This is a genomic window from Flavobacterium aciduliphilum, from assembly GCF_003268855.1.
Classification (GTDB): domain Bacteria; phylum Bacteroidota; class Bacteroidia; order Flavobacteriales; family Flavobacteriaceae; genus Flavobacterium; species Flavobacterium aciduliphilum.
Genome location: NZ_QLSZ01000001.1, coordinates 414512 through 472182, shown reverse-complemented (window position 1 = coordinate 472182; position 57671 = coordinate 414512). Strand labels below are relative to the sequence as shown.

The following is a 57671-nucleotide window of genomic DNA, read 5'->3' as shown; positions in this document are numbered from 1 at the left end:
CTGTTTTATACCCCAGGTATTGATAAATGATGACATAAGTGCCGCTCGTTTTGAGGTTTAATTCATATTTTCCTAACTCATTGGTGGTGGTTCCTATGTACGTATCTTTCAGATGTACATTAACAAATGGTAGAGGATTGCCAGTACTGTCTGTCACTGTTCCTTTTATCTGAGCAAAAGAAAAAAAGGTACTAAAAAGGAATAGGAGAAAAGTGATTTTTTTCATGAGAATAGGTTTAGTAAGGGTTTTAACAAAGCGCTTTAGCTGCAAATCAAATTTGGAAAGGTTTTAGTTTTATAAAAGTGCCTGCAAAGCCAAGTCATAACTTTTTAAACCAAAACCAATAACAATTCCTTTAGCATTTGGAGCAATAAACGATTGATGTCTGTATTCTTCTCTTGAAAAAGTATTTGAAATGTGTACTTCAATAACTGGAGTAGTTATGGCTTTTATAGCATCACCAATACCAACAGACGTGTGGGTATAGGCTGCAGCATTTAATAGGATACCGTCATAAGTGAATCCTACTTCTTGTATTTTATTTATAAGTTCTCCTTCAATATTACTTTGGAAATAGTCTAAATGTAGGGTATGGTGTTTTTCTTTTAATTGTTTAAAGTAATCTTCAAATGTTGAGGTGCCATATACTTCAGGCTCTCTCTTCCCCAATAGATTCAGGTTAGGACCGTTGATGATGATGATTTTCATGTAAAAGGTTTTTGTAAAAGTAGAAAAAAATATAAAAAAATAAAAACACTATGGTAAGATGGGTTTAATGTGTATTAATGGCTTTTGGTTATCTCAAAAACTTAATATAAACATGATAAATATCAGTTTTTAGACATCAATTTACAATATTTTATTTTTTTAGTTTTTATTGTAAAATTCATTTTTTTAGTTTAAAATGTTGTTTTTTAGTCTTTTAACGTTTTAAAATTGTTAATAACTATGTTGATAAGTGTGAATAACCTTGCAAATTAACCTTTAAGAATACTTCTAAATTTGCTTTATTAATTTTAAACAAAATAAAAATGAAAAAAATTATTTTAACAGTAGCAGCAGTATTCGCTTTGTCGTTTGCTAATGCACAAGATTTAAAATCTAAAAAAGGAGAAAATTATTTACCAGTAGCTGGTGAATGGGCTATCTCTTTTCAAGCAAAACCTTTTATTGACTTCGCAGGTGGAGTTTTAGGTGGTCATGCAACATCTCCAGCTTCAGATTCTCCTGTTGCAGGTACATTTGTTGGAAAAAAATTCACTTCTGACAAAACAGCATACAGAGTAATAGCTAATTTTGGGTTTGGAAGTAATAATTATGGTTCTGCTCAATCAAATGAGCCTTCTCAACTTTCAATGGTTTCTACTTACGATACTCACAAAGTATCAAGTTTTGATTTGAGTGTTGGGTTAGGTAAAGAATGGAGAAGAGGTACCACTAGATTGCAAGGATACTATGGTGCTGATGCTATGATTGGTGTTAGTTCTTCTAAATGGACAGTATCTGATACAAATTCACCAGGGCAAATGACATATACAGATGGGATGGGTATTAAATTAGGTCTTAATGGGTTTTTAGGTGCTGAATACTTCATTTTTCCTAAAATTGCAATTGGAGCGCAATATAACTATGGTTTAAATATTAAATCACAAGGAGCTTCAAAAACTACTATGACAGGTTCTCCAGATGAAACAGGAGTTTCTAGAACAAGTTTTAATTTAGGAAATGTTTCATCTGCTACGATGAATATCACATTACATTTCTAATATTTTAATAAATAATTCAATAGGCCTCATATGAGGCCTATTGCTTTTTAATTATATTTTATGAAAAAAATAGTATTAATATTAGTAGCAGTATTTGCATTATCAAGTTGTGATAGAGATGGTGTGGGTGTTACACCTGGTTTTGTTCCTAAAAATGCAGCATTTGATTTTGATTCTAAGTTGCCAAGTAACCTAGAATCTTCAAATCCTGAAGTATCTGCAAGAATTCAACAAATGAAGTCTTTAACAAATGTATGTGGGGCTCTTATGATTAATTCAATGCATTCAGGTAAAGTTTCAAAGATTAGTTATTCTCAAAAAAATTCAAATTTACCTAACCACTATACATGGAGTAGTGGGGGATATGTTGTAAATTACAATTATGGAATAGTTGGAAATAACTACGAATTTGATTACACAATTACCATAAATGGTTCCCAATTTTTTACTGCAAATGGATGGGAGGCGACAAATGGAAGTGCTGGTCATTGGGAATCGCATTTTTCGTCAATGTATGTTAATAATAATTATAATATTACATATGATTGGTCGACTAATTCTCTAGGTGATATACATTTTGATATGCATTTTGATTTAGGAAATACCCAATTACATTATTTATTTAACTTGAATCATGATAATTCGGGGGATATTACTTACATATATAATGGAACTACTCAATTCTATTGTATTTGGGATCCAAATGGTCATGGACATTACACTATGAATGGACAAACTATTAATTTTTAATTTTCATTTGGATTAAAAAAATGAAACCACTCATAAAAATGAGTGGTTTTTTTTGATGTTATATTTTTTTTATATATTCGCTAATAAATTTAAAAATTTTTAACATGAAAAAAATTATTTTAACTGCACTAGCAGTATGTGCTTTTGGGTTTACAAATGCACAATCGCATCAAAAAGGGGATATGCAAGTTAACATTATGGGAGGTCTTTTAATGGGTAGCGCTACTTCTCAAGGTGATGCAGCGGGCTCACCAAAAGAAAAATTCTCAGCTACAGGAGCTCAATTTGGTGCTAATTTTCAATATGGATTAGCAGAAAGTTTTAGTGCAGGGATTGGTTTAGAAGTTGGAACTGCTATACTTAGTCCTAAAGATAATACTTATAATTCAACGTCAACAGATATTTCTACATTTAAATTTAATGTCTCAGGAAGATATTATTTCTTAAATAAAGAAAAATTTAACATTTATGCTGGACCATCTATTGGATATACTAGCGGGAAAGATACTTCTTCTGCAGTTCTAGGTTCTATAAGTTCTACTACTAAATATTCTGGTTTGAACTTTGGAGTTAATGCAGGATGTAATTATTTTTTCAATGACCATGTAGGGATAATTGTTAATTTGGGTTATGAAGGAAATGGATTAAAATCTACAACTTCTGAAGCTGGTTATCCAGATGAAACAGGTAAATCAGCTGTTTCTGGTGTTAAAGTAATGGGCGGTTTAGCTTTGAAATTCTAATCTAATTGATAAAACTATAAAACCGCTTGAGCAATCAGGCGGTTTTTTTATTTCTTAATTTTCTTGTTACTTTGTGCGATGCATTGGAATTTTTATATAAAAAGTTATCAAAACTATCTCAAACTAGAACGAGGATTATCAAAGAACACGATTGCTAATTATTCTTTTGATGTGGAGCGCCTGTGTGCTTTTTTGGATCAACGAAACAGTGATGTTTCGCCAATTCATATATCAGAAACACAAATACAAGAATTTGTGTATCATATTTCTAAAGAAGTCAATGCCCGTTCTCAGGCACGCATCATCTCTGGATTAAAAAGTTTTTTCTTGTTTTTAATTGTAGAAGACTATCGAACAGATACACCGATGGACTTAATCGAAGCGCCTCGATTGGGTAGAAAATTGCCCGATACGTTGTCTGTATCAGAAATTGATGCTCTAATTGCAGCTATTGATTTGTCCAAAGAGGAAGGGCATCGAAATAAAGCCATGCTTGAAACCTTATACGGGTGCGGACTTCGGGTTTCAGAATTAGTGACGCTCAAAATCTCTGATTTGTTTTTTGAAGAGGGATTTCTCAAAGTAACTGGGAAAGGAGCTAAACAACGTTTTGTTCCTATTAGCCCTTTTACTCAAAAAAATATTCTTTTATACAAGGAGCATAGTAGGATGCGTCTACCCATCCAAAAAGGGTTTGAGGATACGCTTTTTTTAAATCGTAGAGGAAAACAATTGACACGTGCCATGGTATTTACGATTATCAAACAATTGGCTGTAACCATCGGCTTAAAGAAAACCATCAGTCCTCATACTTTTAGACATTCTTTTGCCTCTCATTTGTTGGAAAATGGGGCTGATTTGCGTGCTATTCAAATGATGCTTGGCCATGAATCAATCACTACAACAGAGGTCTATGTGCATTTAGATCGTTCGCATTTAGCTAAAGTTATTCAACAGCATCATCCTAGAAAAAAATAAGGCTTACTAAAAAAGTAAGCCTCATATTGTTAAAAAGAAACGGTTATTTGGCAATATTTACCGCACGCGTCTCTCTAATTACTGTAATTTTAACCTGACCTGGATAAGTCATTTCTGTTTGAATTTTCTGAGAAATCTCAAACGATAGGTTAGAAGCCATGTCATCACTTACTTTTTCACTTTCTACAATAACACGAAGTTCTCGACCTGCTTGGATGGCATAGGCATTTTTCACGCCATTAAATCCGAAAGCGATATTCTCTAAATCTTTCAAACGTTGGATGTATGAATCAAGTACTTGTCTTCTAGCTCCAGGACGCGCCCCAGAAATAGCATCACATACTTGAATGATAGGCGAAATGAGGTATTTCATTTCTATTTCGTCATGGTGAGCTCCAATAGCATTGCATACTTCTTCTTTTTCACCATACTTCTCAGCCCATTGCATCCCTAATAAAGCGTGTGGTAAATCACTTTCTGCGTCAGGCACTTTGCCGATATCGTGAAGTAATCCCGCTCTCTTCGCTAATTTGACATTCAAACCTAGTTCGGCAGCCATGATACCACATAATTTTGCCACTTCTCTAGAGTGTTGGAGTAAGTTTTGTCCATAAGAAGAACGGTATTTCATTCTTCCTACAATTTTAATTAATTCAGGATGTAATCCATGAATACCTAGATCAATAACAGTACGTTTTCCAACTTCAATAATTTCGTCGTCTATTTGTTTGGTTGTTTTAGCAACCACTTCCTCAATACGTGCTGGGTGAATACGTCCATCAGTTACTAATTTATGTAATGATAAACGTGCGATTTCTCTTCTTACAGGGTCAAAACAGGAAAGGATGATTGCTTCTGGAGTGTCGTCTACAATAATTTCTACTCCAGTTGCTGCTTCGAGTGCACGGATGTTTCTTCCTTCACGTCCAATAATTCTTCCTTTTACATCATCAGATTCAATATTGAAAACAGAAACGCAATTTTCTACAGCTTCTTCTGTTCCCACGCGTTGAATGGTGTTGATGATTACTTTTTTCGCTTCTTGTTGTGCTGTTAATTTTGCTTCTTCAATCGTTTCTTGTATGTGAGCCATTGCTTTAGTTTTGGCTTCAGCTTTCAAGTTTTCAACCAATTGTTCTTTAGCATCAGCCGCTGACAATCCAGAAATTACTTCAAGTTGTTCCACTTGATTTTTATGTAATTTTTCAAGCTCTTGATGTTTCTTGTCTAAAAGTTCGATTTTAGACTCATATTCTTTAGTTTTTGCTTCAAATTCGTCATTTACTTTTTTTGCTTTTGCCAATTCGCTTGATACTTGAGATTCTTTATCTCGAATTCTTTTCTCTACTTCAGCCATTTTTTTGTCTTTGGCTAAAATCTCTTTTTCATGCTCCGATTTCAATTCTAAGAATTTTTCTTTAGCTTGTAAAAGCTTGTCTTTTTTGATGTTTTCGGCATCAAGATTAGCGTCTTTAAGGATCGATGCGGCTTCTTTTTTGGCGTTTTTAATTAAATTGGAAACATTGCTTTTCTCTAAAATTTTTGCAATAGCAAATCCTCCTGCGATTCCAGCGATTAGGGCGATAATTATCAATAATGTACTACTCATGTTATTAAATTTATATATAAAAAAACCTACATTAATTGCTTGTATAAACTCGTAAGGACAAGTTTTGAGCTAACTCGCAGTTCAAGTTTCCCAACTGAATGGGCTTACTTTAGTGGCGATGATTCACTCATTTTATTGTGTTAGTGTTGAGTTTACCAAAAATGAACTAATGTAGGCAATGTTTTACGATGTTCAGAACGTTTTCTTATTCTTTCAAAAGATACGAGTCTAATAAATCATTCAATTTGGATAATCGTTCTATAGATTCTGTACCGTCAATTGCATTTTCAACCTTTTTTTGTTCGAGTTGAGAGGCAAATTGAAGGGCGCACATGGCTAACACATCTTGTTTGTCTCTAACAGCATAATTTTCTTCAAATTGCTTGATCATGATATCGATTTTTTTAGAAGCACTTCGCATGGCTTCTTCTTGCGACATATTTACCGTTAATGGATAAACTCGGTCTGCTATCGATATCTTGATTTTAAGCTTTTCATCCATAAGATTAGTCTGCTAATTGCGCTATACAATAATCAATTTCACGTATTAATGAATTTATTTTAAGCTTTGTATCTCTTTTATATTCGTCACTGCCTAATAATGAATTGGTGATTTTTATAGATTCAATATCTTTTTTCAGGGTTTCAATAACTGAATTTTGATGTTGTTGCGCATTTTTAGAAATTTTTAATTCGTGCTCTAAAGACATGTTTTGTTGCTCCAAACGATCGATTTTACTCAAAAGCTTGCCAACTTTAGTCTCAAGAGTATCAATTATTTCTGAAATTTCTCGCATCTATAATCCGATTCATTACTTAATTCACAAATTTATAATTCCTATTCTATTAAAGCAATATTTTTTGAATAAAAAAATAATTATTTTTAAAGTTTAATTTAAATGACTGTAAGATAAGGGGTTATAATCTCTTTTTTTTGTGTCGTCATTTTGTACTTTTTTATAAATTAGCCAAAATGTTATTGTCTATGAAAAGTGTATTTTCTTTTTTAGTATTTGCCTCAGCTTTGGTGTTTTCCCAAAAAAAATATCCGCAAGATTATTTTCGTCCACCTTTAGATATTCCGATGCAGCTTTCTGGAAATTTTGGAGAGTTGCGGCCCAATCACTTTCATACGGGTTTTGATTTTAAGACTAATCAAATAGAGGGATTGCCTGTCTATGCTGCCGCAGATGGGTATGTTTCTAGGATTAAAATTGCTACAAATGGGTATGGAAAAGCGATATACATAACGCATCCTAACGGATATACGACGGTTTACGGACATTTACAGAAAGCTGTTGGAATCCTGCAAGAAAAAATTTTTGAGTTGCAGTATACGGCCAAAAATTATGAGGTGGAATCTTATTTTAAACCTGATGAGCTTCCAGTAAAAAAAGGAGAACTCATCGCTCTTTCTGGAAACACAGGCGGTTCAGAAGGACCTCATTTGCATTTTGAAATTAGAGATTCTAAAACAGAAAAAATTATTAATCCTTTGTTTTTTGGGATACCGATACCAGATATTAAAAGTCCCACGGTATCTAATTTGTTTGTCTATCCTATTAGTCAAGATGCTGTAGTCAATGAATCAAAACGGCCTGTTATTTTGAGTTTATCTCTTCAAAAAGATGGTACGTATTTGGCAGAAAAAGTGTATGCAAAAGGCAACATAGGATTTGGAATTAATGCGGGAGATATGGATGATGTTTCGTATAATATAAATGGTGTATATAAAACGCAATTGTATTCGAATGGACAACCTGTTTTTGGCTACGAGTTTGATCAAATGGATTTCGATGAAGCGCGTTATGTTAATGCTTTTATTGATTATGCTCGTTATAAGAAAACCCATCAGCGAATTCAGAAGTTGTTTATGAAACAGCCTTATGCTTGGAGTAATGTAACGCAAAATGGAACCAATGGCATTTTGGATATTACACCCAACCTCCTCGAAACTGCACGTATTGAAGTGTCAGATTACAACGAAAATAAGGTAATCCTCAATATTCCGATTGTTTATTCTAATACGCCAGCTAAAATTGAGGAAGAGACTAAACCTACTCCGTATTTTGTCAAATCTAAAGTAGATGCGTTATTCGAAAAAGATAAGGTGTCTGTTTTTTTTCCAGCGGGGACTTTCTATGAAGATTTTTACCTGAATTTTAAGGTGGAAAAAGGAACCCTGCATTTGCATGAAGATATTGTACCAGCACACAGTAATTTTGCCATAACTTTTGAAAATGATTCTATTCCGAATGAGGAGCGAAAGAAATTTTTTATTGCGTCCATCAATGGAAAGAAAATAGGGTTCAATGCAACAAAATACACACCAACTGCGTTTACTTGTAAAAGTAAAACTCTCGGAATGTTTCGATTGGTAAAAGATACCTTGGCACCTAAAATTATACCACCCAAACATCTTGACCATAAATGGATTTCTGATAAAACAAGCCTTCAGTTTACTATTACAGATGAGTTATCTGGAATTAAAACCTACAATGGATACCTCAATGATAAATGGGTTTTGTTTGAATATGAATCGAAAACGGATAAAATCACACATGTTTTTGATGAAAAATTTTTGCTAGAAGGAGAAAATAAATTAAAAATTGAAGTCACCGATAATGTTGGAAATTCTACTATCTTTGAAACACAATTTTATAGGAGTCAAAAAAAATAATATACTTTGAAAACAATCAATAAAATCATTCCTTTTTTCTTGTTGCTTTTGACTGTAGGGATGTTTGCACAAACGGCTAAAGTAACAGGAATCGTTTCAGATGACAATCATAATCCAGTAGAAGGCGTTAACGTAAGTTGTTTAGGGCATTCAGCGATTACTGATACAAACGGTTTTTATACTATACTAATTCCAGCTAATAAAAAAGTAGTATTGGTCTATACTCACGTTGCCCTTAAAAGCGTCACACAAACCTTTCAGTTAAAACCCAATGATATTGTAGAGTTTAATCCTGTTATAGAAGCTAAAGCCGATCAAATCGGAGAGGTGGTGATTACAAGCAATAAGAAGAGGGTGACCGGAATTATTAATATCGAACCCGAAGTGATTCGGAATATTCCTAAATTATCTGGAGGTGTTGTTGATATTTTAAAAACGTTAGGGTCTGCTTCCAGTACTACAGAAGGGGGTGCCTATTCTGTGAGAGGTGGGAATTATGACGAAAATTTGGTTTATGTAAATGAAGTTGAAATCTATCGCCCATTTTTAGTGCGCTCAGGACAACAAGAAGGGTTGAGCTTTACCAATACCGATTTAATTCAGAATATCGATTTTTCGGCGGGTGGGTTTCAAGCAAAATATGGAGATAAAATGGCTTCAGTTTTAGATATTACGTATCGAAAACCTACAAAATTTGGAGCCTCACTCGAAGCTAGTTTATTAGGCGGAAGTATGTCGGTTGAAGGGGCTTCAAAAAATAAAAAATGGAGTGCTTTAACAGGAATTCGATACCGAAACAATTCCTTGATAGTAAATAGTCAAGAAACGCAATCGAACTATAAACCCTCTTTTGCAGATATCCAAACCAATGTTAATTACAATGTTTCAAAGAAAGTACAAATCAGTTTTCTAGGAAATGTATCACAAAACAAATACCAATACCAGCCTTTGACTAGACAGACAAATTTTGGGACACTTACCGATCCCATTGCTTTGCAAATTTTTTATGAAGGGATCGAAAAAGATCAATATCAAACGTATTTTGGTGCTGTTAAAACCACATTCACTCCCAATGACAAGAATGCGTACAAATTTATAACCTCGTTATATCACACCCAAGAAGCAGAACATTATGATATTGATGCGGCTTATAGTTTGGGAGAAGTAGATACGAATATTGGTTCGGATACGTATGGCAATGTAACTTACAGTAGGGCAATTGGGTCACAGTTGAATCATGCACGAAATGACTTGGATGCTCTAATTTATAATGCAGAAATTAAAGGAAGCCACAATTATAAAAAGAAATTTCAAATAGATTGGGGATTGAAATATGCTCATGAGAGTATTCGTGATCGCATTGTTGAGTATGAAGTTATTGATTCTGCTGGATTTTCTATAAATCCTCCAAGAATTGATTTGCCTCATAATGACCAACCCTATAACCCTTATGTAGGTCCATTAGTGCCTTATCAAAATGTGAGAGCTACAAATTTTGTTAACATCAATAGGTTGTCTGGCTTTTTACAAGGAAATACTAAATTGATGTTAGGAGAACACCAATTGTGGATAAACGCTGGGATTCGTTCTCAAAGCTGGCAAGTTATGGGCGATACGTCAAACAATTCAAGTGTTATTCTTTGGAACTTTAGCAATACTATTGCTAGGACACAAACTGTTGTCAGTCCGAGGGCACAAATTTCATTCAAACCCAATTGGCAAAAGGATATGCTTTTTAGGTTTTCTACAGGGTTTTACTACCAACCACCTTTCTACCGAGAGTTGCGCGACCAATACGGAGTTGTAAATCCAGATGTTAAAGCTCAAAAATCAATTCATTATGTGCTAAGTAATGATTATAATTTTAAGATGTGGAACCGACCATTCAAACTGGTGTCGGAAGTGTATTACAAAGCAATGACCGATGTGAATACCTATACATTAGACAATGTAAGGATACGTTATCGCGCCAATAACGATGCAGTCGCTTATGCGTATGGATTTGATTGTAGGTTGAATGGAGCCTTTGTTCCTGGTACAGAATCTTGGTTTAGTTTTGGATATATGAAAACGGAAGAAAATCAAGATGGGAGAGGTTATGTAGCACGCCCTACCGATCAAAGGTTGAAGTTTGGAATTCTTTTCCAAGATTATATGCCAAACATCCCGAATGTGAAGTTGTATTTGAATCTGACGTACAATACGGGTTTGCCAGGAGGTTCGCCTTCGTATGCAGATGTTTATCAATATCAAACCCGATTGCGTGATTATAGAAGAGCTGATGTAGGGTTTTCGTATCTGTTTACCGAAAAAAACAATGAGCGTCCTGAAGGACATTGGTTGAAAAAATTTAAAGAACTAGCATTAGGATTTGAAATTTATAATATGTTCAACAATCAAAATGCTATTACAAACACTTGGGTGAGAGATGCCTATACGAAAAGTCAATATGGTATTCCAAACTATATGACGACTCGAATTTTTAATGTTAAATTGACTATGAGATTGTAATTTAAATAAAAAAGACATGACAAATTATATTAAAATGAGTCTCTTTGGATTGATGGTTTTATTTGTAGGATGTAAGAACGAAGCTGATAAACCTAAAGTAACTTATAATACTAAAGAAAAAGCAATCAATGTCAAGAATGACACAGCGCAAATCAAAGTTGCCGATTTACCCATTCATTTTGAAGGTACCTCTGTATTGTTATTTCCTGTTGGGGATATAAATGTATACGGGAGAACTTCTGGAATGACTTATGATTCTTCGAGTAGTGAGACTCAACAAAGTTTTACAATCTCTAACAATACCGAAAACGAAATTACAGGATTTTTACAAAATGTAGGATTTCAAGAAATAGGGAATGATTCTATTTGTAAGTTAACAGAAAAACCAATATTAATAGAGACAATTACGTTTTTAAAAACAATAGCCGATAAAACGAAGAAACAGTTTTTGATTTATACTTTAACAGATTCTGATACCAATACGGATGGGAAAATTGACAGCAATGATGTAAAATCGTTGTATTTGAGTAACGTAAAAGGGGAAGGTTTTGTAAAATTATCTCCTGATATTCAGGAATTAATCGATTGGAACGTTGTTGAAAATTTAAATAGAATTTATTTCAGAACGATTGAAGACATCAATAAAAATGGAGCTTTTGATAAAGAAGATAAAGTGCGTTACTATTATCTTGACTTACTAGCAAAAGAAAGCAAAGTGATGGAATATACACCAATATAAACAAGTTGTATTAATAGAAAGTAGTGATCAAATAAGCAAAAACAGTTACTAATACCACGACAAATTTTACGATTAAATTTATCATACAGAAGCGTTTATAAATTATAAAAAAACCTTAGGTAAAGGTAAGGTTTTTTAGTTTAGCTTATGTTAATTTTAATTTAATTTTTTTCTTATTCAAAACTTTGCATGAATACGAGTTTGGAATAGGTGCCTTCAAGGGCGAGCAATTCCTCGTGAGTTCCTTGTTCTACAATCTTTCCTTTTTGCATCACTACAATTTTATCTGCTTTTTGAATGGTAGATAAACGGTGTGCAATCACGATAGAGGTTCGGTTTTGCATCATATTTTCTAAAGCCACTTGCACAAATTTCTCACTTTCTGTGTCTAATGCCGATGTAGCTTCATCTAGAATCATGATAGGAGGATTTTTTAATACGGCACGCGCAATATTTAACCTTTGTTTTTGACCTCCAGATAATTTATTTCCGGCATCACCAATGTTAGTATTAATGCCTTGTGGTAAATCTTTAACAAATTCGTAGGCATTGGCCACTTTTAAGGCTTCAATAATTTCATCGTCGGTGGCGCCTTCCTTACCAATTAAAATGTTATTCTTTATGGTGTCGTTAAAGAGAATCGAATCTTGAGTGACAAGTCCAATCAGCCCTCTTAAAGAATTCATGGTCATGTCTTTTATGTCAATCCCATCAATTTTGATGTTTCCTTCTTGAACATCATAAAAACGAGTCAATAAGCTGGCAATTGTACTTTTACCACTACCAGATTGTCCCACCAACGCAACGGTTTTTCCTTTTGGCACATCTAGTGAAAAGTTTGTCAACACATTTTCCTTCTCATATTTAAAAGTGATTTGCTCAAGAGAGATGTTTTTGTCAAAGGATTCTTTTATAATGGCATTTGGTTTGTCTGAAATAGTATTCTCAACTTCTAATACTTCAAATACACGTTGCGCTGCTGCCAATCCGCTTTTTACGGCATAGTTAGCTTTCGAAATAGATTTAGCAGGAGTAAGAATATTGTAGGCCAACCCCATGTAAGCAAGAAATTGTGCGGCTTCGAATACAGGTTTTCCATTGGGTAAATGTTCTACTAAAACCATGTTTCCTCCAAACCATAATAGTGTGGCAATTACTATAATTCCCATAAACTCACTAAATGGAGAGGCTAAATTGTTTTTTCTACCAATGCTGTTTGATAGTTTTAACAAGCGCATTACAGAATCATTGAATTTGGTTTTGAAATTCTTTTCGGCATTGTAGCTTTTAACTACTTTTAAACCTGATAAACTCTCTTCTACAATTGAAATTAAAAATCCTCCCTCGTACTGTATGCGTTCTGATTTTGATTTTAAGGATTTGCCAACGAGTGAGATGATATAGCCTGAAATAGGTATAAAAATAAAGACAAATAGTGTTAATTTAACACTAATAGCAAACATAGCTCCTATGGTAAATATAATTGTCATTGGTTCTTTGACTATTAATTCTAAGATAGAAAAAAAGGAATTTTGTACTTCTCCTACATCCCCAAGCATACGAGCCATGATGTCTCCTTTTCTCTTTTCGGAGTAGTATGAAATAGGAAGGTCGATAATTTTATTATACATGGTATTTCTTAAATCTTTCAAAACACCATTTTTTAAATGCATCAAATGATTGGATGCGAGATAGTTAAAAAGATTTTTAAATAAAAAGGTGATAATAATGAGAGCAACCACAAATAATAAGGCATATTGTGGTCCTTTGGTAATTTGGAGATGTGTGATATTGTAATAAAGATAATCTTTTCCAAATTTAGTTATCTCCCAAATAGAAGTATAAACGGGTTTTTCTGTAATTTTTTCAGATTTATCAAACAATACTTGCATCATCGGGATTAAAGCGATGAAAGAAAGCGTACTGAATAACGCGTACAAGATGTTATAAATCACATTCCAAAATACATGCGATTTATAGGGTTTAATAAAAGGAAAAATCTTTTTTAAATTATCATCCATTAGTTCAACTGCATTGCAGCAATAATATTTTTAATTTTTACATCCAACTCTTGTGATACTGTCTCAAAATCTTCTGCTCGATTTAACGGCGCATTGACACTAAAATAAAACTTTATCTTTGGTTCGGTACCGCTTGGTCTAGCGCAAATTTTTGAACCATCTTCCAAATAATAAATCAACACATTAGATTTTGGAATTGAAATAGGAGTTATTTCACCAGTAAACATGTTTTTTGCTGTGGAGTTTTTGTAATCTTCAATACAAACTACACGTTGTCCATCGATTTCAGAGACTGGATTTTCACGTAAATTAATCATCATTTGATCAATTTCTTTTAATCCGTCCATTCCTTTTTTAGTTAAGGAAATTAAATGTTCTTTATAAAATCCGTGATCAACATATAAGTTAATCAATTCTTGATATAACGTACTTCCTGAGGCTTTTGCCTGAGCTGCAATTTCGCATACTAAAAGACATGCACCAACGGCATCTTTATCACGAACTGCATCTCCTACCATAAACCCGAAACTTTCTTCACCACCACCAATGAATTTCAATTCAGGGAAATCTTTGATGAATTTTGCAATCCATTTGAACCCAGTTAAACCTACTTTACATTCAACATCATAAGCCGAAGCTAATTCCAACATCATTGGTGTCGAAACTATAGTAGAACCGATGAATTGTTTTCCATCAATTTTTCCCGCACGTTTCCATTGTTCTAGTAAGAATGCTGTCATGATAACCATGGTTTGGTTTCCGTTCAATAAAATCATTTTACCATGTGTATCGCGAACAGCAACTCCCAAACGATCAGAATCAGGGTCTGTTCCAATAACAATGTCGGCTTCTATGTTGTCTGCTAAGGCCAAAGCCATAGTAAGTGCTTCTGGTTCTTCAGGATTTGGAGATTTTACTGTTGGAAAATCACCATTGGGTGTTTCTTGTTCTTTTACAATGTTCACATCGGTGTATCCTGCTTGTGCTAAAACTCCTGGAATGGCTTTGATAGAAGTTCCGTGTAAAGATGTATATACTATTTTTAAGTTCTCTTTTGCTAGCGTTGGAGTGTTAAAACTACAATTTTCTATTGTAGATTTTGCAAAAGCCGCATCTATAGCCGCATCAATATATTCAATCAGATTTTCGTTCGCTTGAAATTGGATGTCCTCATATTTAAGCGATTCAATGCGTTCAATGATTTCTCCATCTTGAGGAGGTACTAACTGGCCGCCGTCTTGCCAATATACTTTATAACCATTGTATTCTGGGGGGTTGTGTGATGCGGTAAGTACAATCCCGGCGTGACAATTCAAATGTTTTAAGGCAAAAGATAATTCTGGCGTTGGACGCATCTCTGAAAATAGATAGACATGAATGCCATTGGCTGAAAACACATCGGCAACAACTTTTGCAAGCGTGTCACTGTTGTGACGGCAATCGTAGGCAATAACAACTTTTAAGGTTTCATTCGGGAATGATTTTTTTAAATAATCCGATAAGCCTTGTGTGTTTTTGCCTAAGGTGTATTTGTTGATTCTGTTGGTGCCTACACCCATAATCCCACGCATACCGCCCGTTCCAAATTCGAGGTTTTTATAAAAACTTTCCTCCAATTCTTTTGGTGCGTGGGCTAACATGTTTTTTATGCGGTCTTGTGTATCTTGGTCAAACGTAGGAGTCAACCATTCGTTTGCTTTGTCTAAAATGTTTTGTTCCATGATTCTAAAGTTGAGTATAGTGTGTGTACAATTTTGGTGCTTTTATAAATTCAGTTCATTTGCAATTTTATAACGCTCTTCATTGTTTTTGGTTCGAAGAATAATCTCCCCTAAAAAACCAGCCAAAAATAATTGAGAACCAATAATCATGGCTGTTAGCGCAATATAAAACAGCGGATTTTGAGCTACCAATATGGTTTGTTTATGTAATGCGAATAATTTGAAAAGTTTAATTCCGATGATAAAAAAGGTCGAAATAAATCCAATGAGAAACATGATTACGCCTAAAAAACCAAATAGGTGCATCGGTCTTTTTCCGTAACTCGATAAAAACCAAATCGTAATCAAATCAAGAAACCCATTGATAAATCGATTGATGCCAAATTTTGATTCACCATATTTTCGAGCTTGATGTTGGACTATTTTTTCACCAATCTTACTAAAACCAGCATTTTTTGCCAAAACAGGAATGTAGCGGTGCATCTCGCCCGAGACTTCAATGTTTTTGATTACAATATTTTTATATGCTTTCAAACCACAATTAAAATCGTTCAAGTATACTCCCGATGTTTTTCGTGCAGCCCAATTAAATAATTTTGAAGGAAGATTTTTAGTAACCACATGGTCATAGCGTTTCTTTTTCCAACCCGAAACCAAGTCGAAATCATGGTTCATAACCATGTTAAACAATTCTGGAATCTCGTCTGGACTGTCCTGTAAGTCGGCGTCCATTGTGATGATGACATCACCTTGAGCTTTGGAAAAACCCGCATGTAGCGCTTGTGATTTGCCGAAATTTCTTAGAAACTTAATCCCTTTTACATGAGCGTCTTTTTTGGAAAGATCTTCAATAACCTCCCATGACCTATCAGTACTTCCGTCATCGATAAAGATAATTTCATAGGTATAATTGTTGGAAATCATCACGTTTTGAATCCATGTATGCAGTTCGGGCAACGATTCTTGCTCGTTTAATAAAGGAATTATTATGGATAAATTCATTAATTAAAGTTCTTATTATTTGTTTTAAAAATAGCTGCTAAAATGAGTCCAAAAATTGAGCTTATAAGAATATAAGTAAAAAATCCCTTTATTAACTGAATTACAGAAAACTGGTCATTTTCTTGAATGTTTTTTATAGCTTCATTTAATTTGCTTGTAGGTGTTCCGAATTTTTCTAATATTTCAGTTGCATATTTTATAGCCATTTCTTTTAAAGTTTCCTTTAAAGAAGGGTCTATAATATTAAATAAAATTATTTCAAAAAATGTAGTAATTAAAGAAGCAATTACAATAAAAATAAAGTAAGTAGTAAATGCGTTTTTAAATGAAAACTCGTCTTTTAATTGCTTTTTTGTTGATGTCAAGAGGATGATAGCTAGTGTCAAAAAAACACAAAGTTTTAAAAAAGTTATCCAACCAGATAGGAATAGTTTTAAATCTATTGTATAAATCATAGTTGTTATCAAAGCAGAGATAACCCCAGAAATAATTCCATATGTAATACCATTCTTTTTTATTATTGAGTTCATGTAAATTTTGAATAAAAATTAATCCACAAATATAGTAAATATGATATTATAATATGAAGTTGTTAACGAATTAAAAAAAGCGTGCAGGATGTTTGGTTATTAAAAAATAAATGTATCTTTGCACACTCAAATTAAAACAATAATTTTAAACGTTGTAATCTGTTGATACCTTTTTATCGAAAGCTTCACAACAAATTACTTCAAAAACAAATAAAAAGATTTACATCATGAAACAAGGAATTCACCCAGAAAATTACAGATTAGTTGCTTTTAAAGACATGTCAAACGAGGATGTTTTTATTACTAAATCAACTGTTGAAACAAAAGAAACAATAATGCACGAAGGCGTGGAATATCCAGTGTACAAAATGGAGATTTCGAGAACATCTCACCCATTTTATACAGGTAAATCTAAATTAATTGATACGGCAGGTCGTATTGATAAATTCAACAGCAAATACGCAAAACGCGCTAAATAATATATTTAGTGTTCAAATTTTATTAAAACCTTTCGATTTCGGAAGGTTTTTTTATGGAATAAACTTTGTAACTTTGAACACAAACTTTTGAAAAGCCGTATTTTGTATCTTTAAAAATTATCAGATGAATTACATATTATTTGACGGAACCGTAAGACAAGCGCTATTGCCATTTACTTTTACAAGGCCAGTTGCGGATATTCGAGTGGGCATCTTAACCATTCGTGAAAAATGGGAAAAATATCTTGGGTATACCACAACTACACTAACAGAAGAGTATCTTTCTGAAAAGTATCCCATGGTTGAAATGGAAGAAAATGTTATGATTAATGCTTCTTTTTTGCCAAATGAAATCCTTTGCGAAATGGTTCGAAACCTAGAAAGCAATCAAGCCATTTTTAAAGGTGATGACGTTATCGCTTTTTATACTAATGATACTCAGGAAGAAGTTTATTTTGAATCGTATGAAATTATTGAATATCAACAAGATAGTTTGACTATAGAACATACTTGGGATATTTTTGGTAAAAATGAAATTGCACTTAGAGAAGATTTTGAATTGATTACCGAAGGAAGAACTTCGCAACCGATACCTAAAAGTGTCAATGTTATTGCGCCAGAAAATGTTTTTATTGAAGAAGGGGCAAAGCTTGAATTTGTTACCTTAAATGCAGCTGCTGGACCAATTTATATTGGTAAAAATGCCGAAATTATGGAAGGTTCGGTCATTCGTGGTCCCTTTGCTCTTTGTGAATCAGGTCGAGTTAAATTGTCCACCAAAGTCTATGGCGCGACCACCGTGGGTCCACATGCTGTGATTGGAGGGGAAGTGAGCAATTCGGTTTTATTTGGCTATTCCAATAAAGGGCATGATGGGTTTTTAGGAAATTCGGTTCTCGGAGAATGGTGTAATATAGGTGCTGATAGCAACAATTCAAACTTGAAAAACAATTATGAGGAGGTGAAATTATGGAACTATGAAACCAATAATTTTTCCAAAACGGGGTTACAATTTTGCGGATTGATGATGGGTGACCATAGCAAGTGTGGGATTAATACCATGTTTAATACCGGAACTGTAGTTGGGGTCAGTGCAAATATTTTTGGTGCAGGTTTTCCTAGAAACTTTGTGCCCAGTTTTTCGTGGGGAGGAGCCTCTGGGTTTACGACTTATTTGACAAACAAAGCGTTCCAAACCGCAAAAATTGTTATGGCAAGAAGACAAGTTGAATTTACTGAACAAGATGCTCGAATATTAGAACACGTTTTCGAAGAAACTAAAAAGTATAGAAAGGAGTAATTCTTACTCATTAAAGATAGCCGCAGATTCACAGATTTTTAAAATTATTTTAATCTGTGAATCTGTGGTTATTTTATTTTGAAAAATTAACTAGATTTGCACTCTCAATTTTTTGACAACGATTTCATGAATTGAGCATACTTATGGAACACAAAAAAAAAGTAGCGTTCTACACGCTTGGATGTAAATTAAACTTTTCTGAAACATCCACTATTGCTAGAGATTTTCAAAAAGAAGGATTTGACAGAGTTGATTTTGAAGAAATCGCCGATATTTATGTGATTAATACGTGTTCGGTAACCGAAAATGCCGATAAGCAATTCAAGCAAATTGTTAAAAAAGCCATGAAACGCAACGATAAAGCTTTTGTGGCAGCGGTTGGGTGTTATGCCCAATTAAAACCTGAAGAGTTAGCCGCAGTAGATGGGGTTGATTTAGTGTTGGGGGCTACAGAAAAATTCAAAATTACAGATTACATCAACGATTTGTCTAAAAACGACATGGGGCAAGTCCATTCTTGTGAAATAGAAGAAGCCGATTTTTACGTTGGGAGTTATTCTATTGGAGACAGAACTCGGGCTTTTTTAAAAGTACAAGACGGTTGCGATTATAAGTGTACCTATTGTACCATTCCTTTGGCACGAGGCATTTCGAGAAGTGATGCCTTAGAAAATGTGTTGAAAAATGCGACCGAAATTTCGCAACAAGGCATCAAAGAAATTGTACTCACGGGGGTAAATATAGGGGATTATGGCAAAGGGGAATTCGGAAATAAAAAACACGAACACACCTTTCTAGATTTAGTAAAAGCCTTGGACGCCGTTCATGGTATCGAACGGTTGCGAATCTCCTCGATTGAGCCTAATTTATTGAAAAATGAGACCATCGAATTTGTAGCACAAAGTCGAACTTTTGTACCGCATTTTCATATTCCATTGCAGTCAGGAAGTAATGATGTTTTAAAAAGAATGAAACGCAGGTATTTGCGTGAAGTTTACACGGACAGAGTTCAAAAAATTCGCGAAGTGATGCCTCATGCGTGTATTGGTGTGGATGTGATTGTGGGATTTCCTGGTGAGACAGATGAACATTTCTTGGAAACCTACCACTTCTTGAATGACTTAGATATTTCTTATCTGCACGTTTTTACCTATTCGGAACGAGATAATACCGAAGCGGCTGACATGCCCGAAGTTGTTCCTATGAATGTGAGAAACAAACGTAGTAAAATGTTACGTGGCTTGTCTGTAAAAAAACGTCGTGCGTTTTATGAAAGTCAAATGGGAACACTTCGCACGGTCTTGTTTGAAGGTGAAAACAAAGAAGGGTATATTTACGGATTTACGGAGAATTATGTTAAAGTAAAAACGCCTTGGGATCCAGCATTGGTCAATACATTACATAACATTAAATTGACACACATAGATGAAGAGGGGAGTATGAGGATGGAATTTGTCAACAATTACGTTGTTTGATTAAAAGATATTTTGGTTATCCTGAAAACATTTTCACCATATTGTTCCACAAATTCAAATTTATTTCGTTCTGGATTTTTGAAATCGATAATGCGTTCTCCTGAGATTTCATAATACATGGTGCTGCCTTCAAACATGAATCGATTGCCATTGGTTCGATAGGCTGAACGAATTAAATCGAAAACCGATAAGTTCCAAGTGGTTAAATGCGCATCCAAATCGTCATAGTTTGAAAATAAACCTTCAGTAATTTCTGTTTTACAGCCGTAATAGTTTTGAATACATTCAAAAAAAGCAACAATAGCAAGGTTTAGTTCGTTCGAATTCATGTTCTAAAGATATCAAATTCTCATAAAAAAATCCAAATTCCAAAATAGAGTTAAGGAATTCGGATTTCGAAGGGTATGAGTTTTATATTTTTATGCCAGGAGGGAGTAAATCTTTGTATGTCGGATTTTTTCTCATAAAGGCGGCTATTTTTGGAAAAACTGGAACAACTTTAAGTTTGCGTTCATAGGCAATTTCCATAATGTTTTTAAGGAAATCATCTATAAAATCAGGATGGTCAAACCCGTCAAATGTAGTAATCCGTGTTAAGAAAATTTTCTTTTCTTGAAAAGAGTACTCCACAGAAATAAGTTTTCCATCAAATGTTGTTTCAAACTGTCTCGCGAAGGTATTGTCTTTAATTTCCATTTGCGTTAAAGTTAACTCAGAATTCATCAATTTTTCGTCTAAAAATTTTATATTTATGCAAATTTCGGAATAATTTATGGATTATATCAAATTTAAATACGAAAATGAAAAAAATTCCTGTGTATTTCATGCCCGGACTGGCAGCAAGTCCTACTATTTTTGAGCGAATTCATTTGCCCGAATCCGTATTTGAAATGCATTTTTTAGAATGGCGTGTTCCTGATAAAAACGATACGTTACAAGATTATGCTCAGCGTATGGTGAAACAAATACTGCATGAAAATCCTATTTTGGTTGGGGTTTCTTTTGGTGGAATTTTGATTCAAGAAATGGCTCGTTTTATAACCTGTCAGAAAATTATTATCATTTCGAGTGTGAAATCGAATCAGGAGTTTCCTGTGTTTTTTAAAATAGCCAACAACCTAAAACTTTATAAACTACTCCCTATGTCTCTTTTTACGTGGTTTGAAATTCTGCTAAAAAGAAATCCTTCCAAAAAAGGCAAAAAGCGGTGGCAGTTGTATGATACATTTTTAAATGTTAGAGATCAAACCTATTTAAAATGGTCCATAACTCAAATTCTAACTTGGACTAAAGCTACTCCTGATGAACATGTGATTCACATTCATGGAGATAAAGATGCTATATTTCCTATCAAGAAGATTCAGCACTGTATCGTGGTTTCTGGAGGTACTCATATCATGATTGTTACCCAATATCGATGGTTTAATGAGCATCTACCCAAAATAATTTTAGAACAATAACGTTAACTATATAACGTTGAAATTACTAATTTTGCCCAATAAAATTGAACCCATGAAAAAAATCAAAATTATCGGAGGGGTAGCAGGTATTTTTCTGTGTTGTTATCTGTTTGTTTTTGCCTTATCGGGTACCGACAAAAAGAAAATGATGCGAGAAGGAACTGCTCAATATTTTCCTGCTATGGTTGACTTTGCTGGAGAGCGAACACCTTTAAACATTGCGGATGTTCGCGAACGTTTTGATAGAGAATTGTTGGTTAATGCCAATTTACATTCGTCAACGATTTTAATCATGAAAAGAGCCAATAGGGTTTTTCCAGTTATCGAACCGATATTAAAGCAATATGGGGTCCCCGATGATTTTAAATATTTGGCTGTCATAGAGAGCGCGCTGACCAATGCGGTTTCGGCTTCAGGAGCGAAAGGAGTATGGCAATTTATGCCTGAAACAGCCAAAGAAAAAGGGATGGAAGTTAATGATGTCGTAGATGAACGCTATCATTTGCAGAAAGCAACCGAAGCGGCGTGTAAATATTTGATAAAAGCAAAAGAAAAATTTGGGACTTGGACCTTGGCAGCTGCTTCATACAACGGGGGAATGAATGGCTTGAATACTAAAATTGCAGAACAACAAGTAAACGATTACTACGATTTGCTGCTCACAGACGAAACCTCAAGATATGTGTTTAGAATCTTGGCGTTAAAAGAAATTATGCAACACCCTAGTTTGTATGGTTTTGAGGTGTCTAAAGACGAATTGTATGAAAACATTCCGACTAAAACAGTTGAAATAGACAGTTCTATAAATGATTTGGCGGCTTTTGCTAAAGCTCAAGGGATTAATTACAAGATTTTGAAAATTCACAATCCGTGGTTGCGTGATAAAAAATTGGTTAACCCTACTAAAAAGAAATATGTGTTAGAAATTCCAACAGAAGGGTATTAGTAAGTTGCGAGTTTCGTGTTAAATTTTTTTGAGCATAAAAAAGTTCGCAAAATGCGAACTTTTTTATTAAATGAAACCCGTAACCACAATTAAATCTTCTTCATTTGTTCTTTCATCATATTGATTTGATCTTTCAACATGCCTTGTTTGTCAAGTTTTTTAACTTCATTGATGAGGTTTGTCGCTTCTAATTTTCTTCTTCTAGAAAGCGCTACACCGGCTAAATTTAATTTTGCAACGGCCAAATCCATGTCCATATTTAATCCTAATTCAATAGCTTTTTTAAAGAACTTTTCAGCTTGCACAAGGTTGGTTTGTGATACCATAATTCCTTGTAAATAATTGTAATAGCCTTGTTGTTTTTGTACTAAAGCCGTTTCAGGATTTTTAATTTTAGCCAACCATTTTTTGGCGCCTTCAAAATTTTGCTTGCGCAATTGTAAGAAAGCCATCAAAATATATTCATTTCTGAAGTATAAGAAAAGCGGTGCCAACGATACTAGGATGAGAAAAATTCCATTTCCAATATTGCTTTCTGTGAATTGCCAGATGGCCGTTCCGAAAAGTAAGACAACCAAAACAAGTTTAATATTCCTATGAAACATAATAATAAAATTTAAGAGTGCAAAGGTAATAAAACGTTTTTAAAATATTTTTAAAAAACTACTTGCAAGTAATAAAAACCTTTGTATATTTGCACTCAGTTTTGAAAAAACCTAGATTAAAGAGTAATACACGAATTAAAGATAAAAAGCAATGAGCAAAAGAACGTTTCAACCATCGAAAAGAAAAAGAAGAAATAAACACGGATTTATGGACAGAATGGCTTCTGCAAATGGAAGAAAAGTCCTTGCGCGTCGTAGAGCTAAAGGAAGACATAAATTAACTGTATCTTCTGAACCAAGACACAAAAAATAATGATTATTTGTTAATCAATATACAGCCGTTACTTTTAGAAGTAGCGGCTTTTTTTATAGCTGTTTATAAAATTTGATAAGTTTAAAAAGGTGTTTTTTTTCATTCGAAAGAAACTTATTATCTTTGAGAAAACAACAATACCACATACAACTCACAACAACACTAACTACAAATGCCAAAAGACAACTCCATTAAATCCGTTTTAATAATAGGTTCTGGACCTATTGTTATCGGGCAAGCCTGCGAATTTGACTATGCAGGCTCTCAAGCTGCACGTTCCATTCGAGAAGAAGGAATTGAAGTCATTCTCATCAATTCCAATCCAGCCACCATCATGACCGACCCTAGTATGGCTGATCATGTGTATTTGTTGCCCTTAACCACTAAATCGCTCATTCAAATTCTTAAAGAACATCCACAAATTGATGCTGTGTTACCCACTATGGGAGGGCAAACGGCTCTTAATCTTTGTTTGGAAGCCGATGAAAAAGGCATTTGGAAGGATTTTGGTGTAAAACTCATTGGAGTAGATATCAATGCCATCAACATTACTGAAGATAGAGAGCAGTTTAAACAATTGCTCACACGCATCAACATTCCTTTTGCACCGGCAAAAACCGCTACTTCGTTCTTAAAAGGAAAAGAAATCGCACAGGAATTTGGTTTTCCATTAGTAATTCGGCCCTCGTTTACATTAGGAGGTACAGGAGCGGCTTTTGTTCATAGTAAAGAAGAGTTTGATGAAAAACTGACGTATGGATTGGAGATGTCACCCATTCACGAAGTTTTGATAGACAAAGCTTTATTAGGTTGGAAAGAATACGAATTAGAATTGTTGCGCGATAAAAACGATAATGTGGTTATCATTTGTTCGATTGAAAATATGGATCCAATGGGAATTCATACTGGAGATTCCATTACAGTGGCTCCAGCCATGACTTTATCAGATACGACGTTTCAAAAAATGCGGGATATGGCTATGTTGATGATGCGTTCCATTGGAAATTTTGCTGGAGGTTGTAACGTGCAGTTTGCCGTTTCACCCGATGAAAAAGAAGATATTGTGGCCATTGAAATCAATCCGAGAGTGTCGCGTTCTTCCGCTTTAGCCTCAAAAGCTACGGGTTATCCCATTGCTAAAATAGCTTCTAAATTGGCTTTGGGCTATCATTTGGATGAATTGCAAAATCAAATTACCCAATCCACTTCGGCATTGTTCGAACCTACTTTAGATTATGTAATTGTAAAAATACCGCGTTGGAACTTTGATAAATTTGAAGGTGCTGATAGAACCTTAGGGCTCCAAATGAAATCAGTTGGCGAGGTGATGGGAATTGGGCGTTCGTTTCAAGAAGCACTTCACAAAGCTACACAATCGTTAGAAATCAAGCGTAATGGTTTAGGAGCAGATGGGAAAGGGTATAAAAACTACGAACAAATTATTGAAAAACTAACGTATGCCAGTTGGGACAGGGTTTTTGTGATTTACGATGCGATTCAAATGGGAATTCCGTTGAGTAGAATCCATGAGATTACTAAAATCGATATGTGGTTTTTGAAGCAATACGAAGAATTATATTTGTTAGAAAAAGAAATTTCGACTTATAAATTAGACAATTTACCCAAAGAATTGTTGCTGGAAGCCAAACAAAAAGGCTACGGCGACCGACAAATTGCCCACATGCTAGGGTGTTTGGAAAGTCAGGTGTATAAATTGCGTGAGGAGATGCACATTAAACGGGTGTATAAATTGGTGGATACTTGTGCGGCCGAATTTAAAGCGCAAACACCTTATTATTACTCGACTTTTGAAGCTGAAATTGAAACGGCTACCGGAGAACGCTATGTGCATAATGAGAGTATCGTTTCACAAAGAAAAAAAGTAGTGGTTTTAGGTTCGGGACCTAACCGAATCGGACAAGGAATTGAGTTTGATTATTCTTGTGTTCACGGAGTTTTGGCTGCTAAAGAATGTGGCTATGAAACCATCATGATCAACTGTAATCCAGAAACAGTGTCTACCGATTTTGATACCGCTGATAAATTGTATTTCGAACCCGTTTTTTGGGAACACATTTACGACATCATTCGTCATGAACAACCAGAAGGCGTCATTGTGCAATTGGGTGGACAAACGGCCTTGAAATTGGCTGAAAAATTATCCAAATATGGCATCAAAATATTAGGGACTTCATTCGATGCACTAGATTTGGCTGAAGACAGAGGACGTTTTTCAGAGTTGTTGTCTTCGCTTCAAATTCCTTTTCCAAAGTTTGGTGTCGCTGAAAATGCCGATCAAGCCAGTCAATTGGCTGATGTTTTAGATTTTCCATTATTGGTACGTCCTTCTTATGTTTTGGGTGGTCAAGGCATGAAAATTGTCATCAACAAACAAGAACTTGAAGAACATGTGATCGATTTATTGAAAAACATTCCAGGAAATAAACTGTTGTTAGACCATTATTTAGATGGCGCCATAGAAGCAGAGGCAGACGCCATTTGTGATGGTGAAAATGTGTACATCATAGGGATTATGGAACACATTGAACCGTGTGGCATTCACTCGGGTGATTCTAATGCGACGTTGCCCCCCTTTAATCTGGGGGAATTTGTCATGCAACAAATAAAAGACCATACTAAGAAAATAGCCCTAGCGCTTCAAACCGTTGGGTTGATTAACATTCAGTTTGCGATCAAAGACGATATCGTGTACATTATTGAAGCCAATCCTCGTGCGTCTCGAACCGTACCTTTTATTTCCAAAGCGTATGGCGAACCGTATGTAAACTATGCGACCAAAATCATGTTGGGAGAAAACACATTGAATGATTTTACATTCCAACCCAAATTAAAAGGATTTGCGATCAAGCAACCTGTTTTTTCGTTTAGCAAGTTTGCCAATGTCAACAAAGCATTGGGACCCGAGATGAAATCGACTGGCGAAAGCATTTTGTTTATAGACGATTTAAAAGACGACCAGTTCTATGAACTCTATTCTAGAAGAAAAATGTATTTGAGTAAGTAGTAGGTAGTAGGGGTAAGTGATAGAAAATAGGAGCAAGATATTATGTATACTGTTCCTATTTTTTTTAAAAACGGAGTTTCGTTATTTTAAAACGGCAATTAAAAAAATAATCGATACGTCAGCCATGTCAGAAAGCGAAGTGGCGCAACTCCCCGAAAAAGAGCCCCGTACGATCCCTGAAATAAAGAAAAGCTACGAACAATTGGTATATAAATCCTATTCGGCAATTTTGTCAAAGGGAGAGAAATTAGATAAAGAAGCGGTCATGTCATTGCTTCAAGGGACTCCCAATATATATGAAAACTATAAAGAAGGCTATGCTAGGGCGAATGCAGGAAAAGTACTCATGGAATTGGGACTCGGATTTATGTTGGGTGGTGCTCTAAATAACATGATGAATGTATATACCGCTTCAGGTAATACATCCAGTGTTGGTCGTGTACTTATGGTTTCAGGGCTACTTGTTACAATAGTAAGTATTCCTGTTAAAATTGAAGGGACTTCTAAGGTAAAAGAGGCCATTCAAGAATATAATAATTTGCCCAAACAAGTTTCTTTTTTTAATAAAACCGAATTAAAAGTAACCACGGGATCCTATGGGATAGGATTTCAGTTGCGTTTTTAGCAGAAAGGAATCTTATTCCATGCGATGTTTTGTATTCCGAGAAATGTTTTCAATCGTCCATTCGATTGCGGTTTCAAATTTGTGTTTTCGCATGGGACATTCTTTTTTATCACATATTTTACATGAAAAATCAAGACAGCCGTCAGTGTGAACCATAAGTTCTACACTATTCCCAAAGTTGTTTTTAACTATTTTTTCTAATTCATCCACTTCTCGATGGCCTTCGTGAATGTTGAAATACCACGGAATGGTTAAATGGCAGTCTAAATGTAGCGTGCCGCCGTATTTTATAAACCTTAAATGATGCAAATCAATCCAATTCTCACGACGGTGGGTTTGACAAAAATGCACCATCTTTTCTAGAAGTTCCTCATCGGCTTCGTCCATGATACCCGCAATAGATGCCCGTAAAATCTTATAGCCCGAAAAAATAATAATAAAGGCAAAAATAAATGCGATCAAACTGTCTATCCATTGAATATGGGTTACATACATAAGGAGTAACCCCACAATAACGCCTAGGGTAGCATAAGTGTCGGATTGCATGTGTTTTCCAGTAGCCACAAGGGCTAAGGAATTGCTTTTTTTTCCGATTTTTACAGAAAGATAGCCGACTAAGTAATTGATTATTCCAGTGAGTCCTACCAAATAAATACCATAATCTAACTTTTGTAAAGTGTGTGGATGTTTCAAATTGTTCAATGCCTCATAGAGAATCACAAAACTGGAAACAATCATTAACGTTCCTTCAATAGAGGCCGATAAAAATTCAATTTTTCCATGTCCATAGGGATGATTTTTATCTTTGGGGAGCGAGGACAAATACAAGCTGTACAATCCAATAAGTCCGCTAATTACATTTATAGTATATTCTAAAGCATCGGTTAATATCGCTACTGAATTGGTGTAATACCATGCAATCAATTTGATGACGAATAAGACTAGAATTACGAAAGTAATCTTTTTTTGAAACGCAAAATTAGTTTGAGTATCGTGCATGGGGACAAATATTTGTCAAAATTAACGATTTGCCTTTTGTTTTCCTAAAAAAGAGAAAAGGCTTTTTTTGATACTATGTTTTTTATAGCTTTGTGATTATTCCTAGTTATGGCTTTTCGAAAAAAATTCAACTTTAAGACTCCCACAAACAAAAACACAGGTTTTGGTGATAATGCCTCCAATTATGGAGGACGGTTTATCAATAAATCGGGCGATGCTAATATTACTAAGTCGGGTATCGGATTTTTAGACCGAATAAGTTGGTATCATACGTTGCTGACTGTCCCAAGGTGGAAATTTTTTATGGTTATTTTTACTTTTTATTTTGTAGTGAATCTTTTTTTTGCTTCGCTATATATGGCTGTGGGGATTGAGCATTTAAAAGGGATTGTTCCTCAAAATGATTTAGATAAATTTGGACAAGCCTTTTTCTTTAGTGTTCAAACCTTCACTACAGTAGGGTATGGGCATATTAGTCCGAGCGGTTTTCTGTCTAGTTTGGTAGCCTCAATTGAAGCCTTATTTGGGTTGTTAAGTTTTGCAATAGCCACAGGACTTTTTTATGGAAGATTTAGTCGCGCGAAAGCACATATAGCCTTTTCTAATCATGCCTTGATTGCTCCTTTTCAAAATCAGACCGCATTGATGTTTCGAATAGCTCCCTATAAAAACACCAATTTGTTTGATGCAGAAGCGACTATAATTATGGGAATACCTATAGAAGAAAATGGGATAATGGTCAATAAATTTTATTCATTAGCATTAGAGATGGATAAAATAAGTACGCTCACGTTGAGTTGGACATTAGTACATCCCATCACTGAAGACAGCCCATTGTATCAAATGAAGGAACATGATTTTCAGTCCATCAAAGGAGAAATTATAGTCTACATCAAAGCCTTTGATGACATGTATAGTACAACGGTAGTAAAAAGAACGTCCTATACTTTTGGGGAAGTATGCTATGGCGCACGATTCATTCCTATGTTTTCTAAAAATGAAGAGAATACCCAAACGATTCTGCACTTAGATAAATTACATCTGTATGAAAAAGTAAGTTTATAAAAAAGCCCGAGTAAAATCGGGCGTAAAAAAGAGTTATTGTTTAAGTGTAAAAATTATAAAACTAGATTTTTCCTAAAAGCAAGAACAAAATGTATAATTTTATTCTTTGACTAATTTTCTATATAATTTTTTGTTCTCTGTATATACTTCAATTAAGTATACTCCTTTTGAAAGGTTTTCTATGTTGATTTTATCATTTTGAGTTTGAATTAATATTTCTTTGCCTAAGGAATCAAATAGTCTTATTTTATCAATTATTGAGTTACATTTAATTTGCACAATATTATTAGATGGATTAGGGAAAAGTTGTAAACCACTGTTGTCCTGTAAAGAAAAAGTATCATTTGATAAAGTAGCAAGGTAGTTGTAAACAATTGCATCACATCCAAAAGAAGCAAGACCTGCCCATGGACTAACATCGGTTGCTGAACAGCGTGACCGAACAAAAAAAACATTGCATTCAGATAATTGAGATAAACCTGTTACAATAAATGGATTACTTGTTGTTACATATAAAGCATCAGAAGGTAATGGTGTACCTACAATAAAGTCAGGAATTATTGCTATTTCCCAAGTATCAGCTATTCCGTTTTCAGTCCAAGATAATTGTGCGGAAGTAGCATCTAGAATTGAAAGCGTAAAATTTGAAGGAGCAGGACATTGTGCGTTACATATAATACAGGTAAGCAATGTAATTAAAGGTAAAATCTTTTTCATAATCTTCAATGTTTAAAACCCTTTGTCAAAGGTACAACTTTGACAAAGGATAGTGTTATTGAATTAGTTTTTAATTAGTTTGTGTTGGGAGTTACTTGATTCATTGCTAATGCGAGCAATATAATAACCGTTTGCTAGATTTGAAAGGTCTATTTGATTTTGATTTTGAGGTGTTAATAATTGTTTAAATACTTCTTCTCCCAATATGTTAAAAACAGCTATAGTAGTTAATTCTTTTACATCGCTAAGGTCTATGTTGTATATACCGTTACTTGGATTAGGGTAAATGATAGTAGAACTATAATTTGGATTCATATCAATCTCAGGTTCACTATGGTATTCTACAAGACTGCTTTTAGCTTGTACACCAGCTGAACCAAAAATTCTTGTTATGTTAGTTGCCGATAATCCATTAAAAGTGAGGAATTTTCCACCTACAATTATTTTTCCATCAGGTTGTTGTTTTAATGCTTTAACATAATTTGAGCAATACGTGCATCCTGAAACCGGGTTGTCAGTAGTACCTGTTCCTATACTAAAAGTAGTGTCTAATGCTCCCGTTGTAGTTAATCTGATTATTTTTTTGACAGCTGTAGTGCCAAATAATGTAAACTCTCCTCCAATAATTAGTCTGTTTGTCGTGGGTTCAAGAATAAGTTCATTTATAGCTCTTTCTACACCAGTTGCAGTATTAAAAGTACCGTCAATACCTCCTGTAGAGGTTAAGCGAACTAAACTTTTTACGTTATTACTATTATACTTATTGAAAGCACCTGCAATGATAATCATTCCATCAGGTTGAACTACTGCTTTGGCTATAGGAGAATATAATGAAACACCCAAATCTACATTATACACCAATGAACCTGCTGTATCGCCAGCATTAAATGTTGGATCAATATTACCATCACTATTTAAACGTATAATATTTTTTTGAGTAGCTCCAGCTGTTGGTGGACTAAAAAATCCTAACAATATAATCTGTCCATTAGGCTGAATTGTAATCCCTGTAACAACACTTCTATAATAGGTATTTAATACGGTTGGATTAAATGTATAGTCAATTGAACCGTTAGTTTTTATTCTAACTATGCCTAATCTTTGAACACCATTATAATAATAAAAATCGCCACCTAATAAAATATCACCATTGGTTTGGATAGCACAGGCATAAGCCATTTCATTTGTATAACTAATATTTCTAGATATGCCAGTACCACCAGTATTAAAGTTCGGATCAACTGCGCCATCGGGTAATAATCTTGTAATACCTAGACTAGTACCTCCAAACCCTGCCGAACTAGTAGCTGCAATAATTTTGTTGTCTGACTGAATTGCTAAATCCATAGCACCTTGATTTCCTGCAAATGTAAAAGTCTGGTCTAAAGTTAAATCTGTATTTAATCTAGCCACATAAGGTTTTGAAATATTATTATAAGTTGTAAAATAGCCAGAAATAATTGATCTTCCTGTGTTTTGAAGTTCAATATGATTAACTGCATTGTTCGCTCTAATACCAGCAACAAGTGTTGGTGTAGTGTTATTATTAGTCACTAAAATAATTACCGAAGCCGTATCTTTAGCGGTACAGTTGCCGACCAAGCTCAAACTATAGGTTAGTGTATAAGTACCAGCAGGAGTTCCGGCAGGAATTGAGATAAGTCCCGAACTATTGATTGTAGCTCCTGTTATAGATAATGGAGCTACTAAAGCAAATGTAACATTAGGAAGCGATGCTGAACTTGAAGCAGTACCATTGTATAAATCATTAGCATACACACTTGTAGTAACACCCCCTGACGCACCATTTATTGGTATACTTGAAGAAAAATCATCATTAATAGCATCTATAGTTGTAGATGTTGTTTTAAGAACACTAACATTGTCAATATAATAGTAGGCATTACCTGAATATGCTCCATAAGAAACAGGACATACTAAAGCTTGTCCAGTTTCTGATTGCACTTGTACATTATTTAATCCACCAATGTATAGATATTTTAAATTAGTATTACTACTTGTTGTAAAATTTAAAGTTATAGTTTGCCAGCCATCTGCTGATGCTGTAGTAGCATTAGAAAATGTTGTATTGGTTATAAATACTTTATCTGCCGTAATGCTACTTGATGGTATAAAACCATTTGTTGCTGTTAATTGCAAATCAGCATCTGTAATAAAAGCTTGAAACTTAATAGATTGTTGACTTCTGGACTCTGCCAATGATACGTCAAATTTTAATTGATAGGCTGTATTAGGCAATAATGCCGTATTAAGTTCTGTTTTAATATTTTCACACCAAAGGGTTGAGAAAATCCCTCCCACATAAGCATGATTACCAGCTACCCTATCTGGTTGATTACCCATAAAATTACAAGGAATACTATATTGCGGGTTACCAATTGCCGTATTAAAATAATCGGCAGTACCCCTATAGTCGGCATTTTGCCAACCACAACTGCTCATAATATAAGGAATAGCATTAGGAGTAAGGTTATACTGTTCAAAATCTCCATTTTTTACTAGTTCACAAGGATTACTCACAGCACAATTATTAAGGACATTTACAGCTATATAGGTTATATTACCACGTTTACCTGAAAGGTTATCATAGGGCACATAACGTAAAATATGTATGCCTGGCACATATGACTTGAAAACTACATTAGTACTTGAGTCGCCAAGTGTAGCCGTAAAAGTTGCGTTTGAATCATATAAATCTTCTAAAAACTCAAATCTAAGGTTAGCAGTTCCAGAACCAATATAGTCATTAGCTAGAAAACCCGTTAAAGTAATATTGGTCCCTGAGTTCACTTGATAAACATAAGTACCGGCAGGATTAAAAGCATCATTAACTCCTCCCACAGGAATACCTTCACTATCGTTAACCCCATAATTTCTATAAGTAAAGTTGCTACTACTACCAAAAGTACCTTTTACACTATACCCAATGTCGTTGAGCACTAGTCGCTCTTCTGCTGATGGACTTCGCTTGGCTATCGCGCCATTTTCTTTGTTGGACATAATAAAATAATTGTCGTTACCGGCAGTTCCAAAGCAACTGTCTTCAAAATGTGAAAAACTAAAATATTTTTCAAAACATTTTGGAGTATAAAGCGGTAACGTTGTACCACCTATATATTGCAAAGAGGTTGAGCAATTAGCATAATCTGTATTTAAGGTTATGGCAACAGGAGGGCTAGATAAACACCCTGGTGTTAGTGGTGAACTTATTTGTATTTGATAGCCATACATTTGACCCCCTGTGGCAACAACATTAGCAATAGCAGGAACAAGCGTGGTTGGATAGGCTTTTAAAAATTTATCGAACCTGCTATAATAGGGAGAAACCATGCTTCCGCTAGTGCCAGGTAAAAAACTAATAAAACTACCTCCATTTTCGTTTAATAAACTAGTTACTCCAAGAAGGTGCATAATTTCATGTACCGATTGTGTATAAAAATCATAATTACCTACAGGAAATCCTGTGCCCGCATTGTATTTACTGTAAGCATAATTCCAAATACTTGGGGTAGTAAAATTAAAAGTCAAATAACCGTGGTAAATGCCTTGCGGGTTTTCGGTATTCATTACAGGAAACACTACGTTGGTATAGGAGTCTTTACCTGTATGAATGGTACGCCATACCTCACCATCGCTAATCCCTCCTTTATTACCCGAAGCTGTCCCCGATGGAAAAGGCAACGCATGAAAGGATACACCTCTAGCTTTTTCAGAACTAGTCAATCCAGCATTTGCTTGATTCCTGATCCAAATTTTTACTTTGGTGGTGTTGCCAGTGTTTTTGAGTGGTGTGTTGATAAAGTCAGACACGTCTTGAAAGGCTTGGCACAATATGGCTCTTCGCTGATTGTGCAAGGCATTAGTGGTAATTTCCATACCACAACCAGTTTCAAAATAAAGTTCAAAAATACCAGAGGTACAAAGTAATACACTAGTAGAGGGTGCTGAGTTTACTGTGTAGGTTTTTCCAGCTAAAATATTCTTAATATCAATACTTGTGCCATCACTATTATAGACCTTATCGAAAACACCTTGTGGTGACGACCAGTTTTCTTGTGTTGATTTTCCATCGATTTGGGCGTTACTAGTAGTAACAAATACTAATAAAAAAATGAATTTAAAATAATTGATAGGTTTATTCATGAGGTTTAGTTTTTAATTACACATTTAGTTTGTAATCCTGCTTCTGTTTGTATTTTTAAAAGATAGATGCCTTGAGGATAATTTGATAAATCTATTGCTTTAGTATTTTTTAGAAGTTGTAGTTTTTTTCCTTGATAATTATACAACTCCAGTTGTTCTATATTATCATTACTATCTATATTTATGATACCAATTGTAGGGTTTGGATAAATTGAGATAGGTTTATTTAGAAAAGTTTCAGTAGCTAATCTCACTGGGATTGGAAAAATACTACAATCTGTACCAGGTTCAAAGATTAAACTTTCTCCTTGCTTGGTATAGCAAACTAAATCATTACCACCCCCATTACAAGCTTGACCCAAAACACCAACTCCTTCAACTAAACCGCCATGTGGGCCGTTATTGCCCATCAGTTTTTTTAAATTTAACCCTGCTATACTTAATTGTTCTATAGTTACTACAGGGCAGGCGCCAAAGTTGAAATCGGGAAGTGACGGAAAAGTATCGCCAACTTGGCTATTTTGTATAGGTGAGTTGTCTTGATACATTTCTTCTATGGTATAATCGGTGTAACCTCTGTGGTAAAAACGTCCTTGAGCATCTTCACGAACTAAATTATAGGTGGTAGGATAATATTCGTCTGTTTGTAAGAGTTGGTCCGTCGATTGATCATAATACTTAATTACGGTAAACATTTTTTCCCTATAATAAGTGTATCCATCATAATCTTCTGTGCCATCAAAAAAAATAGTTCGATAAAATTTACCATAATAATTTAGGTTTGGATCAGGTGGATCTAATCTAAAATATCTCCATTCTGAGGTTCCATCTAGGTAATGGGAGTAGTAGGTTTGGGCGGTGCTACTCGTTGTAACTAGTAGTAACGCAATTTTAAAATAAAGTAGTATTTTTTTCATGGGTGTTGCTTTTAATCTGTAAAATCAAATGTAACTGAAAAATTTAATTATACAATAACACTCTAAGCTGTTTGTGCTTGGGTAGTTTCGACCATCAATAGACAAATAAATTTGAAATGATAGATTAGTTGTTTCATTGTTTTAAGTTTTATATTAGTAATTAGGTGTTTTTAGGTCAAAAACTCTTCTCTTGGAGTTTTAAACTCCTTTTATTTGGATTTTTAGTTCAACTTTTAGGTTTTAAGAGTGAAAATTGGGGTTTTCAACCCTAAATTTGGGTCTAGCAACCCCAATTTTTATCTGTAGAACCCAAAAATTTAATTTTTAAACTTCAAAATATAAGTGAAAGACCACTTCTATGGTGTTTTTTGATCTCCCGATGAGGTTCTGCTAAAGAATTGTTTCAACTCGTTCATTTTGGTTTCATAGCCCACCGTGCCTGTACCTGCCATAAAGTTGGTATAGGCATAGTCTGCCAAAGCAGCTTGATAGTTGTCATAGTCATGTAAAATCTTAGCATTTTTTAGCCTTGTTGTTAGGCTCTCAAGTCTGGCTATCATGCTTTCGAGCTGAGCTCTACTCGCAAAATCATTACTAAACTCTACCCAATCTACATGAGGTGTTTGCAAAGTAGGTTGACTCGTGTGGTAGTCCATCACTTTGTTTACTAATAGTTTGTTTTGTTCGTTAATACTTCCGTAACGCTGACGGTCTTCTGCCGAAAGGTTTACATTTACTACTGCTAAAGCATTTTCTAAAGTAGTTAGCGCATCTTTTGCTGTGGTTGTTTGCGCTGTGGTTAAATGGCTGTTGTTTAAATTGGTAATTGACATAGTTAAAAAATTGGTTAAACAATAAATTAAAATCATACTAAATGATTAATTATGAGCAAATTAACTATGAAATAAAATATAAAGTGTGCTACATTTTTAGCTAGTGTGCCACATTTTGATTTTATTTTTTAAAGAATTTACTTTTTTCTTCTCAATACCCTAAAAATGGTATAATAAATATTTTAGTTTTTCAAAGCTACCTTGTAAAAATTTAAAAAAAGGTATACAAAAGTTTATTTTTAGGTAACTTATGTTTACCTATTTAGTACTTTTTTATAAGTAAATCATTGACAATAAATGGTCAAAGGCTAAAAATAAAAGAATAAAAATATAGCGCACTTTAATAAAAATGGACACTCATTAATTGTTTTATATTTTTTTTAGCCAAAAAGTAGATAAGAGTTTTTTTTTATTACTTGAGAAAAGCGTTTTTTAAAATAATAAAGACCGTAAAAAAAAAAGCAAAAAAACCGTAAAATAGACTAATTCAGGGTTTATATTTTTACCGATAAACAGCTATTATAGCTATAGCATATATAGATACAAAAATATAAATTTGACCATTTAGGTTTTAATCTTTAAATTTTATATCATGACTTTAGGAGAAAAATTGACAGCCCTTAGAAAAAAGAAAAATTATTCTCATGAGCAATTGGCATTAGAATTAGAGTTGTCAAAAACCTCAATTATTAAATGGGAACAAGATAAAGTAAAACCAAGTTTTGAAAACTTATTAAAACTATGTATTTTATTTGAGAAGGATGTTAATTCATTGTTACAAAATGTCACTAACGCAAGTTTCATTAAAGAAAAAAATAGTTTTTCAATCAAATCTACTAAAATAGAGGTGCCTGCCATCGCTACTGAATTATTGAAATCAGTAATTGATAATCAAATACAAATTCAGAATCTTATAAAATCACAAAATGAACTCATAGAAAGGTTGATAAAACCTGAATAAAAAAGGCTGACTGAAAATAGACAGCCTTTATTTTATATCTTTTTCAACAAAATCTTCTCTTGTGTAAACTGATACGCTCCATCCAAAAACTGTATCATTTTATCCCAGTTGCTGTTGGGTTCAAAATAGTTTTTGTAGTATTTTGTAGTTTTAATAATCAGTTTATTGCCCAATAGGGTCGCCGTACTCACAAATCCTCCGGTTTCATTTTCAATCTTTTTATTCAATTTTTCCAATCCAGAAACTGCATATCCTTCGGGAATGGTAAACGAAATTTCATTTTCAAATGACCTAGGGTAAATCATGTAAATGTTGTTTTTGCGCTCTTTTTCTTTTTTGTCAATTTCGATTTGAGAAGTGATGAGTTTTCCTAATTCAAGTAAATAATTTGCTCCCGCTTTTTTAATTAAGTTGTTTTTTATTGAAAAATCTTCTTCATAAGTAAGCGGTGAATTTTTGCCAAAACGTCCCGAATTTTTGATGATGAGTTTGTGGTCTTCAATGGGAAATCCATAATCATCAGACGTTGCTTTTTTAAACGTTTCTTTTTGTTCGTCTTTCATTTTATTGATTAGGGCATCAAAGGCTTTTTGATATTGTTCTTGTTTTTTTCGGTTGTGCACCAAATCTAACAATTTAGTGGTGCCATATTTTTCATAATCTTCATTCACATAATCAAAGAAATACAGTTTGTCCGATTGTTCGCTCTCTTTTAAATGCCCGAAAATATTGGCTTCTTTTTTTACATTCCACCCCGAAAAATCATCGGTAAGGCTTACTTCCGATTTTACTTTTGACACATTATCTGTATAGGTGCTCGACGGTAACACGACTGTATCGGCATCGGAGATTTTTTTTCCTTTAGTTACTTTCAAGACAATGGCTTTAGAATTTTCTAAGTTGTAATTAAATTGATCGGCACTTGAAAAAGGAGAGAAATATTCTAAGTAAATAGGATTGGCTGTATTCACGCGTAACAGGACATTTAAGTTGCGTTGAATCAGTAAATCATCAATAGAACCATTAAAGCGTGGGGTTGCCACAATAATGTCATAGTCAATAGTTGCTTTTTTAAGAAACGCCATAAAATAGGTGATGAACGCATCTTCGGTTTGAAAGAATATTGGATTTCTATATAAGTCAAAAGGGTAGAATATGTTCGATTTATTAGCTACAAAGGCTTCTAGGTATTTGGTAAAAAACGCATGACGTGCAAAATAGTATACCTCTCTTACTTTTTCTTCATCGGAGGCAAAATTTTTCGAACTCAAAAAATCATTAATTTCAGATAAGTCCCCACTAGCACGGTATTTGTCTTCATAATAATTGTAAACATCCTCTTTGGAAACCGTTTTTTTTATGATTTTTTCAGAGCTCGATAAAAAGGCATCAGCTCTTTTTTCAAAAGCTCCCGAGCGTGCAAAAAACACTTGGAATTTATAACAAGGTAATTCGGCAAGGGGATAAAACCATCTGGGAAATTCATTTTTTTCAATGTCTTTGGCAACGAGTTCATAATGTCGTTCGCCTCCTCTTTCAGAGGGGATTTCTTTCAATTCTGGAGCGCCATTATAGGTGTTAAAATTTACAAAAAAATCGTTTTCTGTTGTAAAAGCTAGTTTCATTTCCATCGTAGGATAAACATCACCTAGAGCCGATTCTTCTGGGTCAAAACCATATTCGAAAATAGATTTAAAAGGCTCTACACTGTAATAATAGTAATCGATAATGTCACCAACTTCCAAGTTTGAAATGGCTATTTTCTTTTCTTTATCGGCTTCTTTTGCTTCTTTATCGACGTCAATCTCGGTTTCTTTTCCATTGGCTTTTACGATTTTTATCCCAATAGTGTTGGTTCCCTTTCTCAACGTATACATTCCTTTGTTGGAATAAAATTTGTCTTTGAAAGAGAATTCAGAAAATTCGGTTACGGCTGCTTGGTCTAGCAGTTTGATTCTTTTTCGAATGGCTGAGGTAAATGTAACGTTTGTGCCAAATTTATGATAATCGTAATATTCATAATTATAAATGATTACAGCCGATTCATTTTTCCATTTATCTGGAATTGACGTGGTTTTTTTGCAAGGGTCGTTCGCACCCCAAAAGCGTTCTTTAATCTCGGCTTTATCTTGTGAAAAGGCACTAAGTTGAAACAATAGAACAAACAAAAGAAGAATTTTCTTAGACATAATTATTTGGTTAAGGTGATTTGTTGGTTGTAATTGGAAAGTAAATTTTTATAAAAAGCATTCCATTTGGGGAGATCAGAGGTTTTAATCACCCCGTTTTTAAAGATAAAAACTTTTTTATAGACAATTTCTTTATCCGTTTTTTGGTAGGTGAGCGAAATATCAAAATCAGGTTCTTTTATCATTAAATTTTCGGGCATTTTTGATACTTTATATCCAGCTGGGAGTTCTAGGGTAGTGGTGGCTTCATACCGTGTTTTGTAATCGAATTCATAGTCATTTTTACGATCTTTAAAATCCAACGACTTATATTCGTTGAGAAACTCTAAATCAACATAGATTTCATTGTCGAAAGAAGAGACTTTATTGTCTAATTCCATAGCGTAATCTAGGGTTAGTTTTTGGTCTCTATTTTTTAAATCGGAAGTTTTTACATCTGTAATATGACAATTTTTATCACTGTTTGCTAAGAAGTTATTTAGATTTTCTTCTCTTTTATCATTTTTTGAATTGTAAATTGCATATAAAAATTCAGATTTACTTTCGCCAAGGTAGCTGCGGTTACACGTTCCTTTGAGTTTTTCTTTTTCGATAGTAAAATGAGTCGTAAGAGTTTCTTTGTTACTATCACAAGTTCCAGCTGGGATTTTGTCAATCAAAAATTGATTTCCATCTTCAATCATGACCTCTTTGTTCTGAATGCGCTCGGCATATTCTCCGAGAGAATTGTACTTTTCTGTTCCGTCAAGAAAGAACTTTTTGCCTTTATAAAATAAGGTACAAATCATGTGATTGTCCACAGCCAAAGAAGGCGTATTGTAATCGTAAGCGATGTGTTTTGTCCCAATCCAAGTGAGACGTGCATCAAAACCCGCAAGTTTCAACATTTGTTTTATCAAATTGGCCATTCCTTTACAATCGCCATATCGGTTTTCAAAAACATGATTCGATTCATCGGGTTTAAAACCAGCAAGGCCATCTTCAAAAGCAATGTAGCGAATGTTGTCTTGTACCCAATAGTAGATGTTTTTGATTTTTTCTTCTTCGGTTTTTGCATTGGCAGTGAGTTCCGATACTTTGTTTTTTAGCACTGAGGTATCGTCTTTCATTAAATCTACTAAGGATTTATACCATTGATACAAATCGGCAGATGTATTGAATAAAGTGGTGACTTTCCCTTTGTAGGTAAAAGATTTTGCCAAAACCAAAAGATGGGGATAAATATAACTTCTTCCAGGAATGTCTTCTTCTTTCGAAAGCCCAGACACATCGTTCATTGTATACGTGTAAACCGTGTTGTTTTTGGAGTCTTTAGCTACCGTTTTTGTGACAAGATTTCCAAAATTAAATTCTTTCAATTCCACTTGAAGCCAATCGGGGACCGTTATTCGAATTTGTTTTTTTAGTGTGGGATATTCGTCGTTAAAGTATAGTGCCGTAAAATATTTTACATCGTCATAGCGTTTTTTTAACTCATAATTGTAGCTGTAACCTTGTACGGGAAAATTGACTAAAACATGTTTAACCCGCGCATCGTTGTAAAACAAATCATGATCTTTATAAAACTCATCATTAATGTATAAATTGGTGTTTTTATCGTTTTTATATTTGATGTTAAACGTTTCTATACTCGATTCGTCGTCGTAGAATTCATATTTCTGAATGTTGGCTCTGTAATTAATATTCATCAACTTTTCAAAAACACTGCGATAAACCACGACTTTACTGTTGTCATTATTGAGGTCGAAGGAAATTTCTTCCGAGCTTTCAAGAAGAGCAATGTCGTCTTTATCATGTGTTTCCCTGAGTTTTTTGGCTAAATCTATTTCGTCAGGAGTAGGGTCGGTGTTTTTTTGAGCAATTCCTAGAGTAGAAATAAAAAGACAGTAGAGCGAAAGGCGCTTTATTACATTCATAGCAACTAAAATTTATCGAAATATATGAAAATATTTTTAAATGGATTGAAAAAAGGAATTACTTCGAATCAAGAGCCAATATTGTGTTGTGTTTTGATACAAAAGAACGCATTTCGGGACTGTTGTAGTCAAGGGTTTCCTCGAACGTTTCTCGATTTTTTTTACTTTCCAATTGTTTGATGCCTTTGTAAAAACGTCTGATTTCGTCTGGACTTGAAAGTACAAGCGTGGGCACTGAAACGGGATGCCCATTAGGATCTTTAGCAACCATAGTGAAATAAGAAGAATTGCAATGTTTTACTGTTCCTGTTTGAATGTTTTCCGCCTCAACACGGATGCCTACAATCATGGAACTTCTTCCTACATAATTGACACTTGCTTTTAACGTAACGAGTTCGCCAACTTCAATCGGAGCCAAAAAATTTACCGTATCGACAGAGGCAGTAACGCAGTAATATCCAGAATATTTTGAAGCACAAGCAAAGGCAATTTGATCTAATAAGGACAAAAGATACCCACCGTGAATTTTACCACTAAAATTGGAATGCGAAGGCAACATAAGTTGAGAGATAAGGGTATGCGAAGAAGCTACCGTTTTAGATGTCGTCATTTTTTTCGGCTCTTTGGATGATGTTTTCAGGTAATGATTTTTTGGCTTTAGCGCCCATTTTTTTCAATCGTTCGATACTGGTAATTAGGTTTCCTTTTCCGTCTACTAATTTATTCATAGCACCTTGGTATTCTATTTTGGCCTCTTCCATCTTCTTTCCAATTTTTATTAAATCGGAGACAAATCCTTCAAACTTATCATATAATGCACCGGCTTGACGTGCAATTTCTAGGGCATTTTCTTGTTGTTTTTGATTGGTCCACATACTGTCAATGGTGCGTAAAGTAGCCAAAAGCGTCGAAGGAGTCACAATCACAATATTTTTTTCAAACGCTTTGTTGTACAAACTCGTATCCTCATTTAATGCCACAGCAAACGCCGATTCAATGGGGATGAACAACAAAACAAAATCGGGGCTTTCCATGTGGTACAAATCCTGATAATTTTTGTTTCCCAATTGCTCCACATGACGATTGATAGCGGTTACATGGTCTTTAAGATGTTGTGCTTTTGCGGTGTCATTTTCTTCATTGATGAAGCGTTCGTAGGCAGTTAAGGCTACTTTAGAATCGACAATCATTTTCTTGCCATCGGGCAGGTTGATGACCACATCTGGAAACACGCGATGGCCCTCTTCAGTAACAAAACTTTGTTGTACAAAATACTCGCGGTCTTTTTCCAATCCCGATTTTTCTAAAACACGCTCTAAAACCAATTCGCCCCAATTTCCTTGCATTTTACTATCGCCTTTCAAGGCTTTGGTTAAGTTGATGGTTTCTTTACTCATTTGTTCGTTCATTTCGCGCAAGCCTAAAATTTGCTGACGTAAAGCCGCATGATAATCAATACTTTCTTTATGAGTGTCTTCTACTTTCTTTTCAAAAAGCTGAATTTTATCTTGTAAAGGCGAAAGAATGTTTTTTAGATTTTCTTTATTTTGTTCGGTGAATTTGGTTGTTTTTTCTTCTAATATTTTATTCGCCAAATTCTCAAATTCTTTGGTAAATTTCTCTTGTAATTCCGTTACTTCCTGCTTTTGTTCTTTGTGGCGTTCCCATAAATTTTCAAAATCAGTTTCTTTTTTAGACAATTGAATGGCTAAGGATTCTTTTTCTGAACGGATGGCTTCTTTTTCTAAATTTGAAGCAGCCAATTGTTTTTCAAATTGATTTCGTTCGTTTTGAAACTGTTCCTTCAGTTGATTGATTTGTGAGACTAATCCATTAGACTTTTCTTCTAATGAGGCTTTTTCCGATTTAGAATGGGCTGAAAATAATTGTTTACCAAGGGAAATTCCAATAGCTAAGGCGATGACAAATACTAATAAAAAAGGTAAAACTGTGGTCATGGATAAATTTTTATAAGAATGTAAAAGTACTAAAAATTGTAATAGTTGTTTCTCAGATTAAATAGTATTTTTGTGCCAAATTCGAGTCATGTTTAAACACCAACATTTCCTAATCTATAAGCCATACGGCTATTTGAGTCAGTTTGTTTATGAACTCAAACGTCCTAAAAAGTTGTTGGGTGAATTGTATGATTTTCCCGAAAATACCATGGCAATAGGCAGATTGGACGAAGATTCGGAAGGCTTGCTTTTATTGACTACTGATGGCATGATGAGTGAGTTGGTTCGCAGTAAAAAAGTAGAAAAAGAATATTATGTTCAAGTAGATGGTTTGATTCACCAAGAAGCTATTGAACAACTGAAAGAAGGAGTTTTAATAGGCTTTAATGGGAAAAAATATTTGACCAAAAAATGTCAAGCTCGTATTTTAAATGAAATTCCGAGTTTTCCTGAACGTGCTAAGAAAATCAGAGACGAACGTCACGGACCCACTTCTTGGATTTCAATAACAATAAATGAAGGTAAATTTCGACAAGTTCGAAAAATGACTTCCGCTGTTGGATTTCCTACGTTGCGGTTGGTACGCGTTCGAGTAGGAAATATTTTTTTGAACGATTTAAAAGCAGGTGAAGTGAAAGAAATTATGAAATTTGAATTATGAGTTATGAATTTTTGTATTTCTTACAATAAAATTAATCAATCAACCCAATAACCATGTTAAACATCGTTTTAGTAGAGCCCGAAATCCCCAACAATACCGGAAATATAGGCCGTTTGTGTGTGGGAACCGAGAGTCGGTTGCATTTAATCCATCCGTTTGGATTTGAAATCAATGACAAAAATTTAAAGCGTTCGGGTTTGGATTATTGGGTACATCTTGAAGTAACCGAATATCAAAATGTAGCTGAATGGGTGGCGCAAATTAAAGATAAATCGAGAGTTTTTTTAATGAGTTCCCATGCTTCAAAATCTATGTATGAGGCCGAATTTCAAGATGAAGATTGGTTGGTTTTTGGAAAAGAAAGCGTGGGATTAAGTCCTGAAGTTTTGGCCCAATTCGAAAATCATTTGACGATTCCCATGTCCTCGCTTATTCGCAGTTTTAATGTTGCCAATTCGGTTGCTTTTGTAGTGGGTGAAGCGAAAAGGCAGTTATCAATTACTTAAAAATTTCTTGAAAAAAATCCAACATGGCTTGCCAAGATCTTTTGGCGGCTTTTTCGTTGTAGGCAACACCTTTACTGTTGTCATTTCCTGCATCTTTGTGAGTAAAAGCATGAACTGAATTGGCATAATAAATCATTTGCCAATCTGCTTTTGCTGTTCTCATTTCGTCTTGAAACGCTTTGATTTCACTGTCAGGAACGTACAAATCGTCGGCTCCATGAAGCACCAAAACTTTTGTTGAAATAGGTTCGATTGTTCTTGAAACATCCCTTCCTAATCCGCCATGGAAAGAAACCACCCCGCTTACTTTCATATTGATTCTTGCAGCTTCTAAAGCTCCTGTCCCTCCGAAACAATATCCAATCACAGCAATTTTATTAGGATTTGCACCTGATTTAATCAATTCATTTAAAGCTAATTGAATTCTGTTTTGGTAGTCTTTTATGTTTGATTTATAGAATCCTGCAATTTTTCCTGCTTCACTAGTGTTTTTGGGTCTTTTGTCAATTCCATAAATATCTGCTACAAATGTTTTATAACCTAGTTTTGTTAATTCCGTAGCGTTATCTTTTGCGTTATTATCAATTCCCATCCAAGCTGGAAGAAGTAAAACAGCATTTCCATTGGAATTTTTTGTTTCAGGATTGTATAGTAATCCTTCAAGTTTTTGATCTCCGTCGTTGTAGGAAACTTTTGTCTGAGCATGACAAACGAACATCTTAACTAGGCAAATAAGAATAATTATATTTTTCATTAGAATAAATTTTTACAAAGCTATAGGTTTAAACGTCTTTTTGTTTACAACAAATCATAATTATTTGATAATAAATTTTCCTTTATCATTTTCAAAAACAATATTTTCATCTTTGAAAAGCCTATTAAAAACACCTTTTGAAATCAAATTACAAGGTTCGTCTTGAATCACGTCATTTTCTGTCATCACAATCATTTCATCTGAAAGTTGAATGGCTAAATCAATGTCATGTGTTGAAAATAAAATACACTTATTGGTTTCTTGGGAGAGCTTTTTCAATAATTTAAATACCGAAACTTTGTGAAGTAAATCCAAATGCGTTGTCGGTTCGTCAAGAATTATGAGAGGGGTGTCTTGTGCTAAAGCTCTTGCAATTAGTACTTTTTGCAATTGTCCGTCACTAATTTCAAAATGTTTTTTATTGGCTAATGATTCAATTTGTGTGAGTTGTAGGGCTTGATGTACCTTTTCTAAATCTTCTTCTGATAGTTTTCCTAACCAATTGGTGTACGGTTGCCGTCCTAATGCAATTAATTCAAAAACTGTCAAATTACTTGGTGGTAATTTTTCGGTTAAAACCAAACTCAAATTTTGAGCTAAAGCCAAAGATTCAAAACGTTGAATGTCTTTGTCGTTTAACAAAACGCTCCCAGAAATTGGTTTTTGAATACCACAAAGTGTTCGCAAAAGAGTAGATTTTCCGATGCCGTTTGCGCCAACTAAACTAATCAATTTTCCAGCTTGCAAATTCAGATTTAGATTAGATGCAATCACAATTTGCTCCTTCTTGGTGGCATAACCAATGGATAAATTTGATGCAGAAAGAATATTATTGTTGTTCATATTGTTTTTTTACCATATAGGTCCTAATGTTTTATGGACTTCAATAGCGCAGCCGATAATTTCATAGGTTAAATCATCTAAATATTTTTGTGTAATCATTTTTTTTAAATATAAACTATGTGCCTCTGTGGTAAATAATATTATCTAAACTAAATTTTTCTTCCGAATTAACAACCAAATTACAATTGGTGCTCCAATTATAGACGTTATGGCATTAATTGGCAGTGTAAAATCCAATCCTGGCAATTGTGAAATCGTATCACAAAAAAGCATCAAAATACCGCCAATTAATAGTGTACTACAAAATAATATTTTATGATTACTGGTTTGAAATAACAACTTAGCTAAATGGGGAACAGCCAATCCCACAAAGGCAATAGGTCCCGCAAAAGCAGTAATGCTTCCTGCCAAAATACAAGTCGCTGTAATAATGATATATCTTGATTTTTTGAGGTTTATACCCAAACTTTTAGCATAATTTTCTCCAAGCAACAACGCATCCAATGATTTGATTGAAAAAATACTCAGCAGTAGTCCAAGAGCGACAGAAACCAATAAAATAAAAATATTTTGCCAAGAAAGATTGCCTAGATTACCCATGCTCCAAAATGTGAATTTCTGTAATTGTTCAGCCGAACTAAAATAAGTCAAAACCGAAACTATGGCTCCTGTAAAACTGCTAAACATCAATCCGACAATCAGTATCGTTGCCGTATCACGAAGGCGTTGCGAAACGATTAAAACCAGGAGCATTACCAAAAGACTCCCTAAACAAGAGGCTACAATAATTCCATAAGAAGAGAGGAGTGCCTTGGAAAGCACACTAGGAACCAAGCTTGCCCCCAAAATGACGAAGGCTACTCCCAAACTAGAGCCCGAACTCAATCCCAATACATAAGGACCTGCCAACGGGTTCCGAAACAAAGTTTGCATTAATAACCCCGCAATCGATAACCCGATTCCTACTAAAATGGCTGTGATGGCTTTGGGTAATCTAAAGTTAACGATGATGTATTCCCAAGTATCTTTACTGGCGTGAGTGCCTACTAAACTTTTCAATACGTCTTTTAATGGAATAGCTACTTGCCCAAACGAAATATTCAATAATAAGGTCACTATCAAGATTAATGACAATATTGAAAAGAGAAAAGTATTTCGTGCTTTGAGCATTTTTTATGTTTTAAACCATTAGAAAGTAGGCTTTGTTTTGCTGCAAAGTTGAGAAAAAATCCTGAATTCACAAGGATACCCTAATTTTACAATTTGTAGTAAACTATTTCAACGGCTGAAAAAAGAAAGGATTGTAGCCTACGAGTAATTCGGGATGCAATATTTTGACCAAATCTTTTAAGACAATATCAGGGCGATTAGGGGCTAATTCATAATATAAAATGCCTCCAGTTTTCCCTTTTTTAGAAGCAAAGGAATAAACCTTTTTAGTTTGAAACGCTTTGAATTTTTGATAATGCGGATTGGCATCGGTCATCGCTTTTAAAGAAGCAAATTGCCCAGAAGTAATCCAAAAATCGGCCTCTTTGGCTTTTTCAAAAACCGTTTCAAAAGACAAAGACAAACTTCCCGTTCCTTGGGTTTCTTGCCACAAATAATTGGCATGCGCTTCTTTTAATAGTAAACTTCCCCAACTGGTTCCTCGGGGTAAGTACCATTTTCCTTCAAAAATGTCACCAGCTAAAACGGATGGTTTAGAGTGGGCACTTTTAGCAATTGCTACAGTTCTTAAATAGTCATGTTCAATTTTAGAAAAGATTTCACTGGCTTTATTCTGTTTGTCGTACAAAGCACCAAAGAATTTAATCCATTCGGCTTTTCCTAAAGGGGTTTGTTCGTTCCAATCCCCATTAAGCATTATGTTTACACCATTTTTTTCTAAATTATTTAACGTTGGATTGTTGTTGTCCAAGCCATATCCAATGACAACATCGGGTTGTAAATCGATGAGAACTTCGGTGTTTAACGATTGATTGGTGCCTAATTCTTTCACTTTATGCGCGTCAATTAATGTGCGAACTTTTTCGGAGGAAACATAATCCAGATGCGGAAACCCAACTAATGTTTTTTCTACGCCTAACATTTCAAGTGAAGGAACGTGAGTGGTTGAAGTAACCACAATGGATTTTATAGGTACGTTAATAATGACATTGTTTTTTAACGAATCGGGAAGGATTGCGTTTTTCTTTTTTAAAATGTAGGTATACGATTTGGTCGTCTTTGGCCATGGGTTTTTAACGGTGACGATCGAATAGTTTGTGTAGTTTTCAATCGAAAAACCCGTGGCGTATTGTATGGTATTTTTGGCTGAAATTTTTGAATCTGCGGTGGTTTTGTTTTGGCAATTGGTTATCATAAAAGCCAAAACGAGTAGCAGTATTAAAGATGTTTTTCGAAACATAGCATGTTTTTTTGCAAAAGTAGGCAAAATTCCTCTTGTGTAACAAAAGAGACAGGCACCCTTGGTAGGAACTTGTAATTTTGAAAAAAAATAGCTTATGAGAGACGATTCGAACACTTTTATGTATGCCGTTAGCGGGATTATTTTACTTCATTTCTTAGTAGGATTTATTTGGCTGATTGTAAAATTTTCTAGGAAAAAAGGCGATAAATAATGAATAAATAAGTTATTTTTGTCCTCGTATTTCGGTTGTGACTTTGATTTTCAAAGAAGCATTAAAAGGGAAGGAAGTAATTGAAGATTGAGGAGTAAAATCAAAAATCAATATTCAAAAATCTTACGCTGTACCCGCAACTGTATGCTATAAAGCTTGTTGTTATCTACACACCATTGTTTCGCTAAAACGAAATGAGAAGGTAAACAACAAGACGCGAGCCAGGAGACCTGCCATGTACATTGAGTATCAAACTTTCGGGAAAAAAGGTTTGAGTATGGGTAATTCTATGCTTTTCTCCCAGTAGTATTAAGTTATTGTTTAATTAAAAAATGAACAAAAAGAGAATTTGTATCAGTGCGTTTTTTGCATTGATAACATCTTGTGGCTATGCCCAAGTAAAAGATTCCATCCAAGTTAATTCATTGGATGAAGTGGTTATTTCGGATACCAAATTTGCCCAAAGCAAAGAAAAATCAGGAAAAGTCATTACTAAAATCACAGCAGCAGAACTCCAAAAAAAATCAGGGCAATCCTTGGCGACGGTCTTGAGTTCGGTAGCAGGGGTAGAAATTAATGGGAACCAGTCGGCCAATGGTAAAAATTTAGGCTACTATATTCGAGGAGGGAAAAACCAACAAGTCTTGATTGTGATAGACGGAAATCCCGTGACCGACGCTTCAGGGATAAGTTTTGAATACGATTTACGATTGCTTCCTATTGATCAAATTGAAAGCATCGAAATTATGAAAGGAGCCGCGAGTACGCTTTATGGTTCGGGTGCCGCCACCGCAGTACTTAACATTACGTTGAAAAAATCCAGTAAAAAACCACTTCAAGCCACTGCATATCTCAATATTGGCTCAAACAATACGTCTACCAATCACAAATACAACGGGCAGGATTTTAATCAAGGATTTTCTGTAAATGGAACCGTAAAAAAAGTAAGCTATTTAGTTTCTCTAAATAGTACGGAAACCAACGGAATGTCACAAATAGCTGAACCAAATCCAGATGCTTATTATGACAAAGATCGTTTTTCAAGAATCAATTATAGGTCTAAAGTAGGATTTAAAGCCACACAGCATTTAGCGTTAGACTTTTTTGGAAATTATGATAAAGTGAATAGCGACTACGATTTTCCATTTGATAATACGGGATTGAACGACACAGACAAAAATCATTCTAAAACTGAGCAATTTCGATTAGGGTTTTCTCCAAAATATACCTACAACAATGGCGAATTTCATTTGAATACTAGTTTTAATAAAATTCAACGAGCGTACCAAGAATATAATTTATGGACATTGGCCACGGAAAAATCAGCGTATGAAGCTCGAAGTATTTCAGTTGATGCGTTCAATAAATATCGTTTTAATTCAGAATTTTCTTTGATAACTGGGAGTTCATATCAGTTTCATGACATGAATAGCGAGACGCCATACAGTAATATTGTTAGAAATTTGACTAAATTTAATATGATTGATCCGTATGTAACAGGAGTTTATACTTCTGAATCTGGACTGAATGTTAATGCAGGATTGCGCCTAAATGTTCATAGTCAGTATGGCAATCAATTGGTTTATAATATAAATCCGTCCTACCATTTTGGAAAAGAGGTTCCTGTAAAGATTTTGAGTTCAATTAGTACAGCATTTATTACGCCAAGCTTGTATCAACTATATTCGGAATATGGTACCGCTACGCTCACCCCCGAAAAGAATACTACTATTGAATCGGGTTTTGAAGTAGTCTTGTTGAATAGAAAATTGACGTGTAATGCAGTTGGGTTTTATCGAGAGCAGCATAATTCAATTGGATTTGATGCCACCTATCATTATGCCAATATTCAAGGGTTGAATAAAGCAAAAGGTATCGAAACCACGGTTCGTTATGATGTCAATTCAAAGCTAAATTTAAATGCCAATTACACCTTTACACAAGTTGATGAAGCTTTAAACCGATTGATTCCGAAGCATAAGATAAATGGGGCTATTGATTTTTCACCAACCCAGAGATTGTTTTTGAATGCGTCCTATCAATATGTAGATGGGCGTCAAGATGCTTTTTTCGATGGAAACACATACACAACAAGGGTTGCAAAATTGGGGTCGTATCAATTAGTCAATGCTTTAGTAAAATACGAATTAATTAAAACGAGAATGTCAATTTTCGGAACATTGACTAATATTTTAAATGCAGATTTTGTTGAAAATATTGGCTATTCCACACGAGGAAGAAATTTCAAACTCGGATTAAACATCACCTTGTAACAAGATAATTTTTTTCTTTTTTAAAAACGCTTTTTCAGGGGCCTCCTTAGAAAGCGTTTTTTTTTTATTTAAAAATAAAGTATCTTGTAACAAAATAAAGAGTGCCTCGTCTTCACTATATAACACAGAAACAAATGCAGCAAAACGAGTTCATAAAGATAGTTTCTCCGTTTAAAGACAAGCTCTTTAGATTGGCCAAACGACTCCTTGTGAGCACGGAAGAAGCAGAGGATGCGACGCAAGAGGTTTTGGTGAAATTGTGGACTAAAAACGAAACGTTAAGCGAACTGAAAAGTATTGAGGCGATGGCAATGACAATGACTAAAAACTATTGTCTAGACCAATTAAAGTCGAAACGCGCGGGTAATCTAACCTTGGTTCACAACAATTACACCGATAGTCAGGCGAGTTTGCTACAACAGTTGGAAGACGCAGACAGTTTGAGTTGGGTGGAAAAAATAATAAATGAGTTGCCCGAACAGCAAAAATTGATTATTCAAATGCGAGACATCGAGCAATACGAATATGAAGAGATTGCCAAAATTCTAGAGATGAATGAAACCGCTGTGCGAGTGGCACTTTCAAGAGCAAGAAAAACGATTAGAGAAAGAATAACCGAAACACATAATTATGGCATTGGATAACATAGAAAAAATATTAGACAAATACTTTGAAGGAGAAACGAGTATTGCTGAAGAAAACGAATTGAAAGATTATTTTTCTTCCTCAGATGTTGCGCAGCATTTGAAACCTTACCAACCTATTTTTGGGTATTTCTCTCAAGCAAAAGAGCAACAGTTTACGCAAGAGATTCCATTACAAACTAAAAAACCAAATAAGGTTATGTGGTTGTCTATAGCGGCTTCGGTTGTGATGCTGCTTGGTGTTAGTACTATGATGTATTTTGAAAATAATGAATCAAAGCAGTTTGTAGCTTGCACCCCAGAAGACTCTCCAGAATTGGCATTCGAGCAAACACAAAAAGCCTTAGCATTAGTTTCAGAACATTTAAATACTGGAATTCAAAGTGTGGGTTATATTAACGAGTATGAAAACTCAAAAAATAAAATATTTAAAAAATAATCATCAAAACGAATAGAAATCATGAAATCAACGATTCACGAATACCCAAAAAACAATTTTAAAATCATGAGTAGAAAACTAATTTTAATTATTGCCTTAGTATTAGCATCTAATACCATTTTTGCACAATCAGTCTTTGATAAATTTGACAATCAAGACGATGTTACCACGGTTATTGTCAATAGTAAGATGTTCAGTATGTTGAGCAAAGTAGATGCCAAAGACAAACAATCGCAACAATATATCAATCTTATAAAAAAGCTAGAAAATCTTAAAGTTTTTGTTACTGAAAACAGTAAAAAGGCAAGCGAGATGAAAGCGACAGTTGATAAATATGTGAAAAGTGCCGATTTAGAGGAATTGATGCGTATTAATGAGAAAGGGGAAAATGTTCGCATTTTTGTCAGAACTGGTGCCTCAGATTCACAAATTAAAGAGCTCTTGATGTTTATTGAAGGGTCTGGTAAACAAGAATCGGTCTTAATGTCATTGACTGGAACTTTTAGTCTGGATGAGCTTTCCACATTGACAGATAAAATGAAGTTGCCTGGTGGAGCCGAATTAAAAAAAGCAAGTAAAAAATAAGTATGAAAGTTTTAAAAATAACCCTCGTTTTTTTGAGCGTCTTGCTCAGTAGTTGCCATTCAAAACCTAGTTTGCAAAAATATTTTGTAGACCACCAAGAGCAACCTGGATTTGCTGTGCTGGATATTTCGCCTACCCTTTTAAATATTGATAATACAAAAATATCACCAGAACAAAGTAAAGCGCTAGCATCATTTCATAAAATGAATATTTTAACCTATCGATTTGATAAGCAACATCCTAATCAGATAGATGTGGAACGAAAAAACGTTGCAGAAATATTAAAAGATACGATAGCTTACCAACAATTGATGAAAATAGGTTCGGGAAAAAATGGTGCCTCCATTAGTTACGTTGGGGAAGCAGATAAGGTAGATGAATTTGTTCTTTATGGGGTGAAAAGTGATTTAGGACTTGTTGTAGTGAGAATATTGGGGGATAAAATGAATCCCGCCGATGCCTTAACTCTGTTGTCTGTTTTAAAGTACTCAAAAATAGACATGAAACAATTAGAACCCCTCAAAGGATTTGTAAAATAGATTATAAATAGGTTAGAGTTTAGTTGTAAAGAAACGAGGCTGTCTTTTGGACAGCCTTGTTTTGTTTTTGTGACCACGATCAGATTCGAACTGACACGTCTTGCGACACCACCCCCTCAAGATGGCGAGTCTACCAATTTCTCCACGTGGCCTCGTTGGATATAAAAAAAAGTTAAGCTACAGCTTAACTTTTGTGACCCCGCTGGGGCTCGAACCCAGGACCCCTACATTAAAAGTGTAATGCTCTACCAACTGAGCTACGGAGTCTTGCGAATAAAGATAAAAAATTGTGACCCCGCTGGGGCTCGAACCCAGGACCCCTACATTAAAAGTGTAATGCTCTACCAACTGAGCTACGGAGTCGAAATCATTATCTTATTGCGGGTGCAAATATAAGACGTTATTATTTATTTATCAAAGCAAATTTGTTTTAAATTTACCTTTTTTTTGTAATTGTTCTTAATGTCTTAATTTATAAGGGTTTATTTTGGTATGAAAGTTGTTTTAGTAGGTTATATGGGCTGTGGAAAGAGTGTTGTTGCTAGAGAACTGGCAAAAAGAATGGGAATGAAAAGTCTAGAATTGGATGAAATTATTGAAAAAAAATGTCAAATGCCCTTGACAAAAATTTTTGAAACGAAAGGGGAGCTCTATTTTAGAACCTTAGAACATGAGATTTTTAAGCAATTACTAAACGAAGAGGCAGATGGTATAATAAGTACAGGCGGAGGAACCCCATGTTATTTTAATAATCATGAATTCTTACAGCAGAATGGAATTTATTCGATTTACCTAAAAGCTCCTGTCGAAGTCTTGTACCAGCGCTTAAAAAAAGAAAAAACCAAAAGGCCAATGATCGCTAAAATTCATGAGGAAGACTTAAAAGAATTCATCGCGAAACATTTATTTGAACGAAGTAATTATTATACCAAGGCCAAGTTTACTATAGCTATTGCTGCCAAATCCCCTGCAGAAATTGTTGATGAACTGTTGAATTTATTAGCTTAATGTAGCGTGATTGTTATTGTCTTCAAAAATGACTGTAACATGTTCTTGTAATGAGGTTGAAAGAGAAATGCCTTTAAAATCGGCTTTTATGGGATATTTTTTATGATTTCGATCTACTAAAACAGCCGTTTTAAAATCTTTTAATGGCACTTCTAAAAAGTGTTTAACACCATACATGAGTGTGCCCCCAGTATTTAAAACATCATCAACAAGAACAAGGCCTTTGTTTTGGTATACTTCTTTAGAAATAGAAGTTTTTACCTCTTTCCTCGGATTAGATTTATCCATAATGACTTCACATAGTGTAATTTCGAGCGAACTGATATTTTGTAATGCCGTAGCAATTTTTACGGCTAACTCATAACCATTGGAAGCAATTCCAGCAATAATTAGGGAATCTTCGTGGATAAAATGTTCATATATTTGATAAGCAATACGCTTAATTTTATGTTCAATTTCTTGATGATTGAGGATTACATGCGGATTCATAAGTTATTTTTTGATAAAGATAAAAAAGAGTTCTTTTCCATCCCTAGGTTTGATAGAATTTCTTGCAGGAGCAAGTGTTTTACATGTAAAATCATTTTGAAATAATTCTTCATAAATTTCCTTAGATCCGCCAAAAGGAGGTCCTTCTAATGTTAAAGGAAATTGAAAGAACAATCCTGCAATTTTTCCGTTGAGGTTTAGTAAATCTAGCATTTTTTTAACGTAATCCTTTCGTAAATTAGGATCTAAAGCACAGAAAAACGTTTGTTCTATGATGAGGTCGTAGCGTTCGTTATGTTCGAAAAAATCGTCGTGAATAAAATGTTCTTTAGGAAGTTGAGGCCATCGTTCTTGAATGTTTTGTAATGGAGTCTCAGCAAAATCTAATACAAAAACATTGTGAAACCCTTGGTGTAAAAGGTAGTCAAATTCATAACTGTTTCCTGCGCCTGGAATCAAAATTTTAAGTGATTTGTTTTCCAATTGATCAAAATATTCCTTTAGAGGAGTTGTAATCCTCCCAACATCCCAACCCGTTTCTTGGTTTTGGTAGCGGTTTTCCCAATAATCTTTAGTCAAGCTCATCCGTTTCAGTATAAAAATCCAATTCGTCTAATTCTCGTCGTTCTTTTTTTGTAGGTCTTCCCGTACCAAATTTTCGGTAATGATCTTTTGATAGCTTGAGCAATTCTAAATGGGCAAAAGCTTCTTCGGGCGTCTCATCCCTTCTGTAAATATCAACCAATTTTGCACCAACACGATTTTGAGGAATGTCCAGTACGGTAAGCGTATACGTGATTTGATCTTTTCGTAAGGTAATTTTATCAGTTGCAAATACCTCTTTAGAAGCTTTAGCAACTTGTCCATTTACCGTAATGTGGTTTTTTTTACAAGCTTCGGTAACCATATTTCGGGTCTTGTAATAGCGTACACACCATAAGTATTTATCAACTCTCATAAAAATATCAAAAATCAACGTTAAATTGTTTACAAAAATAAATCATTATTGTATCTTGCGGACTCAAAAATAATACAAAAAAATGAAGAATAGTTATAAATTATTGGTTGTGATTGCGATTTGTATTGCTATAATCTCGTGTTCGAAAAGTAGCAGTGATGACTTTACAATACGTGATTATGCAACGCAATATAAAACGGATTCCTTAGCGATAGAAAGTTATCTTGATACACATTTTATCACCTATGATTCTGATTTTAATGTCACATTTGATACTTTATTACCAACAAGTGGTCATAGTTCCATACGAACCGATTCTTCGCTTGATTTAAGAGACACGTTATTGTATCAAAATGGAATTAATTACAAGGTTCATTATATTCGATTGCGACAAGGAGACATAACTAATGGAAGAAGACCAACTCAGGTGGATTCTGTTTTTATTGCATACAAAGGGGTTAAGTTAACTAAATCTTCTACCACAGGTCATGAGGATGTTTTTGATCGTGCAGATTCTCCAGTTTGGTTTAAATTACAAGATGTTATCTCAGGTTGGACTCACCTTATTCCTGCATTTAAAACAGGAACTTATACACCATCTAGTGGTAATAATCCAGCGACTTTCAATAACTTTGGGGCAGGAGTTATGTTTTTGCCATCAGGTTTAGGCTATTACAATAATGCTACAGCATCACTTTCTTCCTATTCTCCTTTGATTTTTAGTTTTAAATTAATGGAATTGCGTTATCGTGATCATGATGGCGATGGTATTTTGTCTAAAGACGAACGCGGATTAACCGATACAAATTCTCAAACAAGATGGCGTGAAAATCCGGGTTCTGATGCTTATGATGTACAATATAATCCTAGTACAAAAGTATACACCATCACCACAATTCCTTTTCTGGATACAGATGGTGACGGAATTGCTGATATGTATGATAGCGATGATGATGGGGATACGTATTTAACCCGGGCAGAATTGAGTTATATAAATCCTGTAACAGGAATAAAAAGTTATTATAATTTCAGCAATGCTCCAGATTGTTCTGGAAGTGCGAGCTCACCCACAAGAATTCGAAAATATCTCGATAAGACTTGTCACTAAAAAAAATCCTGAACATAGTTCAGGATTTTTTTTTTTGCTATTTCTTTTCTGTCTTTTTTCTTTCAGCGATCAATTCATGAAGTTTTGTTCCGTAAAGGGCATGAGCCACTTTTGGAGTCAAGGATTTTTCGATAGTATCTAGGTACTTTAAATTAATATCTGGTATCTCGGCTAGAGCTACATAAGGTGCCACATCGTACGCTCCGTGATTTACAGCAAAATTGGTTGTATACAAATATTTTTGCATAACGATTCTCTTTTGTTCCTCCTCAATTTTTATTACTGAGGTTTCCTCTTTTGCTTTCAGGGCGTCAAAGCGTTGTTTGACCAATTCAAGATTTCGATCGACATATCTCGAAACTACGGTTTTATATTCGTCATATAATTCTTGATTTTTCGAACCCGAAATTTTAGCATCGGCAGTAAAAAATTCTAGAGAAGATTCAATGTTCAGATGTCCTGGCTCAACAAAAAAAGGAAGGTTGTTGTCGATAGAATTGCTTACCCCTCGGTCTAAAAATAAATAGAACATTTCGGGTGTCTTGATAGTTAAATCACTTGTAAAGTGAGAATCTCCATCAATTTTAATCGTATCTAAGGCTACTAGCGCTCCCTCTTTGATGTGTTGAATGTATAAAGTTCCTTTTTTTAATCCTTTGATATAACCTGAAATGTGCAGATTTTTATCGGTTTTTTCCTCACCACAAGAAAATAATAAGACAAGTACAAGTGGGGTAATATATTTTTTTAGCATGATTTTTTTTGACAAAAATAAAAAAATGCCTCAAATAGTGTCTAACTTTTTGAGGCAATTCAAATTTTATAGTGAGGAGTGGTTTACTATCCTTTAAGCCATGCATTTTTCAACGCTTCTTTTGAGGCGTCTGAAAACAGATAGCCTTTACTTTCTTCAAAGGTTAGCGCTACTTTACCAGTTAGTATTTGTTCTTTATCGTTTCGGATGATTTTGATGCGAACAGCATCACCATCTTTCCAGTTTTGAGCTGCTGTCATCATGTCTGAAATGTTGTCTAAGGTATAATTGGTGTCGTTTAGTGCTATGATTTTGTCATCAGCGAGTAGTCCAATGCCCGTCATAAAAGAACTTAAGGTAGTGTTTTTTACGACAATTTCTTTAGTAGCATTGGCTGTAATGCAAGACACTTTATTGAAGATAAACGGATTCACACTTTTTTTCATAGTACTGTTGTTTACTCCCATTTTAGCAAAATAAACATCATA

General features: G+C 34.5%; 56 protein-coding genes, 3 tRNA genes and 1 riboswitch (2 of these 60 running past the window's edge). Of the genes, 26 read left to right on the top strand and 33 right to left on the bottom strand.

The genetic code is table 11. The annotated features are described in order from the left end of the window. A protein-coding gene (locus CLV55_RS02285; RefSeq protein ID WP_112112107.1) for a DUF5686 and carboxypeptidase regulatory-like domain-containing protein crosses the window boundary here: on the bottom strand, positions 1-226 show its start. It extends 2249 nt beyond the left edge of the window; only the first 226 of its 2475 coding nucleotides appear in the window; the start codon lies at positions 224-226; the stop codon falls past the left edge of the window. Positions 227-295: 69 nt separating this feature from the next. Beyond that, positions 296-709: a type II 3-dehydroquinate dehydratase gene (gene aroQ / locus CLV55_RS02280; RefSeq protein WP_112112106.1), complete on the bottom strand. Its 414-nt coding sequence runs from the start codon at positions 707-709 to the stop codon at positions 296-298. Between the two features lie 323 nt (positions 710-1032). On the opposite strand from aroQ, the gene CLV55_RS02275 reads away from it, so the two are divergent. The 4 genes from CLV55_RS02275 to xerD all read left to right on the top strand — a co-directional run bounded on the left by CLV55_RS02275 (position 1033) and on the right by xerD (position 4238). Beyond that, positions 1033-1767, top strand: coding sequence for a hypothetical protein (locus CLV55_RS02275; RefSeq protein WP_112112105.1), 735 nt, complete (start codon positions 1033-1035; stop codon positions 1765-1767). Between the two features lie 60 nt (positions 1768-1827). Then, the gene (locus tag CLV55_RS02270; protein ID WP_112112104.1) at positions 1828-2517 is read left to right on the top strand and encodes a membrane lipoprotein lipid attachment site-containing protein; all 690 of its coding nucleotides are present in this window, start codon (positions 1828-1830) and stop codon (positions 2515-2517) included. Between the two features lie 104 nt (positions 2518-2621). Next, positions 2622-3260 (top strand): outer membrane protein, encoded by a 639-nt coding sequence (locus CLV55_RS02265; RefSeq protein WP_112112103.1) that lies wholly within the window; start codon positions 2622-2624, stop codon positions 3258-3260. A 78-nt stretch (positions 3261-3338) separates the two neighbouring features. Beyond that, positions 3339-4238: a site-specific tyrosine recombinase XerD gene (xerD, locus tag CLV55_RS02260; RefSeq protein WP_112112102.1), complete on the top strand. Its 900-nt coding sequence runs from the start codon at positions 3339-3341 to the stop codon at positions 4236-4238. A gap of 43 nt (positions 4239-4281) precedes the next feature. Here the strand turns inward: xerD and rny are convergent, their stop codons facing one another. The 3 genes from rny to CLV55_RS02245 all read right to left on the bottom strand — a co-directional run bounded on the left by rny (position 4282) and on the right by CLV55_RS02245 (position 6644). Next, positions 4282-5847 (bottom strand): ribonuclease Y, encoded by a 1566-nt coding sequence (gene rny, locus CLV55_RS02255; protein ID WP_112112101.1) that lies wholly within the window; start codon positions 5845-5847, stop codon positions 4282-4284. 205 nt (positions 5848-6052) lie between these two features. After that, positions 6053-6349 (bottom strand): cell division protein ZapA, encoded by a 297-nt coding sequence (locus CLV55_RS02250; RefSeq protein WP_112112100.1) that lies wholly within the window; start codon positions 6347-6349, stop codon positions 6053-6055. Positions 6350-6353: 4 nt separating this feature from the next. Next, entirely contained in the window at positions 6354-6644 is a 291-nt protein-coding gene (locus CLV55_RS02245; RefSeq protein ID WP_112112099.1) for a hypothetical protein, read from the bottom strand. Positions 6645-6832: 188 nt separating this feature from the next. Here CLV55_RS02245 and CLV55_RS02240 point away from each other — a divergent pair, with 188 nt between their 5' ends. Genes CLV55_RS02240 through CLV55_RS02230 form a run of 3 tightly spaced genes read left to right on the top strand, consistent with a single transcriptional unit; the run spans position 6833 to position 11777 of the window. Next, entirely contained in the window at positions 6833-8527 is a 1695-nt protein-coding gene (locus CLV55_RS02240; RefSeq protein ID WP_170122229.1) for a M23 family metallopeptidase, read from the top strand. A gap of 60 nt (positions 8528-8587) precedes the next feature. Then, the gene (locus tag CLV55_RS02235) at positions 8588-11038 is read left to right on the top strand and encodes a TonB-dependent receptor (RefSeq protein WP_112112220.1); all 2451 of its coding nucleotides are present in this window, start codon (positions 8588-8590) and stop codon (positions 11036-11038) included. A gap of 16 nt (positions 11039-11054) precedes the next feature. Next, positions 11055-11777, top strand: coding sequence for a nucleoside/nucleotide kinase family protein (locus CLV55_RS02230; protein ID WP_112112097.1), 723 nt, complete (start codon positions 11055-11057; stop codon positions 11775-11777). Positions 11778-11950: 173 nt separating this feature from the next. Here the strand turns inward: CLV55_RS02230 and CLV55_RS02225 are convergent, their stop codons facing one another. From CLV55_RS02225 to CLV55_RS02210, 4 genes are read right to left on the bottom strand one after another with little or no spacing between them, the layout of a single operon-like run. After that, positions 11951-13798, bottom strand: coding sequence for an ABC transporter ATP-binding protein (locus tag CLV55_RS02225; RefSeq protein ID WP_112112096.1), 1848 nt, complete (start codon positions 13796-13798; stop codon positions 11951-11953). Further along, positions 13798-15519: a phospho-sugar mutase gene (locus CLV55_RS02220; protein WP_112112095.1), complete on the bottom strand. Its 1722-nt coding sequence runs from the start codon at positions 15517-15519 to the stop codon at positions 13798-13800. The genes CLV55_RS02225 and CLV55_RS02220 overlap by 1 nt, the downstream gene beginning before the upstream one ends. Before the next feature lie 42 nt (positions 15520-15561). After that, entirely contained in the window at positions 15562-16521 is a 960-nt protein-coding gene (locus tag CLV55_RS02215) for a glycosyltransferase family 2 protein (RefSeq protein WP_112112094.1), read from the bottom strand. Further along, entirely contained in the window at positions 16521-17051 is a 531-nt protein-coding gene (locus CLV55_RS02210; protein WP_112112093.1) for a DUF4199 domain-containing protein, read from the bottom strand. The genes CLV55_RS02215 and CLV55_RS02210 overlap by 1 nt, the downstream gene beginning before the upstream one ends. A 227-nt stretch (positions 17052-17278) precedes the next feature. Here CLV55_RS02210 and CLV55_RS02205 point away from each other — a divergent pair, with 227 nt between their 5' ends. The 3 genes from CLV55_RS02205 (at position 17279) to mtaB (ending at position 20305) form a co-directional block, all read left to right on the top strand. Next, positions 17279-17530, top strand: coding sequence for a type B 50S ribosomal protein L31 (locus tag CLV55_RS02205; RefSeq protein ID WP_112112092.1), 252 nt, complete (start codon positions 17279-17281; stop codon positions 17528-17530). A 124-nt stretch (positions 17531-17654) separates the two neighbouring features. After that, complete coding sequence (locus tag CLV55_RS02200) at positions 17655-18830, top strand: GlmU family protein (protein ID WP_112112091.1); 1176 nt, start codon at positions 17655-17657, stop codon at positions 18828-18830. Positions 18831-18973: 143 nt separating this feature from the next. Then, positions 18974-20305: a tRNA (N(6)-L-threonylcarbamoyladenosine(37)-C(2))-methylthiotransferase MtaB gene (gene mtaB, locus CLV55_RS02195; protein ID WP_112112090.1), complete on the top strand. Its 1332-nt coding sequence runs from the start codon at positions 18974-18976 to the stop codon at positions 20303-20305. On the opposite strand, the gene CLV55_RS02190 is transcribed toward mtaB, so the two are convergent. Next, on the bottom strand, positions 20293-20634 hold the full coding sequence (locus CLV55_RS02190) for a hypothetical protein (protein ID WP_112112089.1): 342 nt from the start codon (positions 20632-20634) through the stop codon (positions 20293-20295). The genes mtaB and CLV55_RS02190 overlap by 13 nt on opposite strands. A gap of 82 nt (positions 20635-20716) precedes the next feature. Next, positions 20717-21001, bottom strand: a complete 285-nt coding sequence (locus CLV55_RS02185) for a GNAT family N-acetyltransferase (RefSeq protein WP_112112219.1) — start codon at positions 20999-21001, stop codon at positions 20717-20719. Between the two features lie 104 nt (positions 21002-21105). Here CLV55_RS02185 and CLV55_RS02180 point away from each other — a divergent pair, with 104 nt between their 5' ends. Next, positions 21106-21765: an alpha/beta hydrolase gene (locus CLV55_RS02180; RefSeq protein ID WP_112112088.1), complete on the top strand. Its 660-nt coding sequence runs from the start codon at positions 21106-21108 to the stop codon at positions 21763-21765. 52 nt (positions 21766-21817) lie between these two features. Next, positions 21818-22711 (top strand): lytic transglycosylase domain-containing protein, encoded by an 894-nt coding sequence (locus CLV55_RS02175; protein WP_112112087.1) that lies wholly within the window; start codon positions 21818-21820, stop codon positions 22709-22711. A gap of 89 nt (positions 22712-22800) precedes the next feature. Here CLV55_RS02175 and CLV55_RS02170 read toward each other — a convergent pair whose 3' ends face one another. Next, a complete protein-coding gene (locus CLV55_RS02170; RefSeq protein ID WP_112112086.1) occupies positions 22801-23316 on the bottom strand; it encodes a DUF2892 domain-containing protein in 516 nt (171 codons plus the stop codon). Positions 23317-23467: 151 nt separating this feature from the next. Between CLV55_RS02170 and rpmH the strand changes: the two genes are divergently transcribed. The 3 genes from rpmH (at position 23468) to CLV55_RS02155 (ending at position 27279) form a co-directional block, all read left to right on the top strand. Beyond that, entirely contained in the window at positions 23468-23629 is a 162-nt protein-coding gene (gene rpmH / locus CLV55_RS02165) for a 50S ribosomal protein L34 (protein WP_008464848.1), read from the top strand. Positions 23630-23801: 172 nt separating this feature from the next. Next, positions 23802-26654: a carbamoyl-phosphate synthase large subunit gene (gene carB, locus CLV55_RS02160; protein WP_112112085.1), complete on the top strand. Its 2853-nt coding sequence runs from the start codon at positions 23802-23804 to the stop codon at positions 26652-26654. Between the two features lie 124 nt (positions 26655-26778). Next, the gene (locus CLV55_RS02155) at positions 26779-27279 is read left to right on the top strand and encodes a hypothetical protein (protein ID WP_112112084.1); all 501 of its coding nucleotides are present in this window, start codon (positions 26779-26781) and stop codon (positions 27277-27279) included. A 12-nt stretch (positions 27280-27291) separates the two neighbouring features. Here the strand turns inward: CLV55_RS02155 and CLV55_RS02150 are convergent, their stop codons facing one another. Further along, positions 27292-28278 carry a cation diffusion facilitator family transporter gene (locus CLV55_RS02150; RefSeq protein ID WP_112112083.1) on the bottom strand — a complete coding sequence of 329 codons (987 nt, stop codon included), beginning with the start codon at positions 28276-28278 and terminating at the stop codon, positions 27292-27294. 108 nt (positions 28279-28386) lie between these two features. Here CLV55_RS02150 and CLV55_RS02145 point away from each other — a divergent pair, with 108 nt between their 5' ends. Next, positions 28387-29343, top strand: a complete 957-nt coding sequence (locus tag CLV55_RS02145) for an ion channel (RefSeq protein ID WP_112112082.1) — start codon at positions 28387-28389, stop codon at positions 29341-29343. A 99-nt stretch (positions 29344-29442) separates the two neighbouring features. Here CLV55_RS02145 and CLV55_RS02140 read toward each other — a convergent pair whose 3' ends face one another. The 4 genes from CLV55_RS02140 to CLV55_RS02125 all read right to left on the bottom strand — a co-directional run bounded on the left by CLV55_RS02140 (position 29443) and on the right by CLV55_RS02125 (position 35974). Then, positions 29443-30060, bottom strand: a complete 618-nt coding sequence (locus tag CLV55_RS02140) for a T9SS type A sorting domain-containing protein (RefSeq protein ID WP_112112081.1) — start codon at positions 30058-30060, stop codon at positions 29443-29445. Between the two features lie 63 nt (positions 30061-30123). Continuing rightward, entirely contained in the window at positions 30124-34224 is a 4101-nt protein-coding gene (locus CLV55_RS02135; protein ID WP_112112080.1) for a T9SS type A sorting domain-containing protein, read from the bottom strand. Positions 34225-34229: 5 nt separating this feature from the next. Beyond that, entirely contained in the window at positions 34230-35141 is a 912-nt protein-coding gene (locus CLV55_RS02130; RefSeq protein WP_112112079.1) for a T9SS type A sorting domain-containing protein, read from the bottom strand. 356 nt (positions 35142-35497) lie between these two features. Beyond that, entirely contained in the window at positions 35498-35974 is a 477-nt protein-coding gene (locus tag CLV55_RS02125; protein WP_112112218.1) for a hypothetical protein, read from the bottom strand. A gap of 592 nt (positions 35975-36566) precedes the next feature. Between CLV55_RS02125 and CLV55_RS02120 the strand changes: the two genes are divergently transcribed. Continuing rightward, positions 36567-36935 carry a helix-turn-helix transcriptional regulator gene (locus CLV55_RS02120; protein WP_112112078.1) on the top strand — a complete coding sequence of 123 codons (369 nt, stop codon included), beginning with the start codon at positions 36567-36569 and terminating at the stop codon, positions 36933-36935. Between the two features lie 32 nt (positions 36936-36967). Here the strand turns inward: CLV55_RS02120 and CLV55_RS02115 are convergent, their stop codons facing one another. Genes CLV55_RS02115 through CLV55_RS02100 form a run of 4 tightly spaced genes read right to left on the bottom strand, consistent with a single transcriptional unit; the run spans position 36968 to position 42998 of the window. Next, positions 36968-39124, bottom strand: a complete 2157-nt coding sequence (locus tag CLV55_RS02115; RefSeq protein WP_112112077.1) for a DUF3857 domain-containing protein — start codon at positions 39122-39124, stop codon at positions 36968-36970. Between the two features lie 2 nt (positions 39125-39126). Then, positions 39127-41040 (bottom strand): transglutaminase domain-containing protein, encoded by a 1914-nt coding sequence (locus tag CLV55_RS02110; RefSeq protein ID WP_112112076.1) that lies wholly within the window; start codon positions 41038-41040, stop codon positions 39127-39129. Between the two features lie 58 nt (positions 41041-41098). Further along, entirely contained in the window at positions 41099-41650 is a 552-nt protein-coding gene (locus CLV55_RS02105; protein WP_112112075.1) for an acyl-CoA thioesterase, read from the bottom strand. Then, on the bottom strand, positions 41637-42998 hold the full coding sequence (locus CLV55_RS02100) for a DNA recombination protein RmuC (protein WP_112112074.1): 1362 nt from the start codon (positions 42996-42998) through the stop codon (positions 41637-41639). The genes CLV55_RS02105 and CLV55_RS02100 overlap by 14 nt, the downstream gene beginning before the upstream one ends. An 88-nt stretch (positions 42999-43086) precedes the next feature. On the opposite strand from CLV55_RS02100, the gene CLV55_RS02095 reads away from it, so the two are divergent. Both CLV55_RS02095 and CLV55_RS02090 read left to right on the top strand, forming a co-directional pair. Continuing rightward, a complete protein-coding gene (locus tag CLV55_RS02095; RefSeq protein ID WP_112112073.1) occupies positions 43087-43659 on the top strand; it encodes a pseudouridine synthase in 573 nt (190 codons plus the stop codon). Positions 43660-43712: 53 nt separating this feature from the next. Next, the gene (locus CLV55_RS02090) at positions 43713-44165 is read left to right on the top strand and encodes a tRNA (cytidine(34)-2'-O)-methyltransferase (RefSeq protein ID WP_112112072.1); all 453 of its coding nucleotides are present in this window, start codon (positions 43713-43715) and stop codon (positions 44163-44165) included. Here the strand turns inward: CLV55_RS02090 and CLV55_RS02085 are convergent. From CLV55_RS02085 to CLV55_RS02065, 4 genes are all read right to left on the bottom strand, one after another. Then, a complete protein-coding gene (locus CLV55_RS02085) occupies positions 44158-44919 on the bottom strand; it encodes a dienelactone hydrolase family protein (protein ID WP_112112071.1) in 762 nt (253 codons plus the stop codon). The genes CLV55_RS02090 and CLV55_RS02085 overlap by 8 nt on opposite strands. A 60-nt stretch (positions 44920-44979) precedes the next feature. Next, a complete protein-coding gene (locus CLV55_RS02080; protein ID WP_112112070.1) occupies positions 44980-45762 on the bottom strand; it encodes an ABC transporter ATP-binding protein in 783 nt (260 codons plus the stop codon). 144 nt (positions 45763-45906) lie between these two features. After that, positions 45907-46932, bottom strand: a complete 1026-nt coding sequence (locus tag CLV55_RS02070) for an iron ABC transporter permease (protein ID WP_112112069.1) — start codon at positions 46930-46932, stop codon at positions 45907-45909. Between the two features lie 103 nt (positions 46933-47035). After that, positions 47036-48172 (bottom strand): ABC transporter substrate-binding protein, encoded by a 1137-nt coding sequence (locus CLV55_RS02065; protein ID WP_112112217.1) that lies wholly within the window; start codon positions 48170-48172, stop codon positions 47036-47038. A 228-nt stretch (positions 48173-48400) separates the two neighbouring features. Then, a riboswitch (cobalamin riboswitch) is annotated at positions 48401-48638 on the top strand. Between the two features lie 80 nt (positions 48639-48718). Between CLV55_RS02065 and CLV55_RS02060 the strand changes: the two genes are divergently transcribed. The 5 genes from CLV55_RS02060 to CLV55_RS02040 all read left to right on the top strand — a co-directional run bounded on the left by CLV55_RS02060 (position 48719) and on the right by CLV55_RS02040 (position 52866). Continuing rightward, positions 48719-50659 carry a TonB-dependent receptor plug domain-containing protein gene (locus CLV55_RS02060; protein WP_112112068.1) on the top strand — a complete coding sequence of 647 codons (1941 nt, stop codon included), beginning with the start codon at positions 48719-48721 and terminating at the stop codon, positions 50657-50659. A 134-nt stretch (positions 50660-50793) separates the two neighbouring features. After that, entirely contained in the window at positions 50794-51303 is a 510-nt protein-coding gene (locus CLV55_RS02055; RefSeq protein WP_112112067.1) for an RNA polymerase sigma factor, read from the top strand. Next, positions 51290-51742: a hypothetical protein gene (locus tag CLV55_RS02050; protein ID WP_112112066.1), complete on the top strand. Its 453-nt coding sequence runs from the start codon at positions 51290-51292 to the stop codon at positions 51740-51742. Before CLV55_RS02055 ends, CLV55_RS02050 begins: the two co-directional genes overlap by 14 nt. Before the next feature lie 21 nt (positions 51743-51763). Continuing rightward, entirely contained in the window at positions 51764-52327 is a 564-nt protein-coding gene (locus tag CLV55_RS02045; RefSeq protein ID WP_394338220.1) for a DUF4252 domain-containing protein, read from the top strand. A 2-nt stretch (positions 52328-52329) separates the two neighbouring features. Then, entirely contained in the window at positions 52330-52866 is a 537-nt protein-coding gene (locus tag CLV55_RS02040; protein ID WP_112112065.1) for a DUF4252 domain-containing protein, read from the top strand. Positions 52867-52936: 70 nt separating this feature from the next. On the opposite strand, the gene CLV55_RS02035 is transcribed toward CLV55_RS02040, so the two are convergent. From CLV55_RS02035 to CLV55_RS02025, 3 genes are all read right to left on the bottom strand, one after another. Further along, positions 52937-53018, bottom strand: a tRNA-Leu gene (locus CLV55_RS02035). A gap of 42 nt (positions 53019-53060) precedes the next feature. Further along, a tRNA-Lys gene (locus CLV55_RS02030) sits at positions 53061-53133 on the bottom strand. 23 nt (positions 53134-53156) lie between these two features. Further along, a tRNA-Lys gene (locus CLV55_RS02025) sits at positions 53157-53229 on the bottom strand. Positions 53230-53358: 129 nt separating this feature from the next. Between CLV55_RS02025 and CLV55_RS02020 the strand changes: the two genes are divergently transcribed. Further along, on the top strand, positions 53359-53874 hold the full coding sequence (locus CLV55_RS02020; protein WP_112112064.1) for a shikimate kinase: 516 nt from the start codon (positions 53359-53361) through the stop codon (positions 53872-53874). Here CLV55_RS02020 and CLV55_RS02015 read toward each other — a convergent pair. From CLV55_RS02015 to CLV55_RS02005, 3 genes are read right to left on the bottom strand one after another with little or no spacing between them, the layout of a single operon-like run. After that, the gene (locus tag CLV55_RS02015; protein ID WP_112112063.1) at positions 53866-54363 is read right to left on the bottom strand and encodes a phosphoribosyltransferase family protein; all 498 of its coding nucleotides are present in this window, start codon (positions 54361-54363) and stop codon (positions 53866-53868) included. The genes CLV55_RS02020 and CLV55_RS02015 overlap by 9 nt on opposite strands. Positions 54364-54366: 3 nt before the next feature. Next, complete coding sequence (locus CLV55_RS02010; RefSeq protein WP_112112062.1) at positions 54367-54948, bottom strand: class I SAM-dependent methyltransferase; 582 nt, start codon at positions 54946-54948, stop codon at positions 54367-54369. Beyond that, complete coding sequence (locus tag CLV55_RS02005) at positions 54935-55321, bottom strand: RNA-binding S4 domain-containing protein (protein WP_112112061.1); 387 nt, start codon at positions 55319-55321, stop codon at positions 54935-54937. The genes CLV55_RS02010 and CLV55_RS02005 overlap by 14 nt, the downstream gene beginning before the upstream one ends. 82 nt (positions 55322-55403) lie before the next feature. Between CLV55_RS02005 and CLV55_RS02000 the strand changes: the two genes are divergently transcribed. Further along, positions 55404-56429: an FKBP-type peptidyl-prolyl cis-trans isomerase gene (locus CLV55_RS02000; protein ID WP_112112060.1), complete on the top strand. Its 1026-nt coding sequence runs from the start codon at positions 55404-55406 to the stop codon at positions 56427-56429. Between the two features lie 37 nt (positions 56430-56466). Here CLV55_RS02000 and CLV55_RS01995 read toward each other — a convergent pair whose 3' ends face one another. Both CLV55_RS01995 and CLV55_RS01990 read right to left on the bottom strand, forming a co-directional pair. Beyond that, on the bottom strand, positions 56467-57183 hold the full coding sequence (locus tag CLV55_RS01995; RefSeq protein ID WP_112112059.1) for a DUF4369 domain-containing protein: 717 nt from the start codon (positions 57181-57183) through the stop codon (positions 56467-56469). A gap of 86 nt (positions 57184-57269) precedes the next feature. After that, on the bottom strand, positions 57270-57671 hold the end of the coding sequence (locus CLV55_RS01990) for a M61 family metallopeptidase (protein WP_112112058.1). The gene runs 1449 nt beyond the window's last position; the window shows 402 of its 1851 coding nt (coding positions 1450-1851); its start codon lies beyond the right edge, outside the window; the stop codon is at positions 57270-57272.

What these genes read in the sequence shown, in the direction of transcription:
- CLV55_RS02085 (WP_112112071.1), bottom strand. Translation starts at nt 44,919, where the DNA reads ATGAAAAATATAATTATTCTTATTTGCCTAGTTAAGATGTTCGTTTGT.
- CLV55_RS02275 (WP_112112105.1), top strand. Translation starts at nt 1,033, where the DNA reads ATGAAAAAAATTATTTTAACAGTAGCAGCAGTATTCGCTTTGTCGTTT.
- aroQ (WP_112112106.1), bottom strand. Translation starts at nt 709, where the DNA reads ATGAAAATCATCATCATCAACGGTCCTAACCTGAATCTATTGGGGAAG.
- CLV55_RS02090 (WP_112112072.1), top strand. Translation starts at nt 43,713, where the DNA reads ATGTTAAACATCGTTTTAGTAGAGCCCGAAATCCCCAACAATACCGGA.
- CLV55_RS02065 (WP_112112217.1), bottom strand. Translation starts at nt 48,172, where the DNA reads ATGTTTCGAAAAACATCTTTAATACTGCTACTCGTTTTGGCTTTTATG.
- CLV55_RS02240 (WP_170122229.1), top strand. Translation starts at nt 6,833, where the DNA reads ATGAAAAGTGTATTTTCTTTTTTAGTATTTGCCTCAGCTTTGGTGTTT.
- CLV55_RS02125 (WP_112112218.1), bottom strand. Translation starts at nt 35,974, where the DNA reads ATGTCAATTACCAATTTAAACAACAGCCATTTAACCACAGCGCAAACA.
- CLV55_RS02210 (WP_112112093.1), bottom strand. Translation starts at nt 17,051, where the DNA reads ATGAACTCAATAATAAAAAAGAATGGTATTACATATGGAATTATTTCT.
- CLV55_RS01995 (WP_112112059.1), bottom strand. Translation starts at nt 57,183, where the DNA reads ATGCTAAAAAAATATATTACCCCACTTGTACTTGTCTTATTATTTTCT.
- CLV55_RS02265 (WP_112112103.1), top strand. Translation starts at nt 2,622, where the DNA reads ATGAAAAAAATTATTTTAACTGCACTAGCAGTATGTGCTTTTGGGTTT.
- CLV55_RS02080 (WP_112112070.1), bottom strand. Translation starts at nt 45,762, where the DNA reads ATGAACAACAATAATATTCTTTCTGCATCAAATTTATCCATTGGTTAT.
- CLV55_RS02110 (WP_112112076.1), bottom strand. Translation starts at nt 41,040, where the DNA reads ATGAATGTAATAAAGCGCCTTTCGCTCTACTGTCTTTTTATTTCTACT.
- CLV55_RS02095 (WP_112112073.1), top strand. Translation starts at nt 43,087, where the DNA reads ATGTTTAAACACCAACATTTCCTAATCTATAAGCCATACGGCTATTTG.
- CLV55_RS02000 (WP_112112060.1), top strand. Translation starts at nt 55,404, where the DNA reads ATGAAGAATAGTTATAAATTATTGGTTGTGATTGCGATTTGTATTGCT.
- CLV55_RS02245 (WP_112112099.1), bottom strand. Translation starts at nt 6,644, where the DNA reads ATGCGAGAAATTTCAGAAATAATTGATACTCTTGAGACTAAAGTTGGC.
- CLV55_RS02180 (WP_112112088.1), top strand. Translation starts at nt 21,106, where the DNA reads ATGAAAAAAATTCCTGTGTATTTCATGCCCGGACTGGCAGCAAGTCCT.
- CLV55_RS02185 (WP_112112219.1), bottom strand. Translation starts at nt 21,001, where the DNA reads ATGGAAATTAAAGACAATACCTTCGCGAGACAGTTTGAAACAACATTT.
- CLV55_RS02150 (WP_112112083.1), bottom strand. Translation starts at nt 28,278, where the DNA reads ATGCACGATACTCAAACTAATTTTGCGTTTCAAAAAAAGATTACTTTC.
- CLV55_RS02060 (WP_112112068.1), top strand. Translation starts at nt 48,719, where the DNA reads ATGAACAAAAAGAGAATTTGTATCAGTGCGTTTTTTGCATTGATAACA.
- CLV55_RS02170 (WP_112112086.1), bottom strand. Translation starts at nt 23,316, where the DNA reads ATGTTTCATAGGAATATTAAACTTGTTTTGGTTGTCTTACTTTTCGGA.
- CLV55_RS02055 (WP_112112067.1), top strand. Translation starts at nt 50,794, where the DNA reads ATGCAGCAAAACGAGTTCATAAAGATAGTTTCTCCGTTTAAAGACAAG.
- CLV55_RS02235 (WP_112112220.1), top strand. Translation starts at nt 8,588, where the DNA reads ATGTTTGCACAAACGGCTAAAGTAACAGGAATCGTTTCAGATGACAAT.
- CLV55_RS02205 (WP_112112092.1), top strand. Translation starts at nt 17,279, where the DNA reads ATGAAACAAGGAATTCACCCAGAAAATTACAGATTAGTTGCTTTTAAA.
- CLV55_RS02015 (WP_112112063.1), bottom strand. Translation starts at nt 54,363, where the DNA reads ATGAATCCGCATGTAATCCTCAATCATCAAGAAATTGAACATAAAATT.
- CLV55_RS02020 (WP_112112064.1), top strand. Translation starts at nt 53,359, where the DNA reads ATGAAAGTTGTTTTAGTAGGTTATATGGGCTGTGGAAAGAGTGTTGTT.
- CLV55_RS02155 (WP_112112084.1), top strand. Translation starts at nt 26,779, where the DNA reads ATGTCAGAAAGCGAAGTGGCGCAACTCCCCGAAAAAGAGCCCCGTACG.
- CLV55_RS02140 (WP_112112081.1), bottom strand. Translation starts at nt 30,060, where the DNA reads ATGAAAAAGATTTTACCTTTAATTACATTGCTTACCTGTATTATATGT.
- CLV55_RS02135 (WP_112112080.1), bottom strand. Translation starts at nt 34,224, where the DNA reads ATGAATAAACCTATCAATTATTTTAAATTCATTTTTTTATTAGTATTT.
- xerD (WP_112112102.1), top strand. Translation starts at nt 3,339, where the DNA reads ATGCATTGGAATTTTTATATAAAAAGTTATCAAAACTATCTCAAACTA.
- CLV55_RS02175 (WP_112112087.1), top strand. Translation starts at nt 21,818, where the DNA reads ATGAAAAAAATCAAAATTATCGGAGGGGTAGCAGGTATTTTTCTGTGT.
- rpmH (WP_008464848.1), top strand. Translation starts at nt 23,468, where the DNA reads ATGAGCAAAAGAACGTTTCAACCATCGAAAAGAAAAAGAAGAAATAAA.
- CLV55_RS02100 (WP_112112074.1), bottom strand. Translation starts at nt 42,998, where the DNA reads ATGACCACAGTTTTACCTTTTTTATTAGTATTTGTCATCGCCTTAGCT.
- CLV55_RS02230 (WP_112112097.1), top strand. Translation starts at nt 11,055, where the DNA reads ATGACAAATTATATTAAAATGAGTCTCTTTGGATTGATGGTTTTATTT.
- CLV55_RS02270 (WP_112112104.1), top strand. Translation starts at nt 1,828, where the DNA reads ATGAAAAAAATAGTATTAATATTAGTAGCAGTATTTGCATTATCAAGT.
- rny (WP_112112101.1), bottom strand. Translation starts at nt 5,847, where the DNA reads ATGAGTAGTACATTATTGATAATTATCGCCCTAATCGCTGGAATCGCA.
- CLV55_RS02105 (WP_112112075.1), bottom strand. Translation starts at nt 41,650, where the DNA reads ATGACGACATCTAAAACGGTAGCTTCTTCGCATACCCTTATCTCTCAA.
- CLV55_RS02115 (WP_112112077.1), bottom strand. Translation starts at nt 39,124, where the DNA reads ATGTCTAAGAAAATTCTTCTTTTGTTTGTTCTATTGTTTCAACTTAGT.
- CLV55_RS02070 (WP_112112069.1), bottom strand. Translation starts at nt 46,932, where the DNA reads ATGCTCAAAGCACGAAATACTTTTCTCTTTTCAATATTGTCATTAATC.
- CLV55_RS02215 (WP_112112094.1), bottom strand. Translation starts at nt 16,521, where the DNA reads ATGAATTTATCCATAATAATTCCTTTATTAAACGAGCAAGAATCGTTG.
- CLV55_RS02250 (WP_112112100.1), bottom strand. Translation starts at nt 6,349, where the DNA reads ATGGATGAAAAGCTTAAAATCAAGATATCGATAGCAGACCGAGTTTAT.
- CLV55_RS02220 (WP_112112095.1), bottom strand. Translation starts at nt 15,519, where the DNA reads ATGGAACAAAACATTTTAGACAAAGCAAACGAATGGTTGACTCCTACG.
- carB (WP_112112085.1), top strand. Translation starts at nt 23,802, where the DNA reads ATGCCAAAAGACAACTCCATTAAATCCGTTTTAATAATAGGTTCTGGA.
- CLV55_RS02050 (WP_112112066.1), top strand. Translation starts at nt 51,290, where the DNA reads ATGGCATTGGATAACATAGAAAAAATATTAGACAAATACTTTGAAGGA.
- CLV55_RS02120 (WP_112112078.1), top strand. Translation starts at nt 36,567, where the DNA reads ATGACTTTAGGAGAAAAATTGACAGCCCTTAGAAAAAAGAAAAATTAT.
- CLV55_RS02190 (WP_112112089.1), bottom strand. Translation starts at nt 20,634, where the DNA reads ATGAATTCGAACGAACTAAACCTTGCTATTGTTGCTTTTTTTGAATGT.
- CLV55_RS02145 (WP_112112082.1), top strand. Translation starts at nt 28,387, where the DNA reads ATGGCTTTTCGAAAAAAATTCAACTTTAAGACTCCCACAAACAAAAAC.
- CLV55_RS02005 (WP_112112061.1), bottom strand. Translation starts at nt 55,321, where the DNA reads ATGAGAGTTGATAAATACTTATGGTGTGTACGCTATTACAAGACCCGA.
- CLV55_RS02200 (WP_112112091.1), top strand. Translation starts at nt 17,655, where the DNA reads ATGAATTACATATTATTTGACGGAACCGTAAGACAAGCGCTATTGCCA.
- CLV55_RS02040 (WP_112112065.1), top strand. Translation starts at nt 52,330, where the DNA reads ATGAAAGTTTTAAAAATAACCCTCGTTTTTTTGAGCGTCTTGCTCAGT.
- CLV55_RS02130 (WP_112112079.1), bottom strand. Translation starts at nt 35,141, where the DNA reads ATGAAAAAAATACTACTTTATTTTAAAATTGCGTTACTACTAGTTACA.
- CLV55_RS02045 (WP_394338220.1), top strand. Translation starts at nt 51,764, where the DNA reads ATGAAATCAACGATTCACGAATACCCAAAAAACAATTTTAAAATCATG.
- CLV55_RS02225 (WP_112112096.1), bottom strand. Translation starts at nt 13,798, where the DNA reads ATGGATGATAATTTAAAAAAGATTTTTCCTTTTATTAAACCCTATAAA.
- CLV55_RS02010 (WP_112112062.1), bottom strand. Translation starts at nt 54,948, where the DNA reads ATGAGCTTGACTAAAGATTATTGGGAAAACCGCTACCAAAACCAAGAA.
- mtaB (WP_112112090.1), top strand. Translation starts at nt 18,974, where the DNA reads ATGGAACACAAAAAAAAAGTAGCGTTCTACACGCTTGGATGTAAATTA.